Annotated in this window: 53 protein-coding genes and 3 pseudogenes (2 of these 56 only partly in view); 33 read left to right on the plus strand and 23 right to left on the minus strand. The window is 71.5% G+C overall.

All coding sequences use genetic code 11. From position 1 onward, the window contains the following. The 7 genes from C7M71_RS22470 to C7M71_RS22500 all read left to right on the plus strand — a co-directional run. Positions 1 to 332, plus strand: partial view of an NUDIX hydrolase gene (locus tag C7M71_RS22470; protein ID WP_111492017.1) — the 3' end only. Its footprint begins 412 nt before the window's first position; 332 of the gene's 744 nt are visible here — the last part of the coding sequence; the start codon falls outside the window, past its left edge; the stop codon is at positions 330 to 332. A 192-nt stretch (positions 333 to 524) separates the two neighbouring features. Continuing rightward, positions 525 to 1,937: an ABC transporter ATP-binding protein gene (locus tag C7M71_RS32730; RefSeq protein WP_111492016.1), complete on the plus strand. Its 1,413-nt coding sequence runs from the start codon at positions 525 to 527 to the stop codon at positions 1,935 to 1,937. A gap of 3 nt (positions 1,938 to 1,940) precedes the next feature. Beyond that, on the plus strand, positions 1,941 to 2,663 hold the full coding sequence (locus C7M71_RS22480; RefSeq protein ID WP_111492015.1) for a hypothetical protein: 723 nt from the start codon (positions 1,941 to 1,943) through the stop codon (positions 2,661 to 2,663). A gap of 91 nt (positions 2,664 to 2,754) precedes the next feature. Then, positions 2,755 to 3,687: a FadR/GntR family transcriptional regulator gene (locus C7M71_RS22485; protein ID WP_111492014.1), complete on the plus strand. Its 933-nt coding sequence runs from the start codon at positions 2,755 to 2,757 to the stop codon at positions 3,685 to 3,687. Between the two features lie 157 nt (positions 3,688 to 3,844). Then, positions 3,845 to 5,827: a SpoIIE family protein phosphatase gene (locus tag C7M71_RS22490; RefSeq protein ID WP_162824332.1), complete on the plus strand. Its 1,983-nt coding sequence runs from the start codon at positions 3,845 to 3,847 to the stop codon at positions 5,825 to 5,827. Positions 5,828 to 6,047: 220 nt separating this feature from the next. Next, positions 6,048 to 7,694: an RNA polymerase sigma factor gene (locus tag C7M71_RS22495; RefSeq protein ID WP_111492011.1), complete on the plus strand. Its 1,647-nt coding sequence runs from the start codon at positions 6,048 to 6,050 to the stop codon at positions 7,692 to 7,694. A gap of 162 nt (positions 7,695 to 7,856) precedes the next feature. Next, positions 7,857 to 8,726, plus strand: coding sequence for a S1 family peptidase (locus tag C7M71_RS22500; RefSeq protein ID WP_322975186.1), 870 nt, complete (start codon positions 7,857 to 7,859; stop codon positions 8,724 to 8,726). A gap of 145 nt (positions 8,727 to 8,871) precedes the next feature. Here C7M71_RS22500 and C7M71_RS22505 read toward each other — a convergent pair whose 3' ends face one another. Next, a complete protein-coding gene (locus C7M71_RS22505; protein WP_111492010.1) occupies positions 8,872 to 9,105 on the minus strand; it encodes a DUF7455 domain-containing protein in 234 nt (77 codons plus the stop codon). Positions 9,106 to 9,643: 538 nt separating this feature from the next. Here C7M71_RS22505 and C7M71_RS22510 point away from each other — a divergent pair. The 7 genes from C7M71_RS22510 (at position 9,644) to C7M71_RS22540 (ending at position 18,102) form a co-directional block, all read left to right on the plus strand. Next, positions 9,644 to 11,755, plus strand: a complete 2,112-nt coding sequence (locus C7M71_RS22510) for a DNA gyrase/topoisomerase IV subunit B (RefSeq protein ID WP_111492009.1) — start codon at positions 9,644 to 9,646, stop codon at positions 11,753 to 11,755. 193 nt (positions 11,756 to 11,948) lie between these two features. Then, entirely contained in the window at positions 11,949 to 12,434 is a 486-nt protein-coding gene (locus C7M71_RS22515) for a DUF1453 family protein (RefSeq protein ID WP_111492008.1), read from the plus strand. A 46-nt stretch (positions 12,435 to 12,480) separates the two neighbouring features. After that, entirely contained in the window at positions 12,481 to 13,641 is a 1,161-nt protein-coding gene (locus C7M71_RS22520; RefSeq protein WP_111492020.1) for a sensor histidine kinase, read from the plus strand. Then, the gene (locus tag C7M71_RS22525) at positions 13,611 to 14,378 is read left to right on the plus strand and encodes a response regulator transcription factor (protein WP_114914508.1); all 768 of its coding nucleotides are present in this window, start codon (positions 13,611 to 13,613) and stop codon (positions 14,376 to 14,378) included. The genes C7M71_RS22520 and C7M71_RS22525 overlap by 31 nt, the downstream gene beginning before the upstream one ends. A gap of 141 nt (positions 14,379 to 14,519) precedes the next feature. Next, positions 14,520 to 15,902 (plus strand): glycoside hydrolase family 6 protein, encoded by a 1,383-nt coding sequence (locus tag C7M71_RS22530; protein WP_111491830.1) that lies wholly within the window; start codon positions 14,520 to 14,522, stop codon positions 15,900 to 15,902. Positions 15,903 to 16,036: 134 nt separating this feature from the next. Next, a complete protein-coding gene (locus tag C7M71_RS22535) occupies positions 16,037 to 16,474 on the plus strand; it encodes a DUF485 domain-containing protein (protein ID WP_229758856.1) in 438 nt (145 codons plus the stop codon). Positions 16,475 to 16,521: 47 nt separating this feature from the next. After that, the gene (locus tag C7M71_RS22540) at positions 16,522 to 18,102 is read left to right on the plus strand and encodes a solute symporter family protein (protein ID WP_229759203.1); all 1,581 of its coding nucleotides are present in this window, start codon (positions 16,522 to 16,524) and stop codon (positions 18,100 to 18,102) included. Positions 18,103 to 18,145: 43 nt separating this feature from the next. Here C7M71_RS22540 and C7M71_RS22545 read toward each other — a convergent pair whose 3' ends face one another. Then, positions 18,146 to 18,355 carry a helix-turn-helix domain-containing protein gene (locus tag C7M71_RS22545; protein WP_229758857.1) on the minus strand — a complete coding sequence of 70 codons (210 nt, stop codon included), beginning with the start codon at positions 18,353 to 18,355 and terminating at the stop codon, positions 18,146 to 18,148. Between the two features lie 83 nt (positions 18,356 to 18,438). Here C7M71_RS22545 and C7M71_RS22550 point away from each other — a divergent pair, with 83 nt between their 5' ends. From C7M71_RS22550 to C7M71_RS22560, 3 genes are all read left to right on the plus strand, one after another. Then, a complete protein-coding gene (locus C7M71_RS22550; protein ID WP_111491834.1) occupies positions 18,439 to 19,521 on the plus strand; it encodes a hypothetical protein in 1,083 nt (360 codons plus the stop codon). 24 nt (positions 19,522 to 19,545) lie between these two features. After that, positions 19,546 to 20,409 carry a DUF3592 domain-containing protein gene (locus C7M71_RS22555; protein ID WP_111491835.1) on the plus strand — a complete coding sequence of 288 codons (864 nt, stop codon included), beginning with the start codon at positions 19,546 to 19,548 and terminating at the stop codon, positions 20,407 to 20,409. A gap of 248 nt (positions 20,410 to 20,657) precedes the next feature. Continuing rightward, complete coding sequence (locus C7M71_RS22560) at positions 20,658 to 21,023, plus strand: nuclear transport factor 2 family protein (protein WP_111491836.1); 366 nt, start codon at positions 20,658 to 20,660, stop codon at positions 21,021 to 21,023. Between the two features lie 51 nt (positions 21,024 to 21,074). Here the strand turns inward: C7M71_RS22560 and C7M71_RS22565 are convergent, their stop codons facing one another. Next, entirely contained in the window at positions 21,075 to 21,815 is a 741-nt protein-coding gene (locus C7M71_RS22565) for a FadR/GntR family transcriptional regulator (protein ID WP_111491837.1), read from the minus strand. Between the two features lie 144 nt (positions 21,816 to 21,959). Between C7M71_RS22565 and C7M71_RS22570 the strand changes: the two genes are divergently transcribed. The 6 genes from C7M71_RS22570 to C7M71_RS22595 all read left to right on the plus strand — a co-directional run bounded on the left by C7M71_RS22570 (position 21,960) and on the right by C7M71_RS22595 (position 28,258). Continuing rightward, positions 21,960 to 22,463, plus strand: coding sequence for a gluconokinase (locus C7M71_RS22570; RefSeq protein WP_111491838.1), 504 nt, complete (start codon positions 21,960 to 21,962; stop codon positions 22,461 to 22,463). Beyond that, positions 22,460 to 23,650 (plus strand): ABC transporter ATP-binding protein, encoded by a 1,191-nt coding sequence (locus C7M71_RS22575; RefSeq protein ID WP_111491839.1) that lies wholly within the window; start codon positions 22,460 to 22,462, stop codon positions 23,648 to 23,650. Before C7M71_RS22570 ends, C7M71_RS22575 begins: the two co-directional genes overlap by 4 nt. Continuing rightward, positions 23,647 to 24,786 carry a polyamine ABC transporter substrate-binding protein gene (locus tag C7M71_RS22580; RefSeq protein WP_229758858.1) on the plus strand — a complete coding sequence of 380 codons (1,140 nt, stop codon included), beginning with the start codon at positions 23,647 to 23,649 and terminating at the stop codon, positions 24,784 to 24,786. Before C7M71_RS22575 ends, C7M71_RS22580 begins: the two co-directional genes overlap by 4 nt. Next, positions 24,783 to 25,721 (plus strand): ABC transporter permease, encoded by a 939-nt coding sequence (locus C7M71_RS22585; protein WP_111491840.1) that lies wholly within the window; start codon positions 24,783 to 24,785, stop codon positions 25,719 to 25,721. Before C7M71_RS22580 ends, C7M71_RS22585 begins: the two co-directional genes overlap by 4 nt. After that, positions 25,718 to 26,563, plus strand: coding sequence for an ABC transporter permease (locus tag C7M71_RS22590; protein ID WP_111491841.1), 846 nt, complete (start codon positions 25,718 to 25,720; stop codon positions 26,561 to 26,563). Before C7M71_RS22585 ends, C7M71_RS22590 begins: the two co-directional genes overlap by 4 nt. Positions 26,564 to 26,629: 66 nt before the next feature. Next, positions 26,630 to 28,258 carry an amidohydrolase gene (locus tag C7M71_RS22595; protein ID WP_111491842.1) on the plus strand — a complete coding sequence of 543 codons (1,629 nt, stop codon included), beginning with the start codon at positions 26,630 to 26,632 and terminating at the stop codon, positions 28,256 to 28,258. A gap of 71 nt (positions 28,259 to 28,329) precedes the next feature. Here C7M71_RS22595 and C7M71_RS22600 read toward each other — a convergent pair whose 3' ends face one another. Both C7M71_RS22600 and C7M71_RS22605 read right to left on the minus strand, forming a co-directional pair. Next, the gene (locus C7M71_RS22600; protein WP_111491843.1) at positions 28,330 to 28,596 is read right to left on the minus strand and encodes a DUF397 domain-containing protein; all 267 of its coding nucleotides are present in this window, start codon (positions 28,594 to 28,596) and stop codon (positions 28,330 to 28,332) included. Next, positions 28,593 to 29,414, minus strand: coding sequence for a helix-turn-helix domain-containing protein (locus C7M71_RS22605; protein WP_111491844.1), 822 nt, complete (start codon positions 29,412 to 29,414; stop codon positions 28,593 to 28,595). The genes C7M71_RS22600 and C7M71_RS22605 overlap by 4 nt, the downstream gene beginning before the upstream one ends. 257 nt (positions 29,415 to 29,671) lie before the next feature. Between C7M71_RS22605 and C7M71_RS22610 the strand changes: the two genes are divergently transcribed. Both C7M71_RS22610 and C7M71_RS22615 read left to right on the plus strand, forming a co-directional pair. Continuing rightward, entirely contained in the window at positions 29,672 to 30,022 is a 351-nt protein-coding gene (locus tag C7M71_RS22610; protein ID WP_407675935.1) for an ATP-binding protein, read from the plus strand. Next, positions 30,019 to 30,393 carry a hypothetical protein gene (locus C7M71_RS22615; protein ID WP_111491846.1) on the plus strand — a complete coding sequence of 125 codons (375 nt, stop codon included), beginning with the start codon at positions 30,019 to 30,021 and terminating at the stop codon, positions 30,391 to 30,393. Before C7M71_RS22610 ends, C7M71_RS22615 begins: the two co-directional genes overlap by 4 nt. Here the strand turns inward: C7M71_RS22615 and C7M71_RS22620 are convergent. From C7M71_RS22620 to fxlM, 9 genes are all read right to left on the minus strand, one after another. After that, positions 30,390 to 31,301, minus strand: a complete 912-nt coding sequence (locus C7M71_RS22620; RefSeq protein WP_114914509.1) for a sucrase ferredoxin — start codon at positions 31,299 to 31,301, stop codon at positions 30,390 to 30,392. The two genes, C7M71_RS22615 and C7M71_RS22620, sit on opposite strands and share 4 nt — an antisense overlap. 59 nt (positions 31,302 to 31,360) lie before the next feature. Beyond that, positions 31,361 to 32,572, minus strand: a complete 1,212-nt coding sequence (locus tag C7M71_RS22625; protein WP_229759204.1) for a phospholipase D-like domain-containing protein — start codon at positions 32,570 to 32,572, stop codon at positions 31,361 to 31,363. 115 nt (positions 32,573 to 32,687) lie between these two features. Then, positions 32,688 to 32,810 (minus strand): hypothetical protein, encoded by a 123-nt coding sequence (locus C7M71_RS32975; protein ID WP_322975188.1) that lies wholly within the window; start codon positions 32,808 to 32,810, stop codon positions 32,688 to 32,690. A 261-nt stretch (positions 32,811 to 33,071) separates the two neighbouring features. Then, entirely contained in the window at positions 33,072 to 34,217 is a 1,146-nt protein-coding gene (locus C7M71_RS22630; RefSeq protein ID WP_111491366.1) for a hypothetical protein, read from the minus strand. Continuing rightward, entirely contained in the window at positions 34,201 to 35,031 is an 831-nt protein-coding gene (locus C7M71_RS22635) for a thiopeptide-type bacteriocin biosynthesis protein (RefSeq protein ID WP_111491365.1), read from the minus strand. The genes C7M71_RS22630 and C7M71_RS22635 overlap by 17 nt, the downstream gene beginning before the upstream one ends. 18 nt (positions 35,032 to 35,049) lie before the next feature. After that, a complete protein-coding gene (locus tag C7M71_RS22640) occupies positions 35,050 to 36,294 on the minus strand; it encodes a lanthionine synthetase C family protein (protein WP_111491363.1) in 1,245 nt (414 codons plus the stop codon). Next, positions 36,291 to 39,194, minus strand: a complete 2,904-nt coding sequence (locus tag C7M71_RS22645; protein WP_111491362.1) for a lantibiotic dehydratase — start codon at positions 39,192 to 39,194, stop codon at positions 36,291 to 36,293. The genes C7M71_RS22640 and C7M71_RS22645 overlap by 4 nt, the downstream gene beginning before the upstream one ends. Before the next feature lie 84 nt (positions 39,195 to 39,278). Next, positions 39,279 to 39,461, minus strand: coding sequence for an FxLD family lanthipeptide (locus C7M71_RS22650; protein ID WP_111491361.1), 183 nt, complete (start codon positions 39,459 to 39,461; stop codon positions 39,279 to 39,281). Positions 39,462 to 39,528: 67 nt separating this feature from the next. Further along, positions 39,529 to 40,734 (minus strand): methyltransferase, FxLD system, encoded by a 1,206-nt coding sequence (gene fxlM / locus C7M71_RS22655; RefSeq protein ID WP_111491360.1) that lies wholly within the window; start codon positions 40,732 to 40,734, stop codon positions 39,529 to 39,531. Positions 40,735 to 41,096: 362 nt separating this feature from the next. On the opposite strand from fxlM, the gene C7M71_RS22660 reads away from it, so the two are divergent. Together C7M71_RS22660 and C7M71_RS22670 are read left to right on the plus strand one after the other, a co-directional pair. Next, positions 41,097 to 42,359: a helix-turn-helix domain-containing protein gene (locus C7M71_RS22660; RefSeq protein WP_229758859.1), complete on the plus strand. Its 1,263-nt coding sequence runs from the start codon at positions 41,097 to 41,099 to the stop codon at positions 42,357 to 42,359. A 136-nt stretch (positions 42,360 to 42,495) separates the two neighbouring features. Next, positions 42,496 to 42,756, plus strand: coding sequence for a hypothetical protein (locus C7M71_RS22670; RefSeq protein WP_229758860.1), 261 nt, complete (start codon positions 42,496 to 42,498; stop codon positions 42,754 to 42,756). 107 nt (positions 42,757 to 42,863) lie between these two features. On the opposite strand, the pseudogene C7M71_RS22675 reads toward C7M71_RS22670, so the two are convergent. Together C7M71_RS22675 and C7M71_RS22680 are read right to left on the minus strand one after the other, a co-directional pair. Beyond that, positions 42,864 to 43,276, minus strand: a pseudogene (locus C7M71_RS22675) (helix-turn-helix domain-containing protein); the annotation flags it as partial. Beyond that, complete coding sequence (locus C7M71_RS22680) at positions 43,273 to 44,451, minus strand: Cmx/CmrA family chloramphenicol efflux MFS transporter (protein ID WP_111491370.1); 1,179 nt, start codon at positions 44,449 to 44,451, stop codon at positions 43,273 to 43,275. The pseudogene C7M71_RS22675 and the gene C7M71_RS22680, both read right to left, overlap by 4 nt. Before the next feature lie 359 nt (positions 44,452 to 44,810). On the opposite strand from C7M71_RS22680, the gene C7M71_RS22685 reads away from it, so the two are divergent. Next, on the plus strand, positions 44,811 to 45,158 hold the full coding sequence (locus C7M71_RS22685; protein ID WP_111491357.1) for a VOC family protein: 348 nt from the start codon (positions 44,811 to 44,813) through the stop codon (positions 45,156 to 45,158). Positions 45,159 to 45,191: 33 nt separating this feature from the next. Here C7M71_RS22685 and C7M71_RS33260 read toward each other — a convergent pair. Both C7M71_RS33260 and C7M71_RS22695 read right to left on the minus strand, forming a co-directional pair. Next, positions 45,192 to 45,443: pseudogene (locus tag C7M71_RS33260) on the minus strand (IS5 family transposase); the annotation flags it as partial. Positions 45,444 to 45,875: 432 nt separating this feature from the next. Further along, entirely contained in the window at positions 45,876 to 46,007 is a 132-nt protein-coding gene (locus C7M71_RS22695) for a hydroxybenzoate 3-monooxygenase (RefSeq protein ID WP_229758861.1), read from the minus strand. 563 nt (positions 46,008 to 46,570) lie between these two features. Between C7M71_RS22695 and C7M71_RS22705 the strand changes: the two genes are divergently transcribed. Both C7M71_RS22705 and C7M71_RS22710 read left to right on the plus strand, forming a co-directional pair. After that, positions 46,571 to 47,461: a dioxygenase family protein gene (locus tag C7M71_RS22705; protein ID WP_111491355.1), complete on the plus strand. Its 891-nt coding sequence runs from the start codon at positions 46,571 to 46,573 to the stop codon at positions 47,459 to 47,461. Between the two features lie 57 nt (positions 47,462 to 47,518). Then, complete coding sequence (locus C7M71_RS22710) at positions 47,519 to 48,496, plus strand: quinone oxidoreductase family protein (RefSeq protein WP_111491353.1); 978 nt, start codon at positions 47,519 to 47,521, stop codon at positions 48,494 to 48,496. Here the strand turns inward: C7M71_RS22710 and C7M71_RS22715 are convergent. After that, a complete protein-coding gene (locus tag C7M71_RS22715) occupies positions 48,483 to 49,052 on the minus strand; it encodes a hypothetical protein (RefSeq protein ID WP_229758862.1) in 570 nt (189 codons plus the stop codon). The genes C7M71_RS22710 and C7M71_RS22715 overlap by 14 nt on opposite strands. Positions 49,053 to 49,280: 228 nt before the next feature. On the opposite strand from C7M71_RS22715, the pseudogene C7M71_RS22720 reads away from it, so the two are divergent. Beyond that, positions 49,281 to 49,529 (plus strand): annotated as a pseudogene (locus C7M71_RS22720) (haloacid dehalogenase); the annotation flags it as partial. A 150-nt stretch (positions 49,530 to 49,679) separates the two neighbouring features. Here the strand turns inward: C7M71_RS22720 and C7M71_RS22725 are convergent. Next, entirely contained in the window at positions 49,680 to 50,333 is a 654-nt protein-coding gene (locus C7M71_RS22725; RefSeq protein ID WP_111491349.1) for a response regulator, read from the minus strand. Beyond that, positions 50,330 to 51,568, minus strand: coding sequence for a sensor histidine kinase (locus C7M71_RS22730; protein WP_114914510.1), 1,239 nt, complete (start codon positions 51,566 to 51,568; stop codon positions 50,330 to 50,332). Before C7M71_RS22730 ends, C7M71_RS22725 begins: the two co-directional genes overlap by 4 nt. A gap of 160 nt (positions 51,569 to 51,728) precedes the next feature. Between C7M71_RS22730 and C7M71_RS22735 the strand changes: the two genes are divergently transcribed. Further along, complete coding sequence (locus C7M71_RS22735; RefSeq protein WP_111493028.1) at positions 51,729 to 52,283, plus strand: hypothetical protein; 555 nt, start codon at positions 51,729 to 51,731, stop codon at positions 52,281 to 52,283. Between the two features lie 84 nt (positions 52,284 to 52,367). Here C7M71_RS22735 and C7M71_RS22740 read toward each other — a convergent pair whose 3' ends face one another. Together C7M71_RS22740 and C7M71_RS22745 are read right to left on the minus strand one after the other, a co-directional pair. Then, entirely contained in the window at positions 52,368 to 53,024 is a 657-nt protein-coding gene (locus C7M71_RS22740; RefSeq protein WP_111493029.1) for a maleylpyruvate isomerase N-terminal domain-containing protein, read from the minus strand. A 237-nt stretch (positions 53,025 to 53,261) separates the two neighbouring features. Continuing rightward, a complete protein-coding gene (locus C7M71_RS22745) occupies positions 53,262 to 55,715 on the minus strand; it encodes a DNA gyrase/topoisomerase IV subunit A (protein ID WP_111493030.1) in 2,454 nt (817 codons plus the stop codon). Positions 55,716 to 56,111: 396 nt separating this feature from the next. Here C7M71_RS22745 and C7M71_RS22750 point away from each other — a divergent pair, with 396 nt between their 5' ends. After that, on the plus strand, positions 56,112 to 56,653 hold the start of the coding sequence (locus C7M71_RS22750; protein WP_111493031.1) for a M16 family metallopeptidase. Its footprint extends 868 nt past the window's final position; the window shows 542 of its 1,410 coding nt (coding positions 1–542); it begins with the start codon at positions 56,112 to 56,114; its stop codon lies beyond the right edge, outside the window.

Below are 56,653 nucleotides of genomic sequence, written 5' to 3' on the forward strand. Positions count from 1 at the left end.
GTGGCGGGGAGGACGGCGTGCCGCTGGCCTTCGACCATGCCGCGATCCTCGCGGACGGCGTCGAGCGGGCCCGGTCCAAGATCGAGTACTCCTCGCTGGCGACCGCCTTCTGCCCGGCTGAGTTCACCGTCGGCGAGCTGCGCCGGGTGTACGAGTCGGTCTGGGGCGTCGTGCTCGATCCGCGCAACTTCCATCGCAAGGTCACCGGTACGCCAGGCTTCCTGGTGCCGTCCGGGGGGACGACGACTCGTCAGGGAGGGCGACCCGCACAACTGTTCAGGGCGGGCGGTGCCACGGTGCTCAACCCGCCCATGCTGCGGCCGGAGCCCTGAGGCCAGGGGCACGGATTGTCGGTTCGTCGCCCGATCAGGTGAGCCCCGCCGGTGGGTGCCGGTCCTGGCCCGGGCAATGCCCGGAAAGCCGCAGATCCCGTTCTATCGTGCTGGCCTGGGCCCCCCGAGGCCGCCGCGGGGCCGCCCGGCGGAGCGGGGGTGGGCCCCGGGCGCACGACGTGGGAGCCACCGATGATCCAGGCCACCGGACTGACCATGACCTACCGGCGCGGCCGCGCCCCCGCCCTGGTCGATCTGACCTTCGACGCGAAACCCGGACTGGTGACCGCACTGCTGGGCGCCAAGGAGGCGGGTAAGTCCACCGCCGTACGGGTGATGCTGGAACTCGAACGCGGACGCGGCGCGACCCTGTTCGGCGGCCGCCCGTACCGGTCCCTGCGCCGCCCCGAACGCGAGGTCGGCGTGGTGCTGGAAGCGGGCCGTGGGGCCGGCCACGGCGGCCATCCCGGCCGCCGGGCGCGCGGCCACCTGAGAATGCTCGCGGCGGCTGCGGGCGTCCCCGCGCGCCGCGCCGACCAGCTGCTGGAGCAGACCCGGCTCGATCCGGTGGCCGATCGTCGGCTGCGGACCTTCTCCCCGGGGATGGCCCGCCGGCTCTGCCTTGCCGCAGCGCTGCTCGGCGACCCCACCACCCTGCTGCTGGACGCCCCGACCCGGGGCCTCTCGGTCAGGAACGTCGAGTGGTTCCACGCCTTCCTGCGCGCCTTCGCCACCTCGGGCGGCACGGTGCTGGTCACCTGCCGCCTCCCGGAGGAGGCCGCCGTGCTGGCCGACCGGGTGATCACGCTGGACCGAGGCCGACCGGTGGCCGACCAGCCGGTCCATGAGTTCGTCCGCAGCCGACTGCGGTCCGAGGTCGCCGTCCGTGGCCCCCAGGTCGGTCGGCTGGCCGACCTGCTGCTGGCCCGGGGCGCCGAGGTACGCCGGGAGGACGGCGCCGGAATCGCGGTGAGCGGCCTGGGCCGCACCGAGATCGGCGAGATCGCCTACCGCAACGGCATCCTGCTCCATGAGCTCGCCGACCGGGTCTCCGAGCGGACAGCGACCGACCGGCCCGCGCTGCTCGCCGCATCCACCCTGTCCACCGCGCCCTCCGGGTATGCGGCGCCCTCCGGGTATGCGGCGCCCTCCGGGTATGCGGCGCCTCCCGGGTACGCCCGGTCCACCGCCGTCCGCAGCGGCGCGGCCACCCGGGAGCTCCCCGCCGTCCCCGCCGTCCCCGTCCCCGTCCCTGTCGGCTCCGCCGCCTCCGCCGCCTCCGCCGCCTCCGCCGCCTCCGCCGCCTCCGCCGCCTCCGCCGTCACCGGCGTCTCCGCCAGGGAGCGTCGGCCGCAGCGGCCTCCGGCCGACGCCGAGGAGACCGTCGTCGTCCTCTCGCCGGGTGCCGTGGTCGCGGCCACGGTGGCCGGACCGCCGCGCCCGGACCGCACGCTCACGCCCGTCGCCGCCACGCCCTTCCACGGCGAGGCCCGCCCGCCGCTCCGCCGGGACCCGTCGACCAGCGGCCTGCGGACCGTGGGCCGCCGACCCGCGCAACCACCCCTGCCTGAGCCGACGGCCGGCGCCGACCACTGGAGCGAGTGACCCGTGCGTACCCTGGCCTACGAGGCGCGGCGGCTGGCCGGCGTCCGCTCCACCTGGATCGTCCTGCTCGCCACCCTGGCGGGCGCCGCCGTGTTCACCGCACTGACCTACCGTCAGGATCCAAGCGCGGCACTCTCCGCAGAGCAGGCGGCCCGCCGGATCACCGCAGTGCCGTCCATGCTGCCGCTTCCGTTCGCCGCCTTCGGGGCGGGCGTCCTCGGCACCCTCTGCTACGTCCACGAGCTGCGCTACCCCGCCCTGCGCACCTCGCTGGTGGTCACCGGCCGCCGGCTGCGGCTGCTGGGTGCCAAGCTGCTGGTCATCGGTGGTGTGGCCGTCGCCCTGGTGGCGGCGACGGCGCTGGTGGACGCGGTGGTGCTGCACTTCGCCGCGCCCGGCGGCCTCGGCTGGTCCGGGCTCTCGCACACCCAACGGCTGCCGCTGGCGCTGCTGTGCTCCACCGTCCTGGCGGTCGCTGCGGGTTGGGTGGCCCTGCTGGTCTGCGGCCTGCTGCGCAGCACGGCCGCCGGGCTGCTGGCGCTGTCGGCGGTGGGCATGCTCCCCGCCGCCGTCCAGCCCGCCGTGGCCGCCCTGCTGCGCCGCGCCGGCGCGGGCCACGGGCCGTTCGGCGCAGCCTCGGTTGCGTCGCTCGCGGTCCTGGTGTCCTGCGTGGTGCTGCTGCTGATCGTCCTGGTCGCGGTCCAGTCGAGGCGCCGTACGGTGTGAGTGCCCACCGCGTTGCGCGTCGTATGTCTGGAATGAGCGTTTGTGGCTGATAGAAAGTCAATTGTCGGCTGATGGGCGATCACCCTTTCGTGTGCTTTTCACGAAAGCTCTCAAGTCATGGGCGGGCATCGCCGACAAAGGACCTGTGAGTACCCTTGCGCACCCCACCATGAACTCCAACCGCTCTCCCGAACCGGGCGTCCCGGCCGCAGGCGAGTTGGACCGCTACGCCCTGTCCGAGCGGCCGGTTCCGCCAGGCCCCCGCTGGGAGGGGGCCGAGGGCGACCTCGCCAGGATGGGCCGGAAGACCACCAGCAGCCGTGGTCGCGGCCTGCACGGCCAACTCGTCCAGCAGCTGGGCCAGATGATCGTCTCCGGCGACCTGGGGGCCGACCGCCCGCTGGTCCCCGAAGAGATCGGACAGCGCTTCGAGGTCTCGCGGACCGTCGTCCGCGAGTCCCTGCGGGTGCTGGAGGCCAAGGGCCTGGTCAGCGCCCGCCCCAACGTCGGCACCCGGGTCCGCCCGGTCAGCGACTGGAACCTGCTGGACCCCGACATCATCGAGTGGCGGGCCTTCGGCCCGCAGCGCGACGACCAGCGCCGCGAGCTCTTCGAGCTGCGCTGGGCGATCGAGCCGCTGGCGGCTCGGCTGGCCGCCGGCCACGGCCGCGAGGACGTCCAGCAGCGGCTGGTCGACATGGCCGAGATCATGGGCCACGCCGTCGCCCAGGCCGACCCGGTCACCTTCGCCCGGGCCGACGCCGAGTTCCACGCCCTGGTGCTTCAGCTGGCGGGCAACCGGATGCTGGAGCACCTCTCCGGCATCGTCGCCTCCGCGCTCCAGGTCAGCGGCGGCCCCGCCACCGCCTGCGAGCGCCCTTCCGAGCCCTCCGTCGTCCTGCACGTCCGACTCCAGGACGCGCTGGGCACCGGCGACGGCACCGCAGCCGAGGCGGCCATGCGGTCGCTGCTCACCGTCCACCCCGACATCGAGCACGTTGTCCCCGCGCCCCGCGAGCACTGACCGCCGGCGCGTCCGTCCATGGGGGAGTACGCCGCTTCATGACCCGAGGGCACGCCCCGCGCACATACTGTGAAGGCGGCGGGGGAACAGTCCCACGAGGCGCCTGGTCCGGCTGCCACGCCGTCCGGGCGCGGCGGCCGGACCACGACGAGGGGCGGTGAGCACGGCCATGGTCCGCGACACACTCCACAGCCGGGACAGCGGCGACCTCGGTACCGTCCTCGCGGCGGCCCTGCTGGACCATCCCGAGGTCGCCTTCGCCGCGCTGGACGACCGGCTCCGGTACACCCGGGTCAGCCGGGGCTATGCGGCGCTGGTCGACCTCCCGGTGGCCGGGCTGCTCGGCCGCCGCCCCTCCCAGGTGCTCCCGGCGCCGTACGGGCGCCGCGTCGAGCAGGCCGCCCGCCGGGCGCTGGACGGGCGGGCCTCCTCGGTCGAGGAGGCCATGCTCGCCGGACCGTCCGGTGGCCGCCGGCTCCGCTGCACCTGGCGTCCCGTACCGGGGACCGACGGACGGCCGTGCGCCGTACTGGGCGTGGCCAGGGAGACCACGGAGGAGCACCGGGCCCGGCAGCTGCTGCGCGAGGGCCAGTGGCGCACCGCCCGCCTCCAGGCGATGACGGACCAGTTGGCCGGTGCGCTGGCCGCGTCCGACGTGGCACGCACCGTGGGCGCACTGGGCCGCAGCATCGGCGCCCACCGCACCGAGCTGCACCTGCTCGACGGCCGCTTGCAGCGCTTCCCCTGGCCGGACCTGCCGGCCGCCGAGCCCGGCCGGGTCCGCCGCGTGGTGCCGGAGGACTGGTCCGAGGTGCTGGCCGCCACCGTGCGGGACGGCCGTGCGCGCTACTTCCCCGACGAACTGCCCGCCCTGCCGGACGCCGACCCGTGGGCGGCCCGAGTGGGCGCCGTACCGTCCCGGCTGGGCCCGCCGCGCCCCGCCCTCGACGGGCACGCCCGCCCGTACCCGGCGGAGCCGGACGGCCTGCCCCGGTCCTCCGCCGCCGGACCGCAGGCCGGACCGCCACCGGGAGCGACAGAGCCCGAAAGACCGCAGCCCGAGAAACCGCAACCCGGTAAGCCTCAGCCCGAGAAACCGCAGCCCGAGAAACCGCAGTCCGAGAAACCGCAGCCCGGAAGCCCCAGGGCGCAGTCCTGGGCCGTGCTCCCGCTGGTCGCCTCCGGTGCGCCCCTCGGCGGCCTGCGGCTGCTCTTCGGGGGCGAGCGCCTCTTCGACGCCGACGACCGTGCCTTCCTGGACGCCCTGGCCGGCCAGTGCGCCCTCGCCATCGAGCGCTCCTGGCTGTACGAGCGGGAGCGCGAGGCGGCGCTCAGCCTCCAGCGCAGTCTGCTGCCGCGCCGCCTCCCGGCCGTGCACGGCGTGGAGGTCGGCTACCGCTACCTCCCCGGAGCCCCCGGCACCGAGGTCGGCGGCGACTGGTACGACTGCTTCCAACTTCCCGACGGCAGGGTCGCCCTGGTGGTCGGCGATGTGATCGGCAAGGGGCTGACCGCCGCCGCCGGGATGGGCCGGGTCCGCTCGGCGCTGCGCGCGCTGGCCTTCACCGACCCCGAGCCGGCCGCGGTGCTGGCCGGGCTCGACCGGCTCTTCACCGCCACCGAGGACGACGAGTCGCTCACCACCGTCCTCTACGGGGTGCTCGACCCGGCCACCGGTGACCTCGCCATCGGGGACGCGGGCCACCTGCCCGCCCTGGTGGTCTCCGCCGACGGCAGCGCCAAGCTGGTCGACGCGGGCCCCGCCGCCACCCCGCTGGGCATCCCGGAGCCACGGACCCAGGGCACCGTGCGGCTGGACCCGGGGGACATCCTGGTCGCCTTCTCCGACGGCCTGGTGGAGACGCGGACCCGTGGTCTGCAGCACGGGCTGGACCGGCTGCTGGAGGTGGCCGCCGGTCGCCCGGCGGCGGATGACGCCCTCCAGGTGCTGCTGGGCCGGGTGGTGGACGGCATGCTGGTGGGACAGGAGCGCAATGACGATGTCACCGTGCTCGGTGTGCGGATCACCGACGCCGGAGCGGTCCCGGGCGGCTCGGCTGCGGGTCCGGATCCCGGCTCGGGTTCGGGCTGGGGTTCCGCCAGTGTGACCCGCGCCACGAAGGGCATGCGTAACACTTGAGTCTGCGCAGCGATGTCTACGGAGGTGGAAGCAGCTCCGGAACACGGGCGGCATGTCAGAATGCTGTGTTGCCCTGCGGTGCTGTTCCCGCCCGCAAGTCCAGCCGTGAAGCCCGATCCCGACCCGCGCCGTCCGCGCACCTGCCGCGCACCCGCTACTCCTCCTGTCCTCGACGGACGGGGGGACGGGCCCGGCTTCCCGTCCACTCACGTCCGAGAGGTTGTCCGTGTCGGCCAGCACATCCCGTTCCCTCCCGCCCGAGATCGCCGAGTCCACCGCTCTGATGGCGCTCATCGAGCGGGGCAAGGCTCAGGGGCAGATCGCCGGTGACGACGTGCGTCAGGCCTTCGAGGCGGACCAGATCCCGGTCACCAAGTGGAAGAACGTCATGCGCAGCCTCAACCAGGTCCTCATCGAGGAAGGGGTGGATCTGATGGTCAGTGCGGCGGATCCGTCCGCTTCCAAGCGCACCCGGAAGAGCGTGGCGGCGAAGAGCACCGCCAAGCGCACGGCGACCAAGACGGTCACCACCACGCGCACCGCAGCGGCTCCGCAGGCCGCTGTCCCGACCCGGCCGATCCCGGCCCGTACGGCGGCGGCTGCGTCGGTCTCCCCGCTCACCGCGACCGCCGACGCCGCCGCCCCGCTCGGCGCGGTGGACGACGCGTCGGCCAAGCCCGCCGCCGCGAAGAAGGCGGCGGCCCCGGCGAAGAAGACGGCGGCGAAGAAGACGGCGGCCCCGGCCAAGAAGACGGCGGCCAAGAAGGCCACCGCCAAGACGGCCGGCAAGAAGGGCGACGACGACCTCACCACCGACGACGAGCTGGTCGAGGAGACCGCGCTGCCCGGTGCCAAGGGCGAGGGCGAGCCCGCTGGTCCGGAGGAGGAGTCGGAGGGGTTTGTGCTCTCCGACGAGGACGAGGACGACGCCCCGGCGCAGCAGGTCGCCGCGGCCGGCGCCACCGCCGACCCGGTCAAGGACTACCTCAAGCAGATCGGCAAGGTTCCGCTGCTCAACGCCGAGCAGGAGGTGGAGCTGGCCAAGCGCATCGAGGCGGGCCTCTTCGCCGAGGACAAGCTGGGCAACGGCGACAAGCTCGCCCCCAAGCTCAAGCGCGAGCTGGAGATCATCGCCGAGGACGGCCGCCGGGCCAAGAACCACCTGCTGGAGGCCAACCTCCGGCTGGTCGTCTCGCTGGCCAAGCGCTACACCGGGCGCGGCATGCTCTTCCTGGACCTGATCCAGGAGGGCAACCTCGGTCTGATCCGCGCGGTGGAGAAGTTCGACTACACCAAGGGCTACAAGTTCTCCACCTATGCCACCTGGTGGATCCGGCAGGCGATCACCCGCGCCATGGCCGACCAGGCGCGGACCATCCGCATCCCGGTGCACATGGTCGAGGTCATCAACAAGCTGGCCCGGGTGCAGCGCCAGATGCTCCAGGACCTGGGCCGCGAGCCCACCCCGGAGGAGCTGGCCAAGGAACTCGACATGACCCCCGAGAAGGTCATCGAGGTCCAGAAGTACGGCCGCGAGCCCATCTCGCTGCACACCCCGCTCGGCGAGGACGGCGACAGCGAGTTCGGCGACCTGATCGAGGACTCCGAGGCGGTCGTCCCGGCCGACGCGGTGAGCTTCACCCTGCTCCAGGAGCAGCTGCACTCCGTCCTGGACACCCTCAGCGAGCGGGAGGCCGGCGTGGTCTCCATGCGCTTCGGCCTCACCGACGGCCAGCCGAAGACGCTGGACGAGATCGGCAAGGTCTACGGGGTGACCCGTGAGCGCATCCGCCAGATCGAGTCCAAGACCATGTCCAAGCTGCGCCACCCGTCCCGTTCGCAGGTGCTGCGCGACTACCTGGACTGACGCTCCCCGGAGCGAATCGTCGCGGGGCCCGGAGCAACTGCTCCGGGCCCCGCGCCATGTCCCCCGGAAGGGTTGTTCGGCCACCGACTCTGGACACTCCTGGTGAGCAGTCACTTACGCTGTGTCGGTTGCCTGTCGCAGAGACCTCCAGGAGGACAGCCGGTGCTGGCCAACCGTCGGGCGTGTGCCGCCGTACCACCGCGCCGGGGCGCCGTCCTGGCCCTGCTGGCCCTCCTCCCGGTGGCGGTGTCGACCGCCGCGCCCGGTGCCGCCCAGCCGTCGTGGGCGGCGCAGGCGGAGCGGCGGATCGTGGGCGGCGCGGCCGACTCCACCGTGGACCACCCCTGGGTGGTCGCCATCGCCAGCCGGCTCCAGTTCGGCTACAACCGCTCCGGTCAGTTCTGCGGCGGTGCGCTGGTGACCCCGACCAAGGTGGTCACCGCCGCGCACTGCTTCTACGACGAGACCACCGGCCTGCCTACGGAGCGGCCGGAGCTGCGGGTGATCCTCGGCCGTACCGACATCACCGGCGACGAGGGCGTGGAGGTGCCCGTGCAGGGTGTCTGGGTCGATCCCGGCTACTCGTTCCAGACCAACGTCCGGGACGTCGCCGTGGTGACCCTGGCGGAGCCGCAGCACGGCAACCCCGTGGTGGCGCTGGTGGGCCAGGGTGAGAAGGCCCTCTACCGGGCCGGGGTCAAGGGCACGGTCTACGGCTGGGGTGACACGGTGGGCACCGGCCGCTACGCGTCGCAGCTGCACTCGGTGCAGGTGCCGATCCTGGACAACGCGGTGTGCGCGGCCGACTACCCTGGCGGTCCGGCCGGGCGTTTTGACGCCTCCACCATGTTCTGCGCCGGTGAGAGCAATGGGGGGCGGGATGCCTGCCAGGGCGACAGCGGCGGCCCGATGGTGGTCAACGGCCGACTGGTGGGGCTGGTCTCCTGGGGTACCGGCTGTGCCGAGCAGAAGCACCCGGGGGTGTACACCCGGCTCGCCGCCCTGGTGGACGCGGTGCGTCGGCAGCTCTGAGTAGCCGTCAGTGTGCAGCCGGTCACCAGGGCCGTTCGCGATGTGACGTACCGCACAGCAAAAGCCGGGCGGCGGACCGTAGGTGGTCCGCCGCCCGGCTTCCGGCCTGTGCCGGCCTCAGCTCGTCGGTGGGGTCTCGCTCGTGTCAGCGCTCCTCGGGGGAGGCCGTGGCGGAAGTCGTCGCGGTGAGCCGACCGGTCTCGTCCTGTATCTCCACGGCGATCTTCTTGAGCTCCGGCTCGAACTTCCGCCCGTGGTGGGCGCAGAAGAGCAGCTCGCCGCCACTGGCCAGCACGACGCGCAGGTATGCCTGGGCGCCGCAACGGTCGCAACGGTCGGCCGCGGTGAGCGGACTCGCGGGGGTCAGAACAGTAGTCACGTCGCCTCTTCTCTAGCTCGACGAGCTGTCGTACCAGGGTCAACATCCAACCAGGCCGAATTCGTTCCCGCTCACAGCTTTTCTTTCTGCAACCTTTTGATCGCTCTGTGCGGGTTCAGCAGGTCCCGGCCGGGTGACCGGTTGGCGGCGGACGGTGGCGGCTTCGTCGCCGCCGGTTCGCCTCTTGCCGTTGTGGAGTTTCCGTTGTGTTGCTGAGGACGTGCCCCAGCTGCGGATGGTTCATGCGTACCGGCACTCGTGACGTGTCTATCACTCGAACGTGTTATCGAACTCATGTCCGAGGTCTGCGTAGCATAGAACGGGCCGGGGTTGGAGCATAAGCCCCGGCTCGCGCACCGGTAGCCTGCACGTCAGCAGCGCGGCCGTCCTAGGCTGACCCCGGCAGCGGCGGAAGCCGGTGCTGCGCAACGCGTTCCGGGCAGACGCTTCCTCAAGTCCGTGTTCGCGCAGCGCGTACAGCCCCGGCACCCCCGCCGGGGCCGCGCCATCACTCAGACGGATTGAGGAGTAGCACCGCGTGACCGCCGAAACGACCGTGCCGACCGCCCTGCTCGCCGGCGACGACGGCTCCAACTACACCGCGCGGCACCTGCTGGTCCTCGAAGGGCTTGAGGCCGTCCGCAAGCGGCCCGGCATGTACATCGGCTCCACCGACAGCCGGGGCCTGATGCACTGCCTGTGGGAGATCATCGACAACTCCGTCGACGAGGCCCTAGGCGGCCACTGCGACCACATCGAGGTGGTGCTGCACGACGACGGGTCGGTCGAGGTCCGCGACAACGGCCGAGGCATCCCGGTCGACGTGGAGCCCAAGACCGGCCTCTCCGGCGTCGAGGTCGTGATGACCAAGCTGCACGCCGGCGGCAAGTTCGGCGGCGGCTCCTACGCCGCCTCCGGCGGCCTGCACGGCGTCGGCGCCTCCGTGGTCAACGCGCTCTCCGCCCGGCTCGACGTCGAGGTGGACCGCAGCGGCCACACCCATGCCATCAGCTTCCGCCGAGGCACCCCCGGCATCTTCACCGAGCTCTCGCCGGACGCCCCCTTCGAGCCCGGCAGCGGCCTCGCCAAGGTCCGCAAGGTGCCCCGCACCCGCACCGGGACCCGCATCCGCTACTGGGCGGACCGGCAGATCTTCCTCAAGGACGCCAGGCTCTCCCTGGAGCACCTGCACAGCCGCGCCCGGCAGACCGCCTTCCTGGTCCCCGGCCTGACCATCGTGGTCCGCGACGAGCGGCTGCTGGACACCGAGGAGGTGGACGAGCAGGTCTTCCACTACGACGGCGGCATCGGCGAGTTCTGCGAGTTCCTGGCCCCCGACCGGGCCGTCTGCGACGTCCTGCGCCTCTCCGGCGCCGGAACGTTCAAGGAGACCGTCCCGGTGCTGGACGACCGGGGCCATATGACGCCCACCGAGGTCACCCGCGACCTGGGCGTCGACATCGCGCTGCGCTGGGGCACCGGCTACGACACCACCCTGCGCTCCTTTGTGAACATCATCGCCACCCCCAAGGGCGGTACCCATGTGGCCGGTTTCGAGCGCTCCCTGACCCGGACGCTCAACGAGGCGCTGCGCTCCGCCAAGCTGCTGCGCGTCGCCGAGGACGACGTCACCAAGGACGACGCCACCGAGGGCCTCACCGCCGTGGTCACCGTGCGGCTCGCCGAGCCGCAGTTCGAGGGCCAGACCAAGGAGGTGCTGGGCACCTCGGCGGCCTCCCGGATCGTCGCGGCCGTGGTCGCCAAGGAGCTCAAGGCGTTCCTCACCTCCGCCAAGCGGGACGAGAAGCAGCAGGCCCGCTCGGTGATGGAGAAGATCGTCGCCGCCGCCCGCACCCGGGTCGCCGCCCGCCAGCACAAGGAGGCGCAGCGCCGCAAGACCGCGCTGGAGACCTCCTCGCTGCCCGCCAAGCTCGCCGACTGCCGCAGCGACGACGTGGACCGCAGCGAGCTCTTCATCGTGGAGGGCGACTCGGCGCTCGGCACCGCCAAGCTGGCGCGGAACTCCGAGTTCCAGGCGCTGCTGCCGATCCGTGGCAAGATCCTCAACGTTCAGAAGGCGTCCGTCGCGGACATGCTCAAGAACGCCGAGTGCGCCTCGATCATCCAGGTGATAGGGGCGGGGTCCGGTCGGACCTTCGACATCGACCAGGCCCGCTACGGCAAGATCGTCCTGCTGGCGGACGCCGATGTGGACGGCGCCCACATCCGCTGCCTGCTGCTGACCCTCTTCCAGCGCTATATGCGGCCCATGGTGGAGGCCGGCCGGGTCTTCGCCGCCGTCCCGCCGCTGCACCGGATCGAGCTCACCAACCCCAAGCGCGGCCAGGAGAAGTACCTCTACACCTACTCCGACCAGGAGCTTCGCTCGCTGCTGCTGGACCTCCAGCGCAAGGGCCGCCGCTGGAAGGAGCCGGTCCAGCGGTACAAGGGCCTCGGTGAGATGGACGCCGACCAGCTGGCGGAGACCACCCTGGACCCGCGCCACCGCACCCTGCGCCGGATCAACCTGGGCGACCTGGAGGCCGCGGAGAAGGTCTTCGACCTGCTGATGGGCAATGACGTCGCCCCCCGCAAGGAGTTCATCGTGGACTCCGCCGCCACCCTGGACCGCTCCCGCATCGACGCCTGACCAGCCGGTTCACGCCCGGTCACGCCCGGTCACGCCCGGCTTGCGCCCGGTTCTCCACCTCGGGGTGGAGGGCCGGGCGCGACCGTTCCACCCGCACCTCCACCGCTGCTCCGAGGCCGTGCGCCCGCCCGCTCCCTAGCGTGGTCGACGTCGTACTCGCCCTGACGCGGACACGGAGACGGAGACGGATTTGATGAATGGCATCCCGGACGCCCTGATCATGGTTGCCGTGGTGGTGCTGGTGCTGGTCCGGCAGCTCCGGGCCCGCCCGGTCGCCACCGGGCGGCGGGTCTGGCTGCTGCCCCTGATCCTGGCCGTGGTGGCGCTGCGCGACCCGCACCTGATCGACCCGGACCACCGCAGCGCCGCCGTCGTCCTGCTGGCCGTCACCGTGCTGCTGGAACTGGCCACGGGCTGCGCCTCCGGCTGGACCATGCGGATCTGGCGGGAGGCTGACGGCACCGCGTGGACCAAGGGCACCCCGGCCGCAGCCGCGACCTGGGTGGGCATGGTGCTGCTGCGGCTGGCGCTGGCGGCGGTGGGCGCCGGGCTGGGCGTGCACCAGGACGGCGACGGGCTGCTGCTGGCCGTCGCGGTGCTGCTGCTGGTACGCGGCCTGGTGATCTCCTGGCGGGCACGCACACTGGAACCGGCGTACGGTGTCCCCGCCGCACGCTGAGCCGGTGGCCGCCACGCTGCCGCTCCGGTCGGCGAGAGGATCGCAGGTGCACCTGGAGCCATGGACCAGCTGGCCCTCCCGGGAGGCGTTGAGCCGGGAGGGCCGCAGCCACACCCGGACCCGGATCGGCCTCGGGGCACGCCTCGCCGCGGCCCTGGCCATCGTGGTCGCCACCTTCGGCACCGGGCGCTTCACCGGCTGGGCGGTGGCGGCCGTGGCGTGCGGGCTGCTCGTCATCGGCTACGCCGTCCGCGCCTTCTACCGGGCCACGGTGGCCCACCGGCTGCTGCCCGCGCTCGCCCTGTACCTGGGGCTGCTGGCCGCCGCCGCCGGGACCAGGGCGCTGGGCGCCTCGGCGTTGGCGGCGGTGGTCTGGTGCGGGATGGCGGTCATCGGCATGGAGCGGCTGCCGCTGGTGGTGGCGGTGCCCGGCGGCCTCCTCGCGCTCGGTACGTACAGCGCGGTCAGCCATGAGACCTGGCTGGCCACCATCGCGACCGCCGGCGGCCTGGCGCTCTTCGGCTATCTGCTGCGGCTGGACGCCGAGGCGCGCGGTACCGCGCAGCGGCTGCTGGCCCAGGAGCGGGCCGCGCGCTCCGCCGAGGCGGAGTCCGCCGCGCTCGCCGAGCGGGCCCGGATCGCCCGGGAGATCCACGACGTCCTGGCCCACAGCCTCTCCGCCCAGCTGGTGCACCTGGAGGCGGCCCGGCTGATGCTGGACTCCGGGACGCCGACCGATCAGGTACGGGAGCGGGTGGTGGCCGCCCGCCGGATGGCGCTGGAGGGGCTGACCGAGACCCGGCAGGCGCTCTCCGCGCTGCGCGGCGAGTTCACGCCGGTGGGGGAGTTCCTGGCGTCGCTGGCCGCCGCCGAGGGCGCCCGGCTGGAGGTCGAGGGCATGGCCCGGCCGCTCGCCGCCGAGGCGGGGCAGGCGGTGCGGCGCACCGCGCAGGAGGCGGTCACCAATGTGCGCAAGCACGCCTCGGGCGCCGCCTGTGTGCTGCGGCTGCGCTATCTGGATCAGGCGGTGGAGCTGGAGGTGCGCAACGCCCGTGCCGGGCGGCGCGAGGGGCCGCCGGAACTGGCCCGCAGCGGCTCCGGGTACGGTCTGCTGGGGATGCGGGAGCGCGCCGAACTGCTCGGCGGCACCCTGGAGTCGGGTCCCGACGAGGGAGGATGGCACGTGCGGCTGCGGGTACCGGCGTGACCGGGCGGACGGTCCGGGTGCTGGTCGCGGACGACCAGACGGTGGTCCGCGAGGGAATCGTGATGCTGCTCGGCCTGCTGCCGGGCATCGAGGTGGTGGGTTCGGCGGCGGACGGCGAGGAGGCCGTCCGGCTGGTCGGCGAGCGCGCCCCGGACGTGGTGCTGATGGACCTGCGGATGCCGCGCTGCGACGGTGTGCAGGCCACCCGGCGGATCAGGGCGGACCACCCGGGGACCGAGGTGGTGGTGCTCACCACCTACGCCGACGACGACTCGCTCTTCCCCGCGCTCCAGGCGGGTGCGCGCGGCTATCTGACCAAGGACGCGGGCGGCGAGGAGATCGCCCGCGCCATCGCCGATGTCTGCTCCGGCGCCGCCGGGCTCTCCCCGCAGGTGCAGCGGCGGCTGCTGGAGCGGTTCGCCGCCCCGCCCGGCCCTGCCGCCTCGCCGGGGACTGCCGCCCGGCCCGATCCCGCGCCGCCCGAGCCCGCCGCCACGCCCGAGGCCGCCCCGCCCGTACCGGCCGCCCCGCTGCCGGACGGCCTCACCGCCCGCGAGGCCGAGGTGCTGGCGCTGATCGCGGACGGGCTCTCCAACGCGGAGATCGCGGCGGAGCTCTATGTGAGCGTCGCCACCGTGAAGACCCACATCAACAACCTCTTCGCCAAGAGCGGCGTCCGCGACCGGGCACAGGCGGTCCGCTACGCCTATCGGCACGGCATCGCCCGCAGCCGCTGACCGCCCGGTCGCCCCGCCGATTCCGGGCCGTGCCGCCTGCCTTCTCGCCGGGTGCCCCCGCCGCTAGCCTGGGAGCGCTCCCAAAGTACGGCCAACGGAACGCCCCCCGACCTCCGCCGCGATGATCAGGAGTGGACGCCCATGCCGCTTGCCGCCTTACGCCGCCGCGCTCCGTCCCGCCGCCCCCGCCGTGGATACGCCGCCGCCGCGCTCACCCTCTCCGCCGCGCTCCTCACCGGCCTCACCGGCACGGCGGATGCCGCCGGCGCTCGGGTGGACAACCCCTATGTGGCCGCCCGCGTCTATGTGAACCCGCAGTGGTCGGCGCACGCCGCCGCCGAGCCCGGCGGCGCGGCGGTCGCCAACCAGCCGACCGGCGTCTGGCTCGACAGCATTGCCTCGATCAACGGCAAGCCGGGCTCCATGGGCCTGCGCGCCCACCTCGACGAGGCACTGAAGCAGGGCGCCGGTGTGATCCAGCTGGTCCTGCACAACCTGCCGGGCCGGGACTGCAACCGGCCGCAGGACTCCACCGGCGAACTCGGGCCCACCGAGATCGCCCGCTATCGGACGGACTATGTCGACCCCATCGCCGGGATCCTCGGCGACCCGGCCTACGCCGGCCTGCGGATCGTCACCATCGTGGAGTACAACGCCCTGGCCAATGTGATCCCCGGTGTCCCCGCCGCCACGCCGGAGTGCGAGGTGATGCGGGCGAACGGCAACTACGTCACCGGCATCGGCTACGCCCTGGCCCGGTTCGGCGCCCTCCCCAATGTCTACAGCTACCTGGACATCGGCCAGCACGGCCAACTCGGCCGCAGCTGGGACGGCTCCATCTCATCCTCGGTCGTCCAGCCCTTCTACCGCGCCGCGACCGCATCCGGCTCCACGGTGGGCAATGTGCAGGGCTTCATCGCCAACACCGCCGACTACTCGGTGCTGCACGAGGAGTACTACACCGTCAACGACCGGATCGCCGGGGTGTCGGTGCGCCAGAGCCGCTGGGTCGACGGCAACGCCTTCATCGACGAACTGCCCTTTGTGCAGGGCTTCCGTAACCTGGCAATCGCCTCCGGGTTCAAGTCCACCATCGGCATGCTGGTCGACACCTCCCGCAATGGCTGGGGCGGCCCCAACCGCCCCACCAGGTCCGGCCCGGCGACCACCGTGGACGCCTATGTCGACGGCAGCCGCCTGGACCGCCGGATCTCCATCGCCAACTGGTGCAACCAGTCCGGCGCCGGACTCGGCCGGCGACCGGTGGCGGTCCCGGAGGCGGGCGTACACGCCTATGTCTGGGCCAAGCCCCCCGGTGAGTCCGACGGCGCGAGCAGCGGCTCACCCGGGAGCACGTCGCCCAACCGGATGTGCGACCCGACGGGCAGCTCCCCGGGCGGCCAACTCGGCTCCTCCGGTGCCCTGCCGGGCGGCCCGGCGGCAGGCGAGTGGTTCTCCGGGGAGTTCCAGCAACTGCTCCGCAACGCCTACCCCCCGTTGTTCGTACTGTCGGAACACTCCTGACGCACAGTCACCACGCCTTCACTGGATGGGGTGAACATATCTGCTGCCGTCCGCGCAGACGTACGCGGAGGGCCACCCTGAGAGGGACCCGGCGCCCCGCAGTCGGCGGCGCGTCCCATCTCAGGAGCACAGCGTTGAGCGCACCGTTGAGACATCAGGAAACAGCGGAGCCGGCCGGCCCCCCGGCCGGCTCCCGCGACGGGTTCGACTGGTGGGCCGTACCGGTCCCCGACCCCGAGGAGCGGACAGCGCGGCCCGCACCGGCCGAGGTGTACCGCAGCGTGCAGCAGGGCGAGGCGTTCCGGCGGATCCGGCGCGGCTACCGGGGCTTCGTCTTCCCCGTCACGGCGCTCTTCCTGCTCTGGTACCTGCTCTACCTGGTCGCCGCGACCGGCGCCCCCGGCCTGATGCGCCGCCAGGTGGCCGGCCCGCTCAACCTCGCCTGGCTGCTGGGCCTGCTCCAGTTCGCCTCCACCTTCCTGATCACCTGGCTGTACGGGCGCAGCGCCCGCGCCAAGCGTGACCGGGCCGCCCTCGGCCTGCGCTGGGACACCCAGGACCGGCTCCGGTGAGCGGCCGGGCAGAGCTTGCCGCAGTCCCGGCGGCGCAGCACCACCTCGTGGCCACCGCCCTCTTCGCCGCCGTGGTGCTGGTCACCCTGGCCATCACCCTCTGGGCCGGCCGCCGCAGCCGGGCCGCCGAGGACTTCTACGTCGGCGGCCGGTCCTTCAGCCCAGTGCAGAACGGATTCGCCATCTCCGGCGACTACCTCTCCGCCGCCTCCTTCCTGGGCATCACCGGCCTGATCGCGCTCTACGGCTACGACGGCCTGCTCTACAGCATCGGCTTCCTGGTCGCCTGGCTGGTGGTGCTGATGCTGGTCGCCGAGCTGGTCCGCAACTGCGGCCGCTACACCCTCGCCGACGTCCTCTCGGTGCGGATGCGGCAGCGCCCGGTCAGGGCCGCCTCCGGCACCGCCGGAGTGGTGGTCACCCTGCTCTACCTGGTCGCCCAGATGGTCGGCGCGGGCAGCCTGGTCTCGCTGCTGCTCGGCACCGGCGGCGGCCCGGCCCGGAGCTGGACCATCGTCGGCGTCGGCGCCCTGATGGTGGTCTATGTGACCGTCGGCGGCATGAGGGCCACCACCTGGATCCAGATCGTCAAGGCCGTGCTGCTGCTCTGCGGTACGGCGCTGCTCACCGCGCTGGTCCTGGTCCGCTTCCATGGCGACCTCGCCGAGCTGATGCGGTCCGCGGCCCGGGGCAGCGGCGCCGGGTCCGCCTATCTGGAGCCGGGCCTCAAGTACGGCGCCACCGCCACCAGCCGGCTGGACTTCATCAGCCTCGGCCTCGCCCTGGTGCTCGGCACCGCCGGGCTGCCGCACATCCTCGCCCGCTTTTACACCGTGCCCACCGCGCGCGCCGCCCGGCGCTCCGCCGTGTGGGCCATCGGCCTGGTCGGCTGCTTCTATCTGATGGCCATCGTGCTGGGCCTGGGCGCCGCCGCCGTCGTCGGCTCGGCCGCCGTCCGCGCCGACAACCCGGCGGGCAACACCGCCGTGCCGCTGCTGGCGCTGGACCTGGGCGGCGGCGCGGGTTCCACCGGCGGCCTGGTGCTCTTCGCGGTGGCCTCGGCGGTGGCCTTTGCCACCATCCTGGCCGTGGTCGCCGGGCTCACCCTCGCCTCCTCGGCCTCCTTCGCCCACGACCTCTACGCCCGGGCCCTCCGCCGCAGCGACGAGCGGCCGGTGACGGAACGTCAGGAGGTCGCCATGGCCAGGATCGCCGCCGTGGCCGTCGGCGCGCTCGCCATCGCGATCTCGCTCTACGCCCAGCGGCTGAACGTCGCCTTTCTGGTCGGCCTCGCCTTCGCCGTCGCCGCCTCCGCCAACCTCCCCACCCTGCTCTACAGCCTCTTCTGGCGCCGCTTCACCGCCCGGGGCGCGGTCTGGGCCGTCTACGGGGGCCTGATCGCGGCCCTGGTACTGGTGGCCTTCTCCCCGGTGGTCTCCGGCGGGCCGGACGCGATCGTCCCCGGGGTCGACTTCCACTGGTTCCCGCTGGAGAACCCCGGTCTGGTCTCCATCCCGCTGGGCTTCCTGGCGGGCTGGCTGGGCACGGTCACCTCCCGTACCCGGGCCGATCCGGACCGGTACGCGGAGCTGGAGGTCCGCTCGCTCACCGGAGCGGGCGCGGTCTGAGGCCGGGTGCGGTCTGAGGCCGGATGCGGGCTGTGCCGCCGGTTCAGGCCCGGCGGGCGGGCAGGCCGTAGCGCTGCGCGGTGGACCGGCCGAGTCCGGTCACCTCCGCCACCTCCTGCGCGGAGACCGGCTGCCCCGCCTCCCGCAGCATCCGCAGCACCAGATGCGCGGTGGGTGCCGAGTGCCCCTCGGGCAGGGTGGCGGCCGGTCCGGCGCCGCGCCGCAGCGCCCCGTACAACCGGTCGACCTCCAAGGTCGCCGACTTCCTGCGTGCGGCCGAACCGGGCCCGTCCACAGGTCTGTCGGCCGTCACCCATGACGTGCACAATCGGCCATATGACGATCACCGCGGGTGCGCCGCCCACGCACAACAGGCCTGCCGGCCTCGCTCTGGGGTTCCTGATGGGAGGGATGATCGGGGCGTCGCTGACCGCCTTCATCGGTGGCTGTGTGGTCGGGAAGGCGCCGCTGATCGTCACGGGGCTGGTCCTGCCTGCCGTCTACGGGTTTCTCTTCTTCCTCGCCACACTGCCGCGCCGTGCCCGGGAGGCGGCCGTCGTGCCGCGCACGGCGCTCGCGGTGATCGAGAGTCTGGAGGCCGTCGGGGGTGAGACCAGCGACGTGCCGGTGCGGTTCGATCTGTCGGTCGCGCCGGACGACGCGCCCGCGTTCCGTGTCGAGATACGGCAGGACGTCAACCTGGTCGAGCTGCCCGACTACCGGCCGCGCGGGGTCGTGGTGGTGGAGTATCCGCCGGACCGGCCGTGGGAGACGCGGATCGTGAAGCGGCCGACGCCGCAGTGGGAGGAGCGGGCGGCCGTGGCCCGGGTGGACTCGGTGCCCGGTCCGGCCATGAAGAGCGAGACCCCAGGGGGCTGTTTCAGCACCCTCCTCACTCTCCTCGGGCTGCTGCTCGGCGCGGCCGCCGTGTTCCTGCTGTTCCGTGCCGACCTGTTCGACTCCCACGAGGGCGACAGCGGCGCCCCCCGGCCATCCGTCTCCTCCTCGTCGTCCACGACCACGGTGACGTCGGCGATGGGCACGGTCACTCTGGGCCCTGGCCAGTCGATGCTCGACGAGGGCGAACTGCGCAGGGCGGTCGAGTCGTTGACGCAGGGCGCGGGCAGGCGTCGGGCGCTCACCGTCGTCGTGCAGGACCGCCTGCTGACGGTCGTCTTCTCCCCCACCGGCATGAAGAGCCCCGCGTTCGACCCGAGGTCCCTGCCCTACGACCGTGTCCCCGGCCTGGTCGAGGAGGCCAGGACCACCCTCGGCGTCGGGTCCCCGCAGAGCTGGCAGCTCACCGTCGACGGCGTCACCGGCTCGCCCACGCTCAGGGTCGTGGTCACCGGCGGCGGGGGCATGGGAACGCTGGAGGCGGACGGGCAGGGCAGAGTGCTGCGGCGTAGTGACAGTTGACCGGATCGGCGGGAGGAGGGGCGCATGGGGTGGGACGGGTTTCTGCTGCTGTGGTGTGCGGTGTGGGGTGTGGTGGCGCTGGTCGGGTACGGCATGTCGCTGGCCGGAGTGACCAAGGCGCAGCGCACGGTCCGGCTCACAGGGCGGATCCAGCGGGTGCGGGAGCCCCGGCACGGCGGGTCCCGGAAGGGCGGGATATCGGTGGTCGTCTCCTACCGCGACCCGGCCTCCGGGCAGGAGGTCACCGTGACGAACGACGGTGAGCGGGGCGATACGGTCATCACCTGTGCGTGGGAGGGCCGGGAGATCGGGGTCAGCCACCCGCGAGGCAGACCGCACGCCTACCGGTTCTCCAACACACCGGAGGAGCCCAGCCGTGGGCTGGCCTGGCCGACTTTCGCGGCCTTCCTGGTCTACGTCGGGCTGGTGGTCCTCGCAGCGGTCGACTGGGGGTGGCCGTGGGCGCTGATCGGCTTCGGCGGGCCGTGGGCGGTCTCCTGCGCCGTTCAGCTGCCCGGGGCAGTACGCGCCAAGAACCGCCGCATCGAGCAACTGGCCGCGATGGACACCGTGCAGGGACGGGTCGTCGCGGTCCTGAAGGACGTCAGCGTCGACGACGACGGCTACACCTCGACCACCATCACCCCGGTCGTGTCGTTCACCACCCGTGAGGGCACGGCCGTCACGGCCTACTGCACGTCGAACCTGCCGGACCCCGCCGGCGCGTACGGCCGTGACGTCACGGTTCACTACACGTCCGCCGACCCGGCCGAGTTCACGCTGGACCGTGCGGCCGAACACCGCTCGGAGGGGCGGCAGGTGACGATCCAGGTCCTGGCGATCGTCGTGCTCGTGGCGACGGCCGTGGCGGGAGCGGTGATGCTCTGAGGTCCAGAAGAGCCCATGGTCCCGGCTGCCGCCCTCCGGCAGCGGGACTGCGCACTGGCTGCACCGCCGGACGTTCCTGCCGGCCGTACACAGATCGGCGTCGGTGTCAGGGAACTCCGCGACCCGGCCGCGCCCGCTCTCCCGTCACGGTGCCTTCCGCAGGGTGCGTCAGCGGTGGGGGTGGAAGGTGCGGCGGAGGTCGGTGATCCCCTCAGCAAGTCGCCCAACCAACACCAAGGAACCGTCACATGAGCACCCACCACCGCGAACTGCCGCGCAGCGTCGAGCGCTACCTCGCCACCAAGGTCGCCGACCGGGCGGCGTTGGTCGATTCGGTCTTCGCCGCGCACGCCACCGTCCATGACGAAGGCCGGACCTACGTCGGGACCGACGCGATCCGGCAGTGGGCCACCGACCTGGCCCAGCAGTTCACCATCACCTCCACCCTGGACCAGCTCGTCCAGGACGGCGACCAGGTCATCGCGCACTTCACCTACACCGGCGACTTCCCCGGCAGCCCCGCCCAGCGGTCCAGCCACTTCACGGTCGAGCGGGTCGAGCGGGGCGAGCAGGGCGAGCAGCGACTGATCACCACCCTCGACATCCGCGAGTAACCCCCGCCTCGCCCGCCCCCGCCACCGCCGCCAGCCGCCCCCGCAGCGCCGTCAGCCGATCCCCAGGCCCGAGTCGAGGGACATGGCCTCGATGGACTCGACCACGATGGCGCGCATGGCCGTCTCGGCTTCGTGGGGGCGGGCGAGTTGGATGGCTTCGGCGACGTCGCCGTGGAGGCGGATGGCGGCGGTCTCGGGTTCGGTGGGCATCAGGTTGTGGTGGGTCCGGCCGGCCAGGACCTCGGCGACGACCTGGGAGAGGTCGGAGAACATGTCGTTGCCGGACGCCTCCAGGATCGTGCGGTGGAACGCGATGTCGTGCTCCAGGTAGGCGTCCAGGTCACCGCGCTTGGCGGTCACGGACATGCCGATCACCGCCGCGGTGAGCGTGCCGCACTGCTCGGGCGTGCAGCGGGTGGCCGCCAGCGCGGCGGCGACCGGCTCGATGCCGCAGCGGAGTTGGCTCAGCGAGGACAGCTGGGCCATCCGGTCGGGTCCGGCCAGCCGCCAGCGGATGATCCGGGGGGCGAAGAGGTTCCACTGCGAGCGCGGCAGCACGGTGATGCCGACCCGTCGCCTGCTCGCCACCAGCTGCATCGACTCCAGCACCCGCACGGCCTCCCGCATGACCGAGCGCGAGACCCCAAGGGTCTCCTCCAACTGCTCGATCCGCAGTATCTCGCCCTCGGGGGCCTCTCCGGAGACGATCGCCAGCCCCAGCTGGTCGAGTACGCGGTCGTACAGCCCTGGGGAGCGGTCGCTCGGCTGCTGCCTGTCCCGCGAGCCGGGCATGCGGTCCACCTCTCATAAGTATGCTTTTTTAGATCCGAGGGTTGATTTGATCGTACTTCTACTTCAAGATGCGTCCATACATCATCTCATCGGGGGTCCGATCGCGTGACTACTTCGCAGTTTGTAGCACCTTTGGTTGTCGTCATGGGCGTGACAGGCGCCGGCAAGACGACGGTGGGCCGCGCCCTGGCCGAGGCACTGGGGGCCGACTACGCCGACGCCGACGCGTTCCACAGCGCGGGCAACGTCGCCAAGATGAGCGCGGGCAAGCCGCTGGACGACTCCGACCGGCAGCCCTGGCTGCGGGCGGTCGGCGACTGGCTCGGCACACGCGGTGCGACCGGCGGCGTGGTGTCCTGCTCGGCGCTCAAGCGGAGCTACCGCACCATCCTGCGCGAGCGGGGTCCGGGCGTGTGGTTCCTCCACCTGGCCGGGCCCCCGGACGTCGCCGCCGCCCGGGTCGGCGGGCGCGAGGACCACTTCATGCCCGTCTCGCTGGTCACCGCGCAGTACGCCGCGCTCGAACCCCTCACGGCCGACGAACCCGGACTGACCGTCGAGTTCGTCCGGCCCCCCGAGCAGATCGTCGAGCAGGCGCAGCGCGCCCTCGCGGAAATACAGATACATCCCCCCAAGGAAGTCGTATGAGCAGCTCTCCTCCCCAGTCCGCCCCCGCCGGTCACCGGGCAGGCACCGGTGACCGGACGGGCTCCGTCGAGCTCCGCTCGGTCAGCAAGTCCTTCGGCGGCGTCACCGTCGTCAAGGACCTCGACCTCTCGGTGGAGCCCGGGGAGTTCCTCTCCCTGCTCGGCCCCTCGGGATGCGGCAAGACGACCACGCTGCGCATGCTCGCCGGCTTCGAGCAGCCCGACAGCGGCGAGGTCCTGGTCTCCGGCGCCGCCGTGCACCACCTGCCGCCGCACAAGCGCGACATCAACACGGTCTTCCAGTCGTACGCCCTCTTCCCGCACATGACCATCGCGGCGAACATCGCCTACGGGCTGCGCCAGCGCCGCACGGTCGACCGCACGGAGATACGCTCCCGGGTCTCCGAGGCGCTGGACATGGTGCAGATGACGCGCTTCGCCGACCGCAAGCCGAGCCAGCTCTCCGGCGGCCAGCAGCAGCGCGTCGCCCTCGCCCGAGCCCTGGTCAACCGCCCCAGCGTGCTGCTCCTGGACGAGCCCCTGGGCGCCCTTGACCGCAAGCTCCGCGAGGACATGCAGGTCGAACTCAAGCTCCTCCAGAGCCGACTGGGCACGACGTTCGTCTTCGTCACCCACGACCAGGAGGAGGCCCTGTCGATGAGCGACCGGGTCGCCGTCATGCTCAACGGCCGGATCGAGCAGATCGCCGACCCCTACACCGTGTACGAGCGCCCGGCCACCGCGTTCGTCGCCGGTTTCATCGGCCAGCAGAACTTCCTGACCGGAACCCTGGCCGACGGGGGCCGCACGGTCGAGATCACCGGCGGAACGGTCCTGCTGAGCGAGCCCGCCACCGCCTCGCCCCCCGGTCTGGTCCGCGTCGCCGTACGCCCCGAGGCCGTCGTCGTGGCCGAGCAGCAGCCGGCCGAGCCGACCAACACCCTGCCCGGCACCATCGCCGCGGTCTCCCTGCTCGGCGACGTCCTCCAGTACGTCGTCCACGCCGACACCGGTCAGGAGGTCCTGGCCCGCGTCCCGCGCCGCCAGGCGGACCGCCTCACCGGGGGCACCCGCGTGTGGTGCTCCTGGGCCCCCTCCGACGCCCGCGTCTTCCCCGCCGAAGCCGAAGCCGAAGCCGAAGCCGGTTCGGCCGCCGATTCCGCCGCCCCGATGGAGAGCACCAAGTGAACCACCAGGACCACACCCCCCGCCTGCTCGCCCCCGCCTCCCGCGTCGCCGGTCTGCCCCGCCGCACCTTCCTCGCCGGGTTCGCCGCCGTGGCCGCCGCGCCCATGCTCGCCTCCTGCGGCAGCTCCGGCTCGTCCGGTTCCAAGCTGCGGGCGTACTCCTGGAGCGCGTACGACGACCCCAAGGTGCTGTCGGCGTTCACCAAGAAGTACGGCCCCAAGGTGGTGGTCGACTCCTACAGCTCCAACGAGGAGATGATCGCCAAGCTGGTGGCGGCCAAGGGGACGAGCGGCTACGACATCGTCATCCCCACCGGTGTCTTCGTCCCGCAGATGGCGGCCAACGGCCTGCTCCAGGAGCTGGACCACAGCAAGCTGCCCAACCTCGCCAATCTGGGCAAGGGCTACCAGAACCAGGAGTGGGACCGGGGCAACAAGTACACGGTGACCAAGTACTGGGGCACCACCGGCTTCGTCTACGACACCAGGGTCATCAAGCGCGACCTGAAGACCTGGGACGACTTCTTCGACGCCGCCATGCACGAGGCCAGCGGCAAGACCTCGCTGGTGGACGACCCGGGCGAGATCTGCGCCATGCTCTGCTTCGCCAGGGGATGGCACCAGAGCACCACCGACAAGGCCCAGCTGGACCAGATCGAGTCCTTCCTGATCGACAAGCTGGCCCCGCACATCGCCGCCTTCGACTCCTCGCCCGGCAGCAGCGCGATCCCGCAGGGCACCCACGCCCTGATGCACTGCTGGAACGGCGACGCCCGGCGCGGCATCCTCGCCAGCAGCGAGCAGGACCGCTGGAAGTGGGTGCTGCCCGGCCCCAAGACCAACCTCTGGATGGACAACTGGGCGATCGTCAAGGGCAGCCCCAACGCCGACGCCGCCCATGAGCTGATCGACTACGTGCTCGACCCGGCCGTGGCCATCAAGCAGGTGGAGTTCGTCGGCTACGGCACCGGCGTCAACGGCACCGAGGAGGAGGCCAAGCGGCTCAAGCTTGAGCTGATCGACATGATCAGCCCCTCCGCCGAGCAGCTCGCCACCATGTACACCGGCGTCATCAACAAGGGCCAGGAGCGCCGCATGGCCATCGTCAACAGGATGAAGGCCGAGGCCGGCGCATGAGATCCGCCGACCGCCGCAGCCCCCGTGCAGCGCGGCGAGCCCTCCCACCGGGCCTCTTCGCCGCGCCCACCCTGGCGTGGCTCGCGCTCTTCTTCATCGCCCCGGTCGGGCTGGTCTTCTGGTACTCCCTCGGCCGAAAGCCGGGGCTGTACCAGACCCACTCCAATGACGTGCTCACCATGGGCCGCTACCACGAGGCGCTCAGCGACACCTTCCTGACCAGCTTCATGGGCACCCTGCGCATCGGCCTCGCCGGTACCGCGCTCTGCCTGGCGATCGGCCTCCCCTTCGCCTACTGGCTGGCGGTCAAGGTGCGGCCCCAGCGGCGCTTCGTCGTACTGGCCCTGGTGCTGGTGCCGTTCTGGACCAACTTCCTGATCCGCACCATCGGCTGGCAGGTCGTCCTCTCACCCGAGGGCTTCGCCTCCCGGACGATGCAGGGCCTCGGGCTGATCGACAAGCCGTTCTCGATGCTCTTCACCCCGGGCGCCGTGCTGCTGGGCGTGGTCTACAACTACCTGCCCATGATGATTCTCCCGCTGTATGTCGCCCTCGACCGGATCGACGGCTCGCTGCGCGAGGCCAGCAAGGACCTCGGCGCCGACCGCTGGCGCACCGCACTCCAGATCACCCTGCCGCTCGCCCGACCGGGCATCGTCGCCGGGCTGCTCCTGGTGTTCATCCCGCTGATGGGCGACTACGTCACCGCGTCGGTCCTCGGCGGCGCCCGCGGCAACATGGTCGGCCAGCTCATCGCCAGCCAGTTCCAGCAGGGCCAGAACTGGGCGCTCGGCTCGGCGATGGCCATCGTGCTGATCCTTGTCATCGCCCTGACCATCCTGGCCACCGCCGTGGCCGGCATCGCCTGCACCTGGCTTCTCACCCACCGGCGCCGCCGCGAGCTCGCCGGGATCGCAGAAGGGAGCCCCGCATGAGCGCGCGGCGGACCGTGGACCGGGCCCTGAACGCCTGGGGCCTCCTGGTGATCGCATTCCTCTTCACCCCCATCGCCGTCATCGTCGCCTACTCCTTCAACACCGGGCGGCTGCTGGCCTCCTGGGAGGGGTTCGGGCTCGACGCGTACTCCTCGGCGCTCGCCAACGACGACATCCTCTCCGCCGTCTCCGTGTCGGTGCGGTCGGCGGCCGGCGCGGCGGTGATCGCCGTGGTGCTCGGCACCCTCTGCGGCTACGCACTGGCCCGCCACCCCGGGAGCCGCGTCGGGCGGCTGGTCACCGTGCTGCTGGCGCTGGTCCTGGTGACGCCGGAGATCGTCTCCGGTGTGGCGCTGCTCCCGTGGTTCGTCTCCCTCGGCGTGGACTGGAACGTCACCGTCTTCAACAGCGGATGGGTGCGCCTCGTCGTCGCCCACTCGCTCTTCTCGACGGCCGTGGTGACCTTCCTGGTCCGCGCCCGGGCCCAGGGCATGGACCCCTCGCTGGAGGAGGCGGCGGCCGACCTCTACACCCCGCCGCTGCGCCGCTTCCGCTCCATCACCCTGCCGCTGCTGCTGCCGTCGGTGCTGGCCGGTGGGCTGATGGCGTTCACGCTGAGCCTCGACAACACGATCATCTCCGCGTTCGTCCAGGTCTCCGGCTCCACGCCGTGGCCGGTCTATGTCTTCAGCGCGGTACGGGCCGGTCTGCGCCCGGAACTCGCCGCGATGTCGGCGGTGATGCTGCTGCTGACCCTGGCCGCGCTGACGGCCGTGGCGCTCGTGCTGCGACGCGTCGGCGGTTCCAAGGACGCCGTCAACGCCCTCTCCGGCGTCCACTGACCCCGCCCCCACCCCGTCCCCAGCCCCGACCCCCCATCCCCCGCAGAGAGCGAGAGTGCACCACCGATGGCGGCAAACCTGCTGATCCGCAACGCCCACCTGCCGCTGGGCGACCCGGAGGCCGCGTCCTGGTCGGTCCGGGTCGCGGACGGCCGGATCGCCGAGGTCGTCCCGACCGAGGTCGGAGTCCCCGAGGCCCCGCCCGGCACCGAGACGCTGGACGCGGCAGGCCGCTCCGTCCTGCCCGCCTTCGCCGACTCCCACGTCCATGTGCCCGAGTCCGGAGTCGAACTGCTCCGGTGCGACCTCACCGTCTGCGAGAGCCGGGACGAGGTGCTGCGTACGGTCGCCGACTATGCGCGGTCCCACCTCGGCGAGGAGTGGATCATCGGCCGGGGCTGGGCGCTGCCCCACTTCGCCGAACACCCCCCGACCCGGCAGGAACTCGACGCCGTCTGCGGCGGACGCCCCGCCTACCTGGCCAACCGCGACGGCCACAGCGCCTGGGTCTCCACCGCCGCACTGGACCGGGTGACCCCGGAACTCCTCCGCAACCCGCCGCCCGGCGGCCGGGTCGACCGCGACGCCGACGGCAGCCCCACCGGGCTGCTCCACGAGTCGGCCATGCAACTCGTCTCCGACCTGGTCCCGGCGGTGGGCGCGGAGGACCTGCGGCGCGGCCTGCTGGAGGCGCAGCGGCGGATGTTCTCCTATGGCGTGACCTCGTGGCAGGACGCCATCGTCGGACCGTTCGTCCCCACCACCGACATCTACGACGTCTACCGCCGGGCCGCCGCCGACGGCAGCCTGCGCGCCCGGGTCACCGGCGCCCTGTGGTGGCCGCGCGACGCCTCCGCCGACACCCTCGCCGGGCTGGTCGAGCAGCGCCGTGGCTGCCCGCCGGACTCCCGGTTCTCCTGCACCGCCATCAAGATCATGTACGACGGGGTGTGCGAGACCCACACCGCCGCACTCTCCCGCCCGTACGTCGGCATCGCGGGCGCCGGGACCGGCCTGACCTTCTTCGACCCCGCCGACATGGCGCGGGCGGTGCCGCAGATGGACGCCGCAGGGTTCGACCTCCACTTCCACGCCATCGGCGACCGCGCGGTCAGCGAGTGCCTCGATCTGGTGGAGGCGGCGCAGCAGGCCAACGGCCCGCGCGACCGGCGGCACCAACTCGCCCACCTCCAGATCGCGGACGACCGCAGCGTGGCGCGGATGGCCGCGCTCGGCGTCATCGCCAACGTCCAGCCGTACTGGGCCCAGGCCGACCCGCAGATGCTCGATATGACGATCCCGTACCTGCCCGGCGAGCTGGCCGCCTTGCAGTACCGATTCCGCACGCTGGAGGACGCGGGCGTCCGGGTCGCCTTCGGCAGCGACTGGCCGGTCAGTACGCCGAACCCGCTGGACTGGATCCATGTCGCGGTCAACCGCAGCCACCCCGACGAGCCGGGCGCCCCGCTCTTCGCCCCGGAGGAGGCGATGAGCCTGCGTTCGGCGCTCCGGGCGGCCACGGCGGGCTCCGCCCATGCGCTGCGCCGCGAGCATGAAGCGGGCACGCTGGAGCCGGGCGCCCGCGCGGACCTGGTGGTCCTGGACCGCCGCCTGGACGAGACCGTGCTCGGGGAGATCAGCCGGACCCGCGTCGACCTGACGCTGATCGACGGCGAACCCGTCTGGACGAGGTGACCCCTGGGGCGGCAAAGGCAGCGGCCCCGTCGGCCACTTCGGGCGGCGACGGGGCCGTGGGCAGGGGGGAGTCACTGCGCGGCGGCGAACTCCACGAAGTCGGCCCACGCCTGAGGCGTGAAGGCCAGCTGGGGGCCCTGCTTGTCCTTGGAGTCACGGACATGGACGGTGGAGGGGCAGGCGGCGACCTCGACGCACTGGCCGCCCGCGCCGCCGCTGTGGCTGGACTTGTGCCAGCCGACGGCGACCTCGACGCAGGCGCCACCCTCGGCACCGCTGTAGCTGGACTTGTACCAGGTCAACTCGGTGGAGCCGGGGATGGTTTCCTTGACGTTCATAGTTCTCCCAGCGACTTCTCGATGTAGGCCAGCGACTCCCGGGGAGTCAGGGCCTGTGCTCGGATGATGCCATAGCGTGAGGCAATGGCGCGGACCTCTTCCACGTCGGTGACGATTGTGCTACGGCCCTGCCCCTCCATGTACACCACCTGCTGCCGGCCCTTGGGCGTGATCAGGTGGAACGGGCCATCCATCCCGGCGTGGTCCTCCCGGTCGGTGGGCATCACCTGGATCTCCACGTTCCGCAGCTGCCCGACCTCAAGCAGCCGTTTGAGCTGCCCACGCAGCACCTCTTTGCCGCCGATCGGGCGGCGCAGCACCACCTCCTCGATGACAAACCCCAGCAGCGGCGCCGGGCGCCGGGTGAAGATCTCCTGACGGGCCAACCGGGCCGCTACGCGCTGCTCGATGGTCTCCTCGTCCATCAGCGGTCGGCCCGTGGCGAAGACGGCCCGTGCGTAGCCCTCGGTCTGGAGCAGCCCGTTCATGACCAGGCTGTCGTAGGTGTACAGCTCGACCGCCTCCGCCTCCAGCCGAACGTAGTCGCGGAAGAACTCCGGGAAGCGCGCGCTCGCCACCGACCGCTTGAGCACGAGCAGCATGCCGCCCGCGTTCAGCACTTCGTCCGCCTTGTCGATGAACTCCGGCTGGGCGACCCGCCGTCCCTGTTCGACCGAGGAGACCAGATCCTCGGAGTAGCCCAGCTTCTTGCCCAGTTCCGCCTGCTTGAGCCCCGCCCGCTCGCGGAGCAGCTTCACCTGCTTCCCGAAGCCCTTGAGGATCTCGATTCCCGAGTCGTCCTGTGCGTTGACGGCCACTTTCCGCCACCTCCTGACGTACCGTCTGCTTAACGCAGCTCGCTTCCCCACCGTCACGAACGCCCCCGCGTACGCGCCACGTTCCGCCGCCGTACAGGCACTCTCCGTACTGTGGGTCGTGCTGGTCAGGCTACTCAGATCGGGCCACCGTTGGAGGCATGAAGTCCGAATTTCCCCCTACCGAAATCACTCTCCGTGCCCGAGATTTCGCCCAGCGCTTCAGCTCCACCCGCCATGGGGCCCGCTTGGCACGGCATATGACGATGCGTCGGCTGGCCGATTGGGGGTGGCCGCCGGTCGGCGAGCTGTCCACGGCGGCGGCGCTGGTGGTGGCCGAACTGGCGTCCAACGCGGTACTGCACGGCCGGCTGCCCGGGCGGTACTTCGAACTGCGGCTGGCCGTCTTCCCGGACGCCTCGGTCCTGCGCATCGAGGTCTCCGACGCCAGGGGCGAACGCCGTCCCGAGGCACCCACCCACATCCCCGGGCCGGAGGCCGAGCGCGGGCGGGGGCTGCTGCTGGTGGACTGCCTGGCGCTGCGGTGGGGTGTGCTGGACCGGCTCCCGGTCGGCAAGACGGTCTGGGCGGAACTGGAGGCGGCGGCGTGAAGGCGGACCGGGCGGCCGAGCGGGAGCGGGTCCGGCGATTGCGCGAGCAGGGGCGGGAGGTGGTCGCCGAACTCCGGGCCGCCACCGGCAGCATGGGGCTGGACTTCTGCGAGCTGCATCTGCGCGAGGGCACCGGGCCGGACGCGGAGCCCAGCATCGCGTGGGGCTGCACCACCGTGGACACCGCGCACCGCTTCCTCGACCTGCTGGCACTGCTGGACGCCACCCGGGAGGCGGAGGCGGCGCTGATGGCGCGGATCTTCCGGCGCTACCCGCAGCTCCGGTCGGGCCTGCACCCGCACACGCAGCCGTCTCCGTCCCCGTCCTCGCCCTCGTCCTCGCCCCCGTCCCCGTCGCGGTTGCGGTACTAGCGGGCGGCGACGGTCCGGACGACCATCCGGACCGGGGTGCCCGGGGCCTTGCCGCAGGACTCCGGGCGGGGCGGCTCCGAGACGCCCCGGGCGACCTCGACATCCCAGGTCCGGCCGTCGCCGGTGTGCCGGACCAGGACCTGCCAGCCCTCCGGGGACGGTTGCTGCCGCTCGACCGTGAGGGCGTCCGCGCGCTCTTCGCCGATCAGGCGGCGTACCGCCAGCTCGGCGGCCTGACCGGGCCGGTCCCAGCAGGACCGGCCCCGGCACCCCTCCTGGACCATCCGCCCGTCGGCCGCGCCCGCCAGCACCTCCTTGGCGGCGGCGGCGCTGAGCCTGCCGTACGCATAGCCGTACGGCAGCACCAGCATGGTGGGGGAGAAGCGGTGGCCGCCGAGGTGGGTGACCTCCCACACCTCGCTGTGGCCGGAGGCGGCCAGTTCGGCGGCGAGCGGGCGGCCGAGCAGGGCGCAGCAGCGGTCGCGGCGGCCGTTGGTGCACACCAGGGCCAGCGGGTCGCCGTGGTGGTCGCTGCCGAAGCTGCCGTGTACGCCCGCGCCCAGCGCCGCGAAGTCCAGCGCCGCCAGTTCGGCCGGGTCGGCGACGGTGGCCCGCCGCACCCAGGACGCGCCCGGGGCGGTGTGCGCCACGACCACCTCGCGCCGGGGGTGTCCGGCGGACGGCGGGTCGGCGTGCCGTCCGGGCCTGCGGATCAGCGCCACCCGTACGCCGGTCCCGTCCGCCGCCCGGTCCAGCGCCCGGCCGACCTCGGGGTCGAGGTGGCTCTCCTTGAGCGCCTTGGCCCCCCACGGCCCGGGCTGCTCCAGCAGCAGCCAGGTGGCGGCGGTCGCCGCCGTGGCGGCCAGCGGCTCGGTCAGTTCACGGGAGAGGGCCGTACAGGTGTCCACCGGGCCACCCTACTCCGGGCCCGGAAGGGGCCCGGAGGGCTGGAGAGCGGGCCTGCGGATCATTCCTTTGTGCAGTACGGGCTCTTCCGGATGGCCTCGAAGTCGGCCTTGAAGCTGTCGTAGACGGCCGCGTTGTCGATCTTCAGCAGGGTCTCGTCATGGGAGCGAAGAGTGGGGTAGGTGTAGTTGTGGCTTCCGGTGAAGACCACCTTGCGGTTGGCGCCGCCGAGATAGGTGCCCTCGATGATCATGTACTTGTCGTGGATGCCGATGGTCCGCGTGGTCCCGTCGGCATTGGTGGCGGTGCCGTCGCACCGCGTGATGGAGCTGATCTTCCCGGCGAGGATGCCCTGCACCTTGGTCCCGTAGTTGCCGTCCCCGGCGTTGCGGATGAGGTCCACCCGGCAGCCGGCCTTCTTCAGCTCCACCATCTTGTCGGCCACCTGGGAGCGGGTGAAGGCGTACATGCCGATCCGGATCTGGGTGGCGCCGCCCGCGCAGTCCACATTGCCCAGCAGGGAGACGATCGTGTCCGTGCTGGGATCGGTCGAGTAGGTGGTGCCCGACGACTCCTGGCGGGGGAAGAAGTACGTCTTGTACGGGCCGCTCTGCTCCGTCTTGTAGTAGGTGGCGAGCCCCGAGCCGGAGGAGCCGTACGTCTTGAGGTCCTGCCAGTAGGCGCGGTAGGCCGAGTAGAGCCCGGAGCCCTCGTCCGGGATGGTCACGGCGTTGTTGTAGAAGTTGCGGCGCTGGCTGGTGGTCAGGTTCGCCGAGGTCTGGAACACCACATTGGCCGTACTGCCGACCTGGGAGAACAGGAAGAACTTGTTGTGGTTGATGGCGGGATCGCCGAGGTTGCGGTTGGCGATGCAGCCACGGGTGGCCGGGCAGGCCAGCACCCATGAATCGGCCGACAGATTGGTGCCCAGACCCGCCGTGAGCACCGGGTACTCCGTACCGTCCGCAGTGACGGCGTCACCGTCGACGATCACCTTGACCTTCACACCCCGCTGCTTGGCGGCGATCAGCGCGCTGCTCACTCCGCCGTCCGTGAAGAGGTAGATGGAGCCGTTGATCTCGGATCCCTGCGGAGCACGGTTGACGAGGGATATCAGCTCGTTCCGAATGGCGTCCTGCTCCGCCGCCGTCCCCACCGGATTGTTGAACGTGGTGGTGAGGGGCACGGTGTCGTCGGCTGCGGCGGCCGTCCCCGGCACTCCCAGCAGGGTGGTGCCCAGCAGAACGGCTATCGCAGGTGCGATGTAGCCCATCTTCACGTTCGGCTCCCGTCATGTCGCTGCCAGCTTGATCGGCAACGTACATGACTGATCGTCATATGAGAACACCTGTTCCGGTGCCGGGTCACGCGTCGGGTCAGGCGTCGGGTCAGGCGCGGGGGAGGGCGAGGGTGGGCAGTCGGGGGTGCCTGAGGTGCTGCCCGTCCCGGTCGATGTCCAGACGGAAGCTCTCCGGCGGCGGGCAGCCGGCCTGGTCGTACGCGTCGAGCACCGCCTCGACCTGGGGGCTGAGTTGGGCATCGGGAACGGCGCACTGGGCGAGGAAGCGCGCAAAGAACGCCTCAGCGGTGGCAGCGGTGATGCGGTCGGGAACATGCCGGGCACGGCGGCGTTCGCCGCCCAGCAGCGAGGCCCAGTGGCGCTCCGCCCCCAGAGGCCGGGAGGCCAGGCTCGTTGTGGTTTGGCTCCTGGTCGCTCTGGTTGCCCTCGTTCCCGACGCTCATGCCGAACGGGCCGCGCACCTGGGCGCTCGTCAGCGGACCTCTTGAACTCGATTCACCCCCAGGGGGTGTGGCTCAGGGCGGGCGACGCTACGGCGAATGACGCGATCACTTGTGCGTAGCGCGGCCGTGAGCTGGTCGCCCAGCTCAGTGGGGAGCACCCCAGCTTCGAGTGAACAAGCGTGGAGTAGAGCACGGCAGTCCCGCGCTTCCCGGTCCGTGGCGAGGGCAATGAACAGTGGGTGAGAAAGGACCTCCCGGGCCGCGTAGCCGTCGGTCGTCTTTATCGTCCGGCGGTGCAGCTCCGTGACCACCAGGCGCGCAACCGGGTCCTTTCCCGAGCCGACCACGTCCAGCACGGCGAGTCCGAGTCTCGTATCGAAGACGGCCGTGTCGTCCCGATCCGGACGTTCGAGGTAGGTGGTCACCAGGTCCCGCAGGGAGCGTCGCCAAGGCTGCCCTGATACGCGGCGGCACAGCACGGTCAAGCAGCCCGTGACGGCCTCCTCCCATGCCTCTCCGGGGACTGCATGGGCCAGGAGACTGCCGGCTTCGAGGGTGTTCCCGCTCGTCAGAGCCGCGAGGACGGCGACTTGCCGGCCGTCGAGCATGCGCTGCCCGACGCCGCGGTGCGTCTCGATGTGGGCGAGCGCTTCGCCCCAGCGGCCGGCCGTGGTCAGCGCGCGCGTGCCGTCGGCGAGGAGCACACTCCACAGCCAGGAACGGACATCATGGCGGTCGGCGGCGTTCGCTACGAGGTCCGCAGGCACGGTGATGCCCTCGACCCGGATGGCGCTCCCGGTGGTCACGGCATCGAACAGCTCCAGCAGGCGCTGACGACCGTCGTCGGTTTGTCCGGCGCGGAGTTGGAGGCGCGCGAGGTTGACGAGGGGTTCGAGGGCGCGGATCGCGGCACTGCTGGGCAGGGGCGCGGCGTGCAGGTAGGCGGCGGCGTGTTGGTGGCACATCGCGCGGGCGGTGGCCGGGACGCCGACGTCGGAGGCGACCAGGGCGGCCTGGTTGTAGACCGTGGAGGCCAAGCCAGGGTCGCCCTGCTTCCCTGCGTCGTCTGCGAGTTCGGCCAGCGCGTGAACGCGTTGGGGCAGGGGGAGGCAGGTGGGGCGGGGGCGAGCAACGAGGGGGAAGCGCTGGGCTATGGAGTCATGGAGTTTCCACACGGTCCTTGACGCTCCTCTCGGAGGTGGGGTCCGGGCCGAAGACGACGGTTTTGGCGGCGGCCGTGAGCGTGGCCTGCATGGGGTAGGGCAGGCCGATCCGGTTCCAGGCGAAGATCACGTGGTGAGCCATGACGTCACGGAGGCCACGGTGGAGCTGTCCCGAGGCTGTGAGATCGGCCAGTTCTCTTCCGGCGTCGGTGTAGGCGCAGGCCCACCCGGCGACGTGGGCAAGCGGTCCGTCCGGCTGCACCGCGTACTGCAGGTCCACGGAGAGCAGACGACGTACGGCGGTGTGCAACTGGTCGTGACTGTCCCGTTCGGCACCGGGGGGTAGGGCCCGGTGGGCGGCGACCCGGGCCCATACGTCGCCTTGCTCGTACCAGTCCAGTCCGGCTGAGCGCATCATCAGGCTGCACAGCATCAGGGATGTCTCGCGGCGGTGTTTGCCAGCCTCGCTTCCGAGAATGTCGATGATGCTGCGGCTGTCGCGGTGGAAGAGCCGGTGGGCGGATGCCATGGCTTCGGCGCCGCCGAAAGCGTGGATCTCCGGTTCGTAGATGGTCTCCGTCCACCCTCCGATGCATCCCTCGGCGGCCAGCATGTCGAGGTCTTGGGCGATGTGGTCCTGCCCGTCGGAGGCGGGCTGATAGCGCACGCGCCAGCAGGGATGCTTGCGGACGATGAACCACGCGGTGAGGGCGCCTTCGTCCTCTGCGGCGCGAAGGAGCGGGGCGAGTCGAGCCAAGGCGGTGATCTCGGCGCGTTCCCAGTCCCGGAAGGCGACGTTTACCTGGCGCCAAGTGGATGGATTCATACGGCGGGCCTCCAGAGTTCACGCCAGGGCGAGGAAGGTGTCCCAGTGCGGTGCGAGCGCGCTGCCCGTGCCGATGGTGTGCAGGGCGAGGGCCGCCCCGGCGGCTCCGTCGAGGAGTTCCGGGTCGTGGTCGCTTCGGTCGAGCGCGGTGATCAGACGGCTGGCCAGGTACGGCAGCTCCGCAGCGATCTCGGGGTTGTCCGTCTCGGTGGCCATCCGCCATGCGGCGTGCAGCAGTCCGGCCATGCCGTGGCACAGCCCGATCTCAGGGAGCTTGGCCAGTTGCAGTGGGTCGCGCAGGGCCGCGAGAATCGCGCTCTCGGCGGCCTGCACGCGTGCCGGGTCGCCAAGAGCGAGCCCAGCCAGCTGCTGAGCGCGGGCGGTGCCGCCGACTCCGTAGCACCAGGATGGCCGGGGGCGAAGGCCAGAGTGGACGTGGCCGTCGGTCGTCTGCTCCACGGTGATCTGGCCGGGCCACCAAGGGCTGGTCTCGTCGCCTTGGCGCCACTGGTCGGTCCAGGCACAGATTCGCTCGACGGCATCGGCCATGCCGGGCAGGGTCAGGCCATGGAGCAGGGCCTTGGACAGCACGGACAGGGTGGAGCCGATGCCGTGGGCGAGCCCGAAGTTCCCGTGGCCGCCGGGATATTCGGCGTGGGGTGCGCCGGTGGGCGCAACGTTCATCCACCAGGGCGGCAGTCCGCTCGGGTCGGGCATGGGCTCGGTCAGGCGTACCAGGTAGGCCAGCGCATCCTGAGTGATCTCGTGGCGGGGGTGGCGGCTCAGGTGGTAGGCGCCAAGCCCTGACAGGCCCTGGATCAGATCGAACTCTTCCATGGGAGGCCGCTCGGCGCGGTCGATGCGGTGATGGGCTGCTGCGAGGCGGTTCCGGGTGACGGTGAGGGTCGCCGCATCCAGGCGCTCCAGGACGGGCAGGTACCGGCTCGATGCGCCGGCCACGCGATGCATGATGAAGGCGAGGGCGGGTGCGCCGAAGTACAGGTTCGCGTTGGCCGCCGCGCTGACTTCACCGTGCACGGCCGTGGCCAGCCAGGTGTGCGCGGTGTCCCAGTCGCCGTGGCCGGTCCGGGCACGCTCGATGTGTAGCAGGGCGATGCCCGAGGCTCCTCCGGCGAGCGACTGCGGCCAGGCTCGGCCGCCGTCGGGTCGGCCGCCGGGCCACACGGTTTTGGGGTCGGCCAATGCGTCGGCCAGACGGTCGGCGGTCGACAGCGCGGTGGAGGCGAGAGCTGTCGTGGTCACGGTGTCCTCCTCGCTCGTGCTGTCCAGCTCAGGGCGGCGGCCCTGGCCAAGTGCAGGTGCGTGCGCTCCTCGGGCAGGTCCGGCCCGTGCATCCGGACCTGGTGGAGGTGCAGCAGGTCCGGCAGCAGATCCTGGGGCTGCATGGCCGCGCCTGTGAGCACGCGGCGGTAGGCGGTCAGTGCCCCGCGTCGCGCGGACCAAGCCGTGGCAATGGCCTTGCTCAAGTCCGCGGGGCGGGTGTTCACCAGGTCGACGGCTTGGCGGTAGACGGCGCGTGGCGGAGCGGCCGGGGTGGTGCGGGTGTGCTCGATGAGCCAGTGCATCGCCGCAGCGCTGTCACCGAGCAGGCCGGTGGCGATGTCGACCATGCTTGCAGCAGTCATCGCGCGGGCGTCCAGGACGCCCGTCCCGGCCTGGGCGGCGAGTTGAGCCAGAGCGGCGGCGGAGTCGGCGGCGAAGTACCGCTCGGCCGCGTCGATCGCGGTGGGACCACCGAACCGCGAGGTCTCCGGGTGGTAGGTCTCCACGCTGGCGTGGGTGATCAAGCCGTGGCGCCGGAGCCGGCGGGTCCACTCGCCGATGTGCTCGAAGACGCTGCCGAGGGCTCCGGGCGCGCACATCAGGCGAACACGAAGGTGGTTGTCAGGGTCTCGGTAGCGGACGAACCACCATTGGGGGGCGCCCAGTTCTTCCAGCAGGGTCGGCAGGTGTCGGGCCAGGAGCGGGTTCTGCCGGTCGCGGTGTCCGTGGAGCTGGAGGTAGACGCGATTGTCGCAGCCGGGCAGGTGGCCGTGCTCACGGCTGACGACGTGCCCCGGCGCCCGGACCGGGGCGACGTTCTGGTCTGCGACCAGGGGAATGGCGACTTCGTGTGCTCGGCCGCCGGTCCACCCCAGGTCCTGGGGTTTTGGTGCGGGGCGCAGCGTCACCTTGCCGTCGCGGTCCAGGTGCGTGCGCAGCAGTGCCCGGTGTGAAGGCTCCGCCAGGTCCAGGGCTATGCACTGATCGGCCTCGCTCAGGTAGACCCGCTCAGGCAGCTGCACGTCATGGCGCCATTGGGTCAGGGCCTCGTCCCACTGCGGCCACGGTGCTGACGCGGCGGGCAGATCTTCACTGGTGAGGAGCCAGCGGGCCGGGGACAGGATCGTGCGTCCGTAGCGCAGAGCAGGCAGAAAAGGCAGGTTGGAAGCGGCGGTGCCCCACATGAATCCGGTGCACGGGACGGCGAGCGCGACGGGTGCCTCGGCAAGGAACCGGGCCAGCGGATGGGAGTGGTGGCCCAGGTCCACGGCGTTGAGCAGCAGCGTGTGCACCGGGCGGCGGCGCGAGAGGGAGACCAGGTGCAGTTGTTCGGCGTCGGCGGTGACCGCCAGATCCGTCACGGGGACGAGGCTGGTGTCCGGACTCTGGTAGTCGCCGAGCGAGATCACCAGCTCGGTCGCCTGTGGGGCGCGTGCGACGTTCTCAGCGCGGACGGACAGCGGGGTGGAGCTGATCTGCGCGACGATTGCGCTTCGGTGCACTCCGGGCAGCCCGGCGTACACCTCGGTCATGCGACGGCGGTCCTCGTTGTCCAGCATGCCCAGGAAGCGGCCGGCCGTAGCACCGGCCGAGCGCGCCACCCCGACGACGTGCAGGGCGAATTCGCCCTGCTGGAGAGCGGCAACGCTCGCGGCATCGATGCGTACGGTCAGTTCGGTGCTCGGCTGCACGGGGTGGTCAGGATCTGTGGTCGCCAGTTCCTCCAGGGCGGCATCGTCAAGCTCGACCTCAAGACGGCGCTGCACCCCGGCGGCGTAGGCGAGCCTGATGAGTCGGCTGTCGCGCTCCGGCGACGGGGAGGGCGTCGGCGCGGTGGTGGCCCCGAGGAAGCCGGGCGGGTATCCGAGCGTTTCGATGGCGTCCAGGACGGGGACGGTCGCCCGTGGCCCGTACCGTTCCAGGAAGCGTCCGTGCCACTCGGGCCAGCCGGTCAATGCCGCTCGGGAAGCGAGGCGGGTGAGTGCCTTCGCTGCCGCTGCCGCCTCCTGCACCACCGCCTTGGGTACGGTCAGGTCCCAGTCCATCCGCAGGTCGAGCGCCGTTCCGGGGGTCTCACGTATCTCTGCTGCCTCGGCGGGAGTGAGGTGCTGTGCGTGGTCGAGGAGGGCGGCGAGGGGGTCAGTGACGGTCATCGCCGGGCGGAGACTGGTGAGGAGGACCCGTTGCTTGACCAAGCCTTCGAGGAGCTTGTCGATCGCGGCGAGCGGCGCGCTCGGGAAGCCGGCGGAGAGCTTCGCAGCGAGGTCGCTCCACAGGATCGGGGTCCGCGCGCCGTCCAGGGCTTCGCGGACCGGCGCGGTCACGCGAACGTGCACGTGCTCCGGTCCTCCGTCGGTGGTTCCGCTCGGGCGGTGCTCGATCACAACGTGCCCGTCGCGTTCGACAGCGAGGGTGGACGTGAGCAGCAGCAGGTAGGGCCGCAGTGCCGGGTGCTGCTCGAAGCGGCCGATGAGGGCCGTGCAGCGTGCCGCGTCGGGCCTGGGGACGGCGTGGTGCCTGGTGCCTACGCGCAGCGCGGGCATGGTGCCTATCCGCGCGGCCCCGACCCCGGCGAACAGACCGAACGGGGTGGCGCGCGTGCGGGCGCGCAGCAGATAGCGCAGAACGGCGAGCACGGTGCGCCGTACGGCAGGGGCCGGAAGCGATCGATCGGCGCAGATCTGCTCCACCCTGCTCGCGAGATCCGGACTGGCGGCCGTGACGGCCATCGCGAAATCGGTGGCTTGCCAGATCTGTTGCAGCCACGCCCGCCACGACATCGTGTTCGCGGATGTGCTGACGAGGTCCGGCCAGACCGTCCGGTGATCGGGGTGCCATGCAGCCGCCCGGACCACTGCTGCATCAACGCAGCGGTACATATGCCCCTCCTCTGGCCGCGCGGTTCCCGGCCGCGCCCATGGGCTGGGCGCGGCCGGAAGCCGCAGTGAACGCGATCGGTACTGCTACGGGCAGCTCACGCAGGCGGTCGCGCACGTGGAGTTGCAGCCGTCGTCCGTCAGGCGGATGAGCTGGTCCGCGGCGGGGCCGCCCTCGACGATGGTGATGTCCAGGTCGAAGCCGGTGAGGTCCTGCTGCTCGGCGGTCGGCTGCGCGGGCGCAACCGGGGGCTCCATCTGAACGGTCATACATGCCTCCTTGGGGGCAGTTGGTTGATGGTGCACAGCCCGGTACCCGAGGCGGGGCCCGGGAGTCTCAGCGCCAGGTCGCCGTGACGATGCCGTGGCGTCGGCGTACGGCGTCCCGAGGGAGGGGCGAGGGAGCGGGGCCCGGCAGGTACCGGAACGTCGCGGCTCCCCGGCGGCGGTGATCGTGGGCCCAGCGGCGGAGCAGCTTCACGTACTCGTCCGCGAGGGATTCGGCCTGCGGGCCGTGGGCGACCACGCCGCTCTCGAAGCCGCCGGTGTCCCCGTTCTCCCGGCGGGTTCGGTAGGCGATGCTGTCCTCGCTGACCAGGGCGGGCACGCCGAGCCGGGCTGAGGCTTCGATCAGTCCGCGCTCGATGACTTCCTTGTCCGCGTGCAGCCGGGCGACGCTGGGCAGGTTGAGCGTGAGGTACAGCTCCAACTCGTCGGGCAGGTCGTAGGCCGCGCCCGACCAGCGCTCCAGCCGGGGGGTGTCCAGGGCGTGGTCCAGAGCCTGGGCGTTGAGCGGCACCCGTACGTCGTCGGTCCGAAGGGCGACTCCGTCCCTCAGCATCGCCTTACGTTCCTCGGCGGCACCCTCGCCCTGCATGGGCACGAAGTGCGCCAGGCTGTAGGAGCGGCTGAGCAGGCCGTCACGGTCGCGGTCGAAAGCGATCGAGCGCGTCGTGCCGCATACCGTCAGCGGGACGACGAGCCTGCCCTTCTCGGCAAGTCCGCTGATCCACGACGGGGGGATGTCCCAGGCGGCTGCGGTGACCATGATCCGGTCGTACGGGGCCCCGTCGGGAACGCCGCACTCGCCATCGGCGACGACCGTCTTCACCTGGGTGTATCCGGCGTTGTCCAGGCACAGGCGTGCCCGGTCGATGATGTCGCGGTCGATGTCGACGGTGGTGACGTCCCCGTCGGGGCCCACCAGTTCCTGGAGATATGCGGCGTTGACACCGCCGGAGCCGATCTCCAGGACCTTCATGCCGGGCTCGATGCCGGCCTGCTCCAGCATCACGGCCTGGAGGTGGGCCGCAGACATGACGCTGATGTCCAGGCCGTGCTCGTCCTTCTTCACCGGCACGGTGCGGTGCAGGTCGTAGGCGAGTTCCAGAGGCGCTTCCGGCGCGAACTGATGCCTGGGTACTGCGGCGAAGGCGGCGGCGACAGGCTCGGACTTGATCCCGTCCTGATCGCGGAGTGCGCGGACCATGTCCGCGCGCAGCCCGTCGGGATCGCGGACCGTCGAGTCATCGATGGCAGTCATCCGATTACCTACTCCTGTCGGGAGGTTGGTGCTTTCGGCAGCGGGCGGATACGCGCCGCCAGGCGACGGCGGCGTACTCGTCGGCCGAGATCGTGTTGAACGCGTGGTCCGTACGGTCGCACGCCTCCTCCTCCCGGGAGCCGCCGACGGGCGGTCTGGCGGACGGGGTCGAGCGCCACCCGTGGTTCCGCTCTGTGAGGACGAGTAGAGCGCAACTCTCCGTGTCGCGAGAGAGGCGTTCTGTAGTCCCGCCGTCGTCCCGCCTGTGCGCAGAGTAGGATCCCGGTCACTGTGAATGATGGGATTGGCCTGTGGACGATCCGATCCGGCACCCCCTCACATATGCGAGGACACAGCGCGGGTTGACCCTGGAAGAGCTGGCCCGGCTGTGCCGCCGGGCCGCCGAGAAAGGCGGGCTCCGTTCGGGGATCGACCGTCAGCGGGTCTGGAAGTGGGAGAACCGGCAGGCGGAGCCGAGCCCTGAGTCGGAACTGCTGCTCGCCGACGCCTTGGGGGTCCCGGCCGAGGATGTCGAGCTGTTCGACTGGCCCGACTGGCTGCCCGGCCGCGACCTCCCCCGTCCCTTCGGTGCCGCGCACACCGTCCGCGCACTTCGAGAGGCCCAGGGAACCGCCATGGACCGCCGCACCTTCGTGACCTACAACGCGCTCTCACTGGCCGGGCTGGCCGCCGCATGGGCCCGAACCGAGCCGGGACGCCTCACCGCTGCGCTGAACGGCAAGACGGTCGATCCCGAACTTGTCGACGTGCTGGAGGCCAATGTCTCGCAGCTGACCACCCTGCCCACCGAACAGCGCCAGCACACGGCGAACCTGCTGGATGCCCACCTCACCACCGTGACCGGACTCATCGAGAAGGGCCGTTACTCCGAGGCCACCGGCCGGCGCCTGTACCTTCTGGCCGCCTCGCTGGCCACCACCTGGGGCTGGTACCGCTTCGACCAGGGGCGGCACTCGGCAGCGGCCCGCCTGTGGGACGCCGCCCTCCACAGTGCGCATGTCGCGGGGGACCGCGACTTCGGCGCCGGGGTGCTCAGCGACTTCGCGTACCAGTCCACCTGGCTCGGCAACCCCAAGGCGGCCCTGAGCCCGCTTGGGCATGCGCTGTCGTACACCAGCCACCCCACCGCCCGATCCCTGCTGTTCCTGCGCAGGGCCAGGGCGCACGCCGCGCTCGGCGAAAGGTCGGACTGCTACCGGGACCTGACCGCTGCCGAGAACGAGCTGTCGATCACGGCATCCGAACCGGCACCCCGCTGGTGTGCCTGGATGAGCGTGGCCGACCTGGCCGTCGACTCCGGCCGGTGCATGCTCGATCTCGGGCGGCCGGACCTCGCCCATCCCCGGATTTCCGGCGGCGTGAGCCTCCTACCGCGTGCCCGGGACAAGACGCGCGGGATCTTCCTCGCCTACGAGGCGCGGAGCCTCCTGGAGTCCCGCGAGGTCGAGCAAGCTCTCGCGGTCAGCAGCGAAGCCCTTGAACTCGCCACCCGCATCGGAGCCGAGCGGTGCGTCACGCTGGTGCGAGGGCTCGCGCCGGGCTTCACGCGCCACAAGCAGGTGGACAGCGTCCCGGAGTTCCTGGAACGGCTCAGGACCTGCTGAAACCGGCTGCGGCTTCCACGTCGCCGTCATCGACATGCCCGGCCACGGCGACCGGCCGCGCACGGCGCACGACGAGCAGGAGATCGCCGCCAACGCGGGCAACGGCCTCGGGACGGTCGGGTAGGTTCACGGGGGTGTGTACGAGGCACTTCTGAAGGGGGGATCACTGGTGGACGTTGTGGCGATCATGGAAGCACTGGCTGAGCAGGGCATCACAGTGCTCTTCAAGGCCGACGCCGAGCGGATGGCAGAGCGGCGCAAGCCCTGGACATTCGTGGCCAGTGGCGCCCCTCTGCGTGACGACATCCTCGTGCGAACCGATGCCGCCTCGGTGGAGCAGTGCCTCAAAGCCTGCCTGCCCCGCCTGCGCGAACTGGGCTTTTCGCTGCCCGAGTGACGAGGGCACCGCCCGCGAGCGTCCCCGGGTTCACCGGCCGACTCGGGTGACGTCCGGGAGAGGGCCTCGGGGAGCCGAGGTTGGCGGCCGCCGTGATGAGAACGATCACGGTCGGCTGGCGCACGGATCCACTGCCGATTGGCAGAGCCGTCGGGGTCGAGGAACCGGCGGTGATTGATGCCCAAGCCCGACAGCCACCGGCCACGGTGCGTTCGCTGATCCGCATGCCCTGGCTTGCGAGTTCGAGCGCGATCCTGCGGGCGGACCACTTGTTGTCGCGCCGCAGTCTCTCGATCCGTTCGATGACCTCGGGCGGCGTTTGGGTCGGTGACGAGTGCGGGACGCTGGAGCGGTCCCGCAGCCCTGCCTCGCCGTACGTGTCGTGCCGGTTCTTCCACTTGGAGAGGCAGGCGCGCGAGACACCGACCTCGGCGGCGACGTGCGCGATTGGGCAGCTGTGGCAGCGCTCCACGAGCCGTCGGCGTCCCTCGATGGTCAAGGGGGCGTTCGCATGCGTCACTGGAGCACCTCGGTGCTCCGGCCGTCCGCGACCACCGTGCGCAGGGGGAACGCGATGAGCAGCGCGACCGTGACTAGGAGCCCGCTTGTCCACAGCGGCCCGAGGTCCCCGACCGTGGAGCGGAGGGTGGTCGCGGCGATGAGTGGTCCAAGGGCTGCGCCGACGTTGAGTGCGGCGGTCGCATAAGAGCCGGCCATGGTGGGGGCTCCTGCCGCCTCATAGAGGACCCGCGTGATCAGGGTGCTGCCCAGCGCGAACGACAGGGCTCCTTGCGCGAACACGAGGGCGAGCAGAGCGACCGGCTTGTCGGCCAGCAGGGCCAGGGCCAGCCAGCCGATGAGCAGCAGCGGACCGCCGACCGCGAGGACCAGGCCGGGGCGCTGGTCGGACAGTCGCCCGGCAGCGGTGACGCCGACGAAGGAGCCGACACCGAAGAGCACCAGAGCCACAGAGACCCACAGCTCGCCCAGTCCGGCGGTGTCGGTCACGACGGGGGCGAGGAAGGTGAAGCTTGCGAAGGTAGCCGCGTTCACCGACGCGCCGAGCAGCATCACCAGGAGCAACCGCGGGCTCTTGAGCTGTGCGAGCTCCGCTCGCAAGGTCGGCCCCTCGCTCTCGTCTGCCTCCACAGGGCGCGCTGGGATTCCTGTGAGGACGCCGATGGCTGCGGGCAGGCAGAGAGCGGCGACAGCCCAGAACGTGGCCCGCCAGCCGAGTAGTGTGCCGAGGACCGCTCCCCCTGGGACCCCGGCGATCGTGGCCACCGTGGTGCCTGACAGCAGCACGGCCAGCGCCCGTCCCCTCTTGTCGGGCAAGACGAGCGCGGCGGCGGTCGTCATGGCTACGGCGAGGAATCCGGCGTTCGCGAGTGCTGCGACTACCCGGGTCGCGAACAGGACGGGGAAGTTCGAGGTGGCAGCGCCCATGGCGTGGGATGCCAAGAACACGAGGACGAACCCAAGCAGGCTCGACCGTGCGGGCCAGTTACGGGCAAGTACTGCCATGAGCGGGGCCCCGACGATCATGCCCATCGCGAAGGCCGACGTGAGTGTGCCGGCTGTCCCGACGGTGACGTCGAGGTCTGAAGCGATGTCCGGCAAGAGGCCGGCGAGCATGAACTCCGAGGTACCCATGGCGAAGACCGCCATGGCAAGCAGATACAGCGCGAGAGGCATCGAGTGGCTCCGAGGCGAGGAGAAGCACGAGAAGGTCATCTCGTCACCGCGGCCAGCCCCACGGGCACCCTCGTCCGACCGCAGAATGCGGCGCGGCGGCAGGGCTGCAAGCTCAGTGGTTCAGGGGGCTGACGGCGTGACCGAAAGCCCCCACCCGGTCTGACTCCGGACTCGACATGGCCCGCACGCTACCCGACCGAGGTCCTCCCAGGCACCTCGGTTTCACGGGCGTGGCCTGCGTCAGCAACGTCATGTCTCGCAACAACTAGGGTCCGTTGCGAAAGTGCGCGCGACGACGGACTTGTCGTAATACTCCTGGGGAGACGTAGAGACACGTTTCTTCTCACTTGGAGTCGTTGATGGCCGTTCGCCGTGTCGTGCCCAACATTCAGTCGGGGGCCGCGCAGGAGAGCCGGGAGTTCTACGGTCTGCTGGGCTTCGAGCAGGTCATGAACCACGGCTGGATCATGACGCTCGCCTCCCCGTCAAGCCCAGCAGCGCAGATCAGCTTCATGACCAGCGACAGGACCGCGCCTGTCAACCCCGACATGAGCGTCGAGGTGGACGACGTGGATGCGGCTTATGCGGTCATGCGGGAGAGCGGTGCGGAGATCGTTCACCCCTTGCAGGACGAGGAGTGGGGCGTGCGGCGGTTCTTCGTCCGCGACCCCGGTGGACGGGTGATCAACGTGCTGGGCCACCGCTGACCGCCTCCTCCGCGCCCCTGGTGAAAGCGCCGATCACAGCCATTCGTTGATGGCTGCGACCAGCACCGTTGCCTCGTAGCGCACGGCCAACTTGTCGTACCTCGTGGCTACCGCTCGGTGCCGTTTCAGCCGGTTGATCCCGCACTCCACCGCGTGGCGCTCCTTGTAGTCGTCCTTGTCGAAGGCCGGCGGCCGGCCGCCTCGGGAGCCGAGCTTCTTGCGGTTGCGGACCTGGTTGGCTTTCTCCGGGATGGTGCATTCGATCCTGCGTCTGCGCAGGTAGGAGCGGTTCGCGCGGGATCCGTAGGCCTTGTCCGCACGGACTCTGTCGGGCGTGGTGCGTGGTGCGTGGTCGTCCGGGACCGGTGCGGGGGACGCGGATACGTTCGAGGACGGGCCGGAAGTGCGGGCTGTCGTGCCGGTGCCCGGCCGTGATCAGCAGCGACAGCGACTTCTGCCCCTGCTCGGTCGCAAGGTGGATCTTCGTGGTCAGACCGCTGCGGGAGCGTCCGAGCCCATGGTCGTCCGGCTCGGTGTCGATCCCGCCGGGCGGCTCGCGCTGCAGATCCCTTTTTTACGCGCGCCGGCTGCGTGCTGGTGGGCACGGCACACGGTCGAGTCCACACTCACATCCCAGATGATCAGACCCTGCGCGTCGGCCTGGACCTGCAGTTGTTCCAGATTCCGCTTCCAGGTGCCATCGCGTCGCAACAGACCCTAATTGGTTCCGGCGGTGAGTTCGCTGAAGAGCTTGTTTGCCGCGTCCGAGGTGAACTGGCGCTGGAGCTCGGCGCGGGCGACCTGCTTGCGGAATTCTCCTTCGTAGCCGGTGAAGCCGGCGTTGTGCATGGTGTCGGTGATCCAGGTCGCGAATGCCTGGATCGAGCGGGACGACGACGAGGCGCACGTCGGTCGGGCCGTAGAAGCGGTGGGAGTGGGTGAAACGCGGCGGCGTCCAGGTGACACGGTTGGCCGGGGCGACCCAGGTCCCGTGCTCCGTCGCTGTGGCCAGCGCGCCGGCAGCGGCGTACACAAGCTGCCCTGGACGTGCGAATGAGGGTCGAGCCGGTAGCCGTGCGGCAGCCACGCACCTCCCTGCAGAATCGAGTTCTCCGCTTCCGGGGGAATCGTCGAAGAATGGCGGCTTTCCGGCATCGGTCATCAGTTTACCGGTGGTGTGGGCGGACGACGTCGAGCGCCGCTCGGGCACCCCAGCACCCCGGCACCCACGGCCGTCGACCCGGAGGCGCTGTTCGCCACCTGCGGGCGGGGCGCATTAGGCCAGTCGGTGGAGGTCCGCGGTCGCTGTCGGGCAAATCGCGGTAGTTGTCCCGTCGGGTCGTTGGACGAGATCCACGGGCGGCGCAGGATGGTCCGGCGCGGGGCGGCCCATGAACGGCAGGAGAAATGCGATGTCCATCGATCTGACGGAGACGTCGATCACCGAAGCGGTGCAGCGGACTTTCGACGGCGCGGAGGACGAGCGGGTCAAGGAGCTGTTCATCTGCCTGGTGCAGCATCTGCACGACTTCACGCGGGAGGTGCGGCTGACCGGTGCCGAGTGGTTCAAGGTGATGGATTTCCTTGAGCGGGTGGGCAAGATCTGCAATCCGACTCGGCAGGAGTACGTCCTGCTGTCCGACATTCTGGGCCTGAGTGTCCTGGTGGACCTGATTCACCATCCGGGAATCGGGTCGGTGACGGATTCGACGCTGCTGGGCCCCTTCTACGTCGAAGGCCGGCCGACGGCGGAGAACGGGTCGGACATCTCCGGTGGGGTCGCGGGGACTCCGCTGTTCTTCAACGGCCGGGTGCTCGACCCGGAGGGCAATGCCGTGGCCGGCGCCCGGGTGGACACCTGGCACAGCGACGGGGAGGGCTTCTACGACGTGCAGATGCCGGAGAGGCTGCACGGCCGGTTGGCCATGCGCGCCTTGCTGACCACCGACGACGAGGGGCGGTTCTGGTACCGGTCGGTGGCCCCCCGGTACTACCCGGTCCCGACCGACGGGCCGTGCGGGGAGATCCTGCGTGCCGCGAACCGGTCGCCGATGCGCCCGGAGCACCTGCACTTCTGGTTGCACGCCGAGGGCTTCGAGCCACTGATCACCATGCTGGTCCGCAGGGACGACCCCTATGTGGACCGGGACGCGGTCTTCGGGGTCAGGCGGTCGCTGGTGGTGGACTTCGTCCAGCGCGACGCCGGGGAGACCGCTCCGGACGGCACCCGCATGGACGAGCCGTTCCAGACGGTGGAGCGGACGTTTGTCCTGGCCCGTACGGAGCGCGCCCTGCCCCACTGACCAGCACCTATAAGCACCTGTCAGCACCTGTTGCAACGTGCGGAAAGGACAACAAGCATGCGCGCGCTACGCTTCGAGCGATTCGGCGGCCCCGAGGTGCTGGGCGTCGAGGAGGTCGCGGACCCGGTCGCCGGTGACGGCGTGGCGGTCGTTGCCGTCAAGGCCGCTTCGATCAACCCCTCGGACGTGCTGGCCGTCTCGGGCCGCATGGAGGACACCACCCTCCCCCGCACTCCGGGCCGCGACTTCGCGGGCGTCGTCCTGGAAGGACCCGACGACTGGGTCGGTGCCGAGGTCTGGGGTACCGGGGGAGACATCGGATACAGCCTCGACGGGTCGCACGCGGAACGTATCGCCCTGCCGGTCAGCGCGCTGGCCCGCAAACCCGTCACCCTGGACTTCGCCGAGGCGGCGACGGTCGGTGTGAACTTCGTGGTCGGCTGGCTCGGTGCTGTCGAGACCGCCGAACTCGCCGAGGGCGAGACCATCGCCGTCTTCGGCGTCTCAGGAGGCGTGGGCGGAGCCGTCGCGCAGATCGCCCGCGCCGTCGGCGCCCGGCGCATTGTGGGCGTCGCCCCGCACGCCCCGGCACCCGGTACCCCTGCGGCCGAGGCCATCGACGCGTTTGTGCCCTTCGACGCCGACACCGACGTCCCCGCCGAGATCCGGCGACTCACCGGCGGCCGGGGCGCCGATGTCGTCTACGACGCCGTAGGCGGCGTCACCACGCCGTCCGCCGTCGCGTCCCTTGCCCACCGGGGCCGCCTGGTCGTCATCAGCGCCATCGGCACCTCCACCGCCGAGGTCGACCTCCGCGACTTCTACCACCGCGAACTGCGCATGCTGGGCGTCGACAGCCGCAAACTGGACGTGACCGCCTCTGCCGAACGCCTGAAGCGGATCAGCCCCCACTTCGAGCGCGGTGAGTTCAGGCCGCTCCCCATCGTGCAGACCTTCGACCTCGACCACGGCCCGGACGCGTATCGCGCGGTGGCGGAGAAGACGGTGCGCGGCCGGGCCGTCATCCAACCCTGAGCCGCCGCCGACTGCTGGAGCTGTGCAGCCAGACGCGGAGCGGGCCGAGCACGGTGAAGCCGCCGGCCAGTGCGGGGGTGAGGCCGTCTCCGCGTTCGTAGCCCACGAGGGGGAGGCCGGGGAAGTGGTCGGCGGCTGCGGTGATCGCTGAGGACCAGATGGCGGCGGTGCCGCCGGGGTCGGTGGCGTACAGGTTGGAGACGCCGACCGGCCCGGAGCCGCGGTTCAGGACGGCGCCCCCGGCGAGGTCGTCGCCGTCGAGCACGGCCAGCACCAGCACCGACGGGTCGTCCAGCAACGCCGGTCGGAAGACGTCCGGGGCCCCGGCGCCGCCATGCCAGGCGTCCTGCCAGTCGCGGAGCCGGGCGGCCGTGGCGACCCGCTCGGTACGCAGGCCCGGCGCCGCCGCCACGGGGAGCCCTGCGGGACGGTGGATCCACTGGGCGTGGAAGAGCACGCCGAAGCCGTACGAGGTGAGGTCGAGCGTGGCGAAGCTGTCCTTGACGGAGCACCCGGGCGACGCCGTGTCGACCCCCGGCAGGAAGTCGTCCGGCACCGCGCCCTCGTGCAGCGTGACGGCGTCGGGGTAGTAGATCGGCGTACGCCGGGAAGCCCACCAGGCCCCCCGGCCAAACGAGGACCCCGCAGTGAGCCAGCACCGTTCCGCGCCGCGAGGCTGGGCGCGGCAGCCGCCAGCAAGCTCTCACTCCGTGACGCGCTGGTCGGTGTCGCGCCACATCAACGGCACGACACCGACCGTTGGCCCGCTGAGTAGGCTGCCGTCGTGATCCGCGCTGTGGTGTTCGACGTCGGTGAGTGCCTGGTGGACGAGACCCGGGAGTACGGGACGTGGGCGGACTGGTTGGGGGTGCCGCGTCACACCTTTGCCGCCACGTTCGGTGCGGTCATCGCCCGGGGCCTGGACTACCGCGAGACCTTCCAGGTCTTCCGGCCCGGCTTCGACCTGGCCGAGCAGCGTGAAGCCCGCGCCGCCGCCGGGCAGCCGGAGCACTTCGGCGAGGAGGACCTGTACGGCGCTGATCCGGCGGGGGCCCTGGGGTGTCATCCAGCAGTACGACCCGGATGCGAGTCGGCTGCCGACCCTGCGGATCGAGAGCCTGGAGGAGCTGCCCGGGAGGATCGCGGAGCTGAGGGGCGGCTGACCCGGCCGGGGTGGTGCGGGTCAGGGGTGGTTGTCGAGATTGCGAACCAGTACGGCTGCCTGGGCTCGGCTTCGTAGGTTGAGCTTGCCGAGCAGGCGGCTCACATGGGTCTTCACCGTGGCCTCGGCCATCTCCAGGTGGGCGGCGATCTCCGCGTTGGACAGTCCTTCGCCGAGGCAGGAGAGCACTTGGCGTTCCCGGCGGGTGAGGGCCCCGAGGGCCGGGGAGTCGGCGAGTCGGTTCTCGCGTGCGGGCGAGGAGGCGAACTCGGCGATCAGGCGGCGGGCGATGGCGGGTGCGATCAGGCCGTCACCGGCGGCGACGGTGCGGATGGCGGTGATCAGCCCGTCGGCGTCGACGGTCTTCAGCAGGAAGCCCACGGCGCCGGCGCGCAGTGCCCCGAAGACGTACTCGTCCAGGTCGAAGGTGGTCAGCACCAGCACGCTGGCGAGTTGTTCCGCGACGACCGCCCGGGTCGCCGACACGCCGTCAAGCCGGGGCATGCGCAGATCCATCAGCACCACGTCGGGGCGGAACTCCCGGGCCAGCGCCAGGGCCTGCTCACCGTCGGCAGCCTCGGCGACGACCTCGATGTCGGGTGCGCCGCGCAGGATGAGGACGAGCCCGGAGCGGACGGCGGACTCGTCCTCGGCGACGATGACGCGGATGGTCACGGTGCTCCCTTGCCGTCGGTGGGGAGTACGGCGTACACCTGCCACACCCTGCCGTCCGCGCCGTCCGCGCCGCCCGCGCCGTCCTCCGGGCCCGCGCCGTCCGCGCCGCCCGCGCCGTCCGCGCTGTCCTCCGGGCCCGCCCGGAACGACCCGCCCAGCAGCGCCGTACGCTCCCGCATCCCCACCAGACCCGCGCCGGAGCCGGGGGCCCGTGGCCCGGCCGGGCGGTCGCCGTACGGGCTGGTGACCCGTACGGTGAGTGCGCCGTCGAGCTGGACGAGGGAGACGGTGACCGGGCCGGGGGCCGCGTGCTTGAGCGCGTTGGTCAGGGACTCCTGGGTGATGCGGTAGGCGGTGAGTGCGACGGGCGGCGGGAGGCCCGGGCCGGGGGGACGGGTGTCCTGCACGATGACCTCCAGGCCGTTCGCGCGGGCGTTGGCGACGAGGGCGGGGATGCCGTCCAGGGTGGGTACGGTGGCCGGTTCCAGGTCGGCGTTGTCGACGCGGAGCAGCCCGATGAGCCGACGCATCTCGGTGAGGCCGTCGACGCTGTTCTCCCGGATGACCGCGAGGGCGTCCGCTGTGGTGCGCGGATCGTCCCGCGACAGTGCGGCGGTGGAGTGGATGGCGATGGCGGAGAGCCGGTTGGCGACCATGTCGTGCAGTTCCCGCGCCATCCGGGTGCGCTCCGCCGTGACGGCCTGCGCCCGGTCCAACTCGGCCAGCAGCGCGGTCTGCTGGGCGTGCAGTCGGGCGGACTCGGCGGCTGCCTGGTGGTTGCGGACCAGGGCCCCCGTGGTCGCGGGAGCGAAGGCGACCAGGCCGATGACCACCCCGATGAGCAGTGCCTCGGGCGTCCGGTACCAGGCGACGAAGCCGATGGTCGCGGTGACCGTGAGCAGCCCGGCGGCGACCGGGATCCGCCGTGCGGCGGCGGGGCTTCCATAGAGGGTGGCCGCGTACACCAGGTCGGTGAACATCAGGACCGTGGCGAGGCTGCCCACGGTGAACTGGTCCGCGACCAGGGCCAGCGTGCCGGCCAGCAGCGCCGACTGCGGTCTGGAACGCCGGACCAGCTCCAGCGCGGCCGTCACGACCAGCGGCAGCAGCACCCAGGCCCCGCCCAGCGGCCGGCCGGCCTGGTTGTGCAGCCCGAGTGCCCACAGCAGCAGGCCGCCGACCAGGCCCAAGGCGGCGATCCGCGCATCGTCACGGTGCGGACGCAGCAGAGACATGGGCAGTTCCCCCCTTCCGCACGGACCCGGTTGCTCCGCCCTCCCGGTGACCCCGGACAGCACGGTACATCGAAGGGTGCAGGCGAACCTCGTCGCCGGCGACGACTCCGACCGCCCGCGTGGACGGAACGATGGACAGGGTGAACGGGAGGAGTGTGTGGTGATCGTCACCCTGATCATCGTCTGCGAGGTCGGCTTCTGGGTCCTGCTGGCCGCCGGGCTGGCCGTCCGATACCTGCTCGGGATGCGGCGCACCAGTGTGGCGCTGCTGCTGTGCGAACCGCTGCTTGAGGTCCTCCTGCTGGTCTTCACCGCCGTCGACCTCAAGAACGGCGCCCGACCCGGCTGGGAGCACGGGCTGGCCGCGCTCTACGTCGGCTTCACGGTCGGCTACGGCCACTTCACCATCACCTGGCTCGACGGACATGCCGCACACCGCTTCGCGGGCGCCCCCCGCCCTGTCAAGCCACCCCGGTACGGCATGGCGCGAGCCCGCCACGAGGGCAGGCTGTGGCTGCGTTCGCTGCTCGCGGGGGCGGTCGCCTGCGGACTGCTTGAGCTGGCCGTCCGCTACGTCGGGGACGGCGCCGCCGCCGAACCGCTGCGGCTCTGGCAACTCGTCGCGCTGCGCACGGTCGGGGTGCACGGCGTGATCGCGCTCACCTATCTGCTCTGGCCGAAGAAGGCGCCGGTGGGCGAGAGCGGGAAGCGCTGACCGGCCGACCGCGCCGCCCGCCGCAGGGCCGGGGCGGCGGTCCCAGCCCGGCGGACCTCTCTTCCCCCGAAGGCACCGGAGCCCCTATGCCCGGGATGTGCCGTCCCAGCGCCAGGTGGTCAGACGAGGGCGCCCGGGCAGTTCGGCGCGTCCGGTCGCCCACAGCAGGGTGGGCCAGGGATCCGTGGACGCTGGGGCGTTCGGAAACAGCCGGGCGAGCACCCGTGAGCAGAGATCGGCGGAGGGGTTCCAGGCAAGCCCGAGCCCTTGGGCCAGGTCGTGGGTGTGCACCAGCGTCTCCACGATCCCCATCGCGGCGAAGCCCTCGGCGTCGGAGATGCCGAAGACGTGGTAGGCGCGAGCCTGCGGGGGTGTCGTGCGCACCATGGCGACCAGCAGCGCGCCGCTGGCCTCCAGCACCTGCAACAGGCCGCTGGGCCCCGCCTTGCGGTCCGCGTGAATCGCGTTCGCGGGGCCGCCGGGCCTCCGGCTCTCCCAGCTGAAGGGCACCTCGCCGTCCAAGGGCGGTGTTCTGGGGCCCAGTTGCACGGCGTATGCGAAGAGGTCGTCGCTGAGGTGCTCGACCGTCTCCCAGCAGTCCCATTCCAGCGAACCCGCTTTTCCGTCCCATGCGGCTGGGGGCGCCTTACGGAGGACTGCCACAGCGAGCTGCACGGCAAGGTCCAGGTCGTCCGCAGTGACGGGGGACCGGGAGGGGCCAATCTCGGCTGATCGGGACATGGCAGGACCGTACCGCGACCGGAAGGAGCCACGCCCTCTCCCTCGGATCACGGGCCGTCGCCACCCGGCGAACGTTGCCTGATGCAGCACCGGTTGCCGACACCGGCTCGCAGCCAGTCACGGGCCCGTTCCACCTTCGGGGTGCGGAGCCGCTCGGCGGCGAGTATGGCGGGCGGCGGTCCCGAGGGCGTCAGACGCGCTCTCGGGACCGCCGCAGGTCGGGCCGGGGGGCCGGGGTCAGACCGGTCCGGCGACCGCCGCGACCTGGTGGGTGACCGGGGTGCCCGAGCCGTCGCGGCGCGGGTCGCGCTCCGGCAGGTCCACCGGGGAGCCGGAGGCGGTGGCGGCGCGGGCCGGGGCCGGGCCCGCCCAGGCGAAGGCCAGGGCGTCCTCGCCGCGCAGGAACCGCTGGCAGCGGACGCCGCCGGTGGCCCGGCCCTTCCTCGGGTACTGCTCGAACGGGGTGGCCTTCCAGGTGGACTGGGTACCGCCGCCGTCCAGCGTCCCGGAGGCCGTGGCGACCGAGAGGACCACCGCGTCCGCCGCCGGGTCCACCGCCGTGAAGGAGAGCACCCGGGCACCGTCCGCCAGCTTGACGCCCGCCATGCCGCCCGCCGGACGGCCCTGCGGGCGGACCTGGGACGCCTGGAAGCGCAGCAGTTGGGCGTCGGAGGTGATGAAGACCAGGTCCTCCTCACCCGTGCGCAGCTCCACCGCGCCGACCACGGTGTCGCCCTCCTTGAGGCCGATCACCTCGAACTCGTCCTTGTTGGCCGGCCAGTCCGGCACCACCCGCTTCACCACGCCCTGCACCGTGCCCAGCGCCAGGCCCGGCGAGGACTCGTCCAGCGTGGTCAGCGCCAACACCCGCTCGCCCGAGGCCAGTTCCAGGAACTCGCCGGCCGCCGCGCCGCCCGCCAGGGTGGGCGCGGCGGAGCTGGGAGGCAGCGCGGGCAGGTCGATGACGCTGAGCCGGAGCACCCGCCCGGCCGAGGTCACCGCTCCGATGTCGCCGCGCGCGGTGGCGGGTACGGCCGAGACGATCACATCGTGCTTGGCCCGCTGCTCGCCCGGCTCAAAGGCGCCCCCGTCGGCGGTGCGGGCCAGCAGCCCGGTGGAGGAGAGCAGCACCCGGCAGGGGTCGTCGGCGACCTGGAGCGGTACGGCGGCGGCCGTCGGGGCCGCCCCGGCCTCCAGCAGGACCGTACGCCGCTCGGTGCCGAACTGCTTGGCCACGGAGGCCAGTTCGCCGGAGACCACGCTGCGCAGCTTGGTGTCCGACTCCAGGATCTCGGTCAGCTCGGCGATCTCCCGGTGCAGCTTCTCCTGCTCGGCCTCCAGCTCGATCCGGTCGAACCGGGTGAGCCGCCGCAGCGGGGTGTCCAGGATGTAGGCGGTCTGCACCTCGGAGAGCGAGAACCGCTCCATCAGCCGGTCCTTGGCCTGACCGGCGTTCTCGCTGGCCCGGATGAGGGCGATGACCTCGTCGATGTCGACCAGGGCGACCAGCAGACCCTCGACCAGGTGCAGCCGGTCCCGCCGCTTGGTCCGCCGGAACTCGCTGCGCCGCCGCACCACCTCGAAGCGGTGGTCGACATAGACCTCCAGCAGCTCCTTCAGGCCGAGCGTCAGCGGCTGCCCGTCCACCAGCGCCACATTGTTGATGCCGAAGGACTCCTCCATCGGCGTCAGCTTGTAGAGCTGCTCCAGCACCGCTTCCGGCACAAAGCCGTTCTTGACCTCGATGACCAGCCGCAGCCCGTGCGCGCGGTCGGTGAGGTCCTTCACATCGGCGATGCCCTGGAGCTTCTTGGACCCGACCAGGTCCTTGATCTTGGCGATCACCTTCTCCGGGCCGACGTTGTACGGCAGCTCGGTGACCACGATGCCCTTGCGGCGGGCCGTGACGTCCTCGATCGTCGTGGTGGCACGGATCTTGAAGGTGCCACGGCCGCTCTCGTACGCGTCCCGGATGCCCGACAGGCCGACGATCCGGCCTCCGGTGGGCAGGTCCGGACCCGGCACGAACCGCATCAGGGCGTCCAGGTCGGCGGTGGGGTGCTTGATCAGGTGCCGGGCGGCGGCGACCACCTCGCCCAGGTTGTGCGGCGGCATATTGGTCGCCATGCCGACCGCGATCCCGGAGGCGCCGTTGACCAGCAGATTGGGGAAGGCGGCGGGCAGCACGATCGGCTCGCGCTCGCTGCCGTCGTAGTTGGGGCCGAAGTCGACGGTCTCCTCGTCGATCGACTCCACCATCGCCATGGCGGCGGAGGTCAGCTTGGACTCGGTGTACCGCATCGCGGCCGGCGGGTCGTCATTGCCCAGCGAGCCGAAGTTGCCATGGCCGTCGATCAGCGGCAGCCGCATGGAGAACGGCTGTGCCAGCCGCACCAGGGTGTCGTAGATCGCGGCGTCGCCGTGCGGGTGCAGCCGGCCCATCACCTCGCCGACCACCCGGGCCGACTTCACATGGCTGCGGTCGGGGCGCAGCCCCATCTCATTGGCCTGGTAGACGATCCGGCGATGCACCGGCTTGAGGCCGTCGCGGGCGTCGGGCAGGGCGCGGGAATAGATGACGGAGTAGGCGTACTCCAGGAAGGAGCCCTGCATCTCGTCCACGACGTCGACATCGAGGATCCGCTCCTCGAAGTCGCCGGGCGGCGGGGTAGGCGAACTGCGGCGGGCCATCGCGGGCGGGCTCCTTTGCGTGTTCAGGCGGCTGCGTGTCTCAGCGTCGATCGACGCCGTACGGGCACGGCGGCCCTACGGCGGCTCCCTATTGTGGCCCCTTCCCCGGACACTCCCGGCCACCACCCCGCAGGGGGCTCCGCACGGCGCCCGCCGCACGGCCACCGCGGCAGCCACGCCTCCACCGCGGCAGCCGCGCCTCCACCGCGCGGCCACGGCACCTCCACCGCGTGCCCGCCGTACCGGCAGTGCGTCCGCCTGCGGCGAACACCCCGTCCGCGCGGGCATCTCCGGGCGTCCCGTTCGTTGCACCACAATGGGGCAGCGCGAGGGCGCAGTGCCCCCGCCCGCGAGCAGGAACCAGCACCGAGCAGCGACGGGAAGGACCCGACCAGCATGGCCAACCCGGCCCCCGCCTCCTCCTCCGGAGGTCTTGCCATCACCGAGCACCGCCTGGCCAACGGCCTGCGCGTGGTGCTCTCCGAGGACCACCTCACGCCGGTCGCCGCCGTCTGCCTCTGGTACGACGTCGGCTCCCGCCACGAGGTGAAGGGCCGCACCGGCCTTGCCCACCTCTTCGAGCACCTGATGTTCCAGGGCTCGGCCAACGTCCCGGGCAACGGGCACTTCGAGCTGGTCCAGGGCGCCGGCGGCTCCCTCAACGGCACCACCAGCTTCGAGCGCACCAACTACTTCGAGACCATGCCCGCCCACCAACTGGAGCTCGCCCTCTGGCTGGAGGCCGACCGGATGGGCTCGCTGCTCGCAGCGCTGGACCAGAACGGCCTGGACAACCAGCGCGACGTGGTGAAGAACGAGCGCCGCCAGCGGTACGACAATGTGCCCTACGGCACCGCCTTTGAGAAGCTCACCGCGATGTCCTTCCCCGAGGGCCACCCCTACCACCACACGCCCATCGGCTCCATGGCCGACCTGGA

This window comes from Peterkaempfera bronchialis, from assembly GCF_003258605.2.
Lineage (GTDB): Bacteria > Actinomycetota > Actinomycetes > Streptomycetales > Streptomycetaceae > Peterkaempfera > Peterkaempfera bronchialis.

Bases quoted from the DNA above. Each gene is read 5' to 3' on its own strand.
- C7M71_RS22680 (WP_111491370.1), bottom strand. From the start codon at position 44,451: ATGCCTCTCGCGCTGTATCTGCTTGCCATGGCGGTCTTCGCCATGGGT.
- C7M71_RS22610 (WP_407675935.1), top strand. From the start codon at position 29,672: ATGACGATGCGTCGGCTGGCCGATTGGGGGTGGCCGCCGGTCGGCGAG.
- C7M71_RS32730 (WP_111492016.1), top strand. From the start codon at position 525: ATGATCCAGGCCACCGGACTGACCATGACCTACCGGCGCGGCCGCGCC.
- C7M71_RS22590 (WP_111491841.1), top strand. From the start codon at position 25,718: ATGAGCGCGCGGCGGACCGTGGACCGGGCCCTGAACGCCTGGGGCCTC.
- C7M71_RS22530 (WP_111491830.1), top strand. From the start codon at position 14,520: ATGCCGCTTGCCGCCTTACGCCGCCGCGCTCCGTCCCGCCGCCCCCGC.
- C7M71_RS22525 (WP_114914508.1), top strand. From the start codon at position 13,611: ATGGCACGTGCGGCTGCGGGTACCGGCGTGACCGGGCGGACGGTCCGG.
- C7M71_RS22550 (WP_111491834.1), top strand. From the start codon at position 18,439: ATGACGATCACCGCGGGTGCGCCGCCCACGCACAACAGGCCTGCCGGC.
- C7M71_RS22565 (WP_111491837.1), bottom strand. From the start codon at position 21,815: ATGCCCGGCTCGCGGGACAGGCAGCAGCCGAGCGACCGCTCCCCAGGG.
- C7M71_RS22645 (WP_111491362.1), bottom strand. From the start codon at position 39,194: ATGTACCGCTGCGTTGATGCAGCAGTGGTCCGGGCGGCTGCATGGCAC.
- C7M71_RS22595 (WP_111491842.1), top strand. From the start codon at position 26,630: ATGGCGGCAAACCTGCTGATCCGCAACGCCCACCTGCCGCTGGGCGAC.
- C7M71_RS22745 (WP_111493030.1), bottom strand. From the start codon at position 55,715: ATGGCCCGCCGCAGTTCGCCTACCCCGCCGCCCGGCGACTTCGAGGAG.
- C7M71_RS22635 (WP_111491365.1), bottom strand. From the start codon at position 35,031: ATGAATCCATCCACTTGGCGCCAGGTAAACGTCGCCTTCCGGGACTGG.
- C7M71_RS22695 (WP_229758861.1), bottom strand. From the start codon at position 46,007: ATGCACAACGCCGGCTTCACCGGCTACGAAGGAGAATTCCGCAAGCAG.
- fxlM (WP_111491360.1), bottom strand. From the start codon at position 40,734: ATGACTGCCATCGATGACTCGACGGTCCGCGATCCCGACGGGCTGCGC.
- C7M71_RS22600 (WP_111491843.1), bottom strand. From the start codon at position 28,596: ATGAACGTCAAGGAAACCATCCCCGGCTCCACCGAGTTGACCTGGTAC.
- C7M71_RS22705 (WP_111491355.1), top strand. From the start codon at position 46,571: ATGTCCATCGATCTGACGGAGACGTCGATCACCGAAGCGGTGCAGCGG.
- C7M71_RS22625 (WP_229759204.1), bottom strand. From the start codon at position 32,572: ATGGGCTACATCGCACCTGCGATAGCCGTTCTGCTGGGCACCACCCTG.
- C7M71_RS22730 (WP_114914510.1), bottom strand. From the start codon at position 51,568: ATGTCTCTGCTGCGTCCGCACCGTGACGATGCGCGGATCGCCGCCTTG.
- C7M71_RS22560 (WP_111491836.1), top strand. From the start codon at position 20,658: ATGAGCACCCACCACCGCGAACTGCCGCGCAGCGTCGAGCGCTACCTC.
- C7M71_RS22585 (WP_111491840.1), top strand. From the start codon at position 24,783: ATGAGATCCGCCGACCGCCGCAGCCCCCGTGCAGCGCGGCGAGCCCTC.
- C7M71_RS22650 (WP_111491361.1), bottom strand. From the start codon at position 39,461: ATGACCGTTCAGATGGAGCCCCCGGTTGCGCCCGCGCAGCCGACCGCC.
- C7M71_RS22555 (WP_111491835.1), top strand. From the start codon at position 19,546: ATGGGGTGGGACGGGTTTCTGCTGCTGTGGTGTGCGGTGTGGGGTGTG.
- C7M71_RS22710 (WP_111491353.1), top strand. From the start codon at position 47,519: ATGCGCGCGCTACGCTTCGAGCGATTCGGCGGCCCCGAGGTGCTGGGC.
- C7M71_RS22575 (WP_111491839.1), top strand. From the start codon at position 22,460: ATGAGCAGCTCTCCTCCCCAGTCCGCCCCCGCCGGTCACCGGGCAGGC.
- C7M71_RS22515 (WP_111492008.1), top strand. From the start codon at position 11,949: ATGAATGGCATCCCGGACGCCCTGATCATGGTTGCCGTGGTGGTGCTG.
- C7M71_RS22740 (WP_111493029.1), bottom strand. From the start codon at position 53,024: ATGTCCCGATCAGCCGAGATTGGCCCCTCCCGGTCCCCCGTCACTGCG.
- C7M71_RS22685 (WP_111491357.1), top strand. From the start codon at position 44,811: ATGGCCGTTCGCCGTGTCGTGCCCAACATTCAGTCGGGGGCCGCGCAG.
- C7M71_RS22570 (WP_111491838.1), top strand. From the start codon at position 21,960: ATGGGCGTGACAGGCGCCGGCAAGACGACGGTGGGCCGCGCCCTGGCC.